The organism is Pseudarthrobacter sp. R1, assembly GCF_024494415.1.
Classification (GTDB): domain Bacteria; phylum Actinomycetota; class Actinomycetes; order Actinomycetales; family Micrococcaceae; genus Arthrobacter.
In genome coordinates, this window is sequence record NZ_JAMKFI010000002.1 from 1 (window position 1) to 55,856 (window position 55,856).

Here is a 55,856-nt window from a genome sequence, read left to right on the forward strand (position 1 = left end):
GGACTTCGTGGGCGAAGCGGACGCCGCATTCGTCGAAGACGTCCAGGATGGGGTTCCAGCGGTCGGCGAAGTCCTGGTAGCCGGCGTCGATGACTTTTTCGGGGACGGGCGGGAACATGGCGACGTACTGCCAGATGGAGGAGCCGGTGAATCCGACGACGGTGTCCACGCCCAGTGCCTTGGCGAGCCGGGCGGTGTGTTTCATTTCCTCGGCGGCGCGCTGGCGGACGCCTTCGGGGTCCCCGTCGCCCCAGACCTTCGCGCCGACGATGGCTTCGTGGCGGAAGTCGATGGGGTCATCGCAGACGGCCTGGCCCTTGAGGTGGTTGGAGATGGCCCAGACCTTCAGGTTGTACTTCTCCAGCACGGCGAGCTTGGATTCGACGTAGCCCGGTTCGTCCCAGCGCCAGGCGTCCAGGTGGTCGCCGGAGACGGCGATCTCCAGGCCGTCGTAACCCCAGCCGGACGCCAGGCGGGCTACTTCCTCAAAGGGCAGGTCAGCCCACTGGCCGGTGAACAAGGTGTAGGGGCGGGGCATGTCAGGCTCCTTCGGTGGTGGTTGCGGCAGGCCGGGCGGCGGGAGTGAGCTGGATGGTCGAGCTTTTTGCAGCGGCCGACTCCTCCACGGCATTCAGGATGCGCTGGACTGCCAGCCCGTCCTCGAACGACGGCGAAGGTTCAGTGCCGCCGTCGATGGCGAGCAGGAAGTCGCGGACTTCGTGGGTGAAGGTGTGCTCCCAGCCGATGATGTGGCCTTGCGGCCACCAGGCGTCCAGGTAGGGGTGCTCGGGTTCGCTCACCAAAATCCGGCGGAAGCCCTGCTCCCGGGCGGGCGCCGTGGCGTCAAGGAACCGGAGTTCGTTGAGGTTCTCCAGGTCGAACATGATGGCCCCCTTGTCGCCGTAGACCTCCAACTGCAGGGAGTTCTTCCGGCCGGTGGCCACCCGGGAGGCCTCCACTGAGGCGACCACCCCGGAGGCGAGGGTAAGCGTTGCCCAGGCGGCGTCGTCGACCGTTACGTCTTCAAGCCCCTGGGCGCCGGGCCGGCGGCGCACGAACGTCTGCAGCCGGCCCGAAACCTCCGTGACCTGGTCATCGAGCAGGAAGAGGACCTGGTCGATGGCGTGGGAGGCGATGTCCCCCAGCGCACCGGAGCCTGCGGTGTCCTTCGTCAGCCGCCAGGTCATGGGCGCGGACTCGTCGGCGAGCCAGTCCTGCAGGTAGGCCGCACGGACCTGGCGGACGGTACCGAGCCTGCCTTCTGCGATCAGCTCCTTCGCAAGGGCCAGGGCGGGAACGCGGCGGTAGTTGAACCCCACCATAGACTGCACACCCCTGGCCCTGGCTGCCTCGGCTGCGGCGGTGATGGCCTCAGCCTCGGCCAGGGTGTTGGCCAGCGGCTTTTCCAGCAGCACGTGCTTGCCGGCTTCGAGGGCAGCAATGGCAATCTCGGCGTGCATCCAGCCCGGGGCGCAGATGTCCACGATATGGATGTCGTCCCGGTCCAGCACGGAGCGCCAATCGGTGGCCGTTTCGTTCCACCCGTACTTTGCAGCGGCTTCCGAGACTGCGGCGGCGTCCCTGCCCACGAGGATTTTCTGTTCGAAGGCGGGGACCTCGAAGTAGCTTGCCACGTTCCGCCAGGCGTTGGAATGTGCCTTGCCCATGAAGGCGTAACCGATCATCGCTACGCCCAGCGGGCCCTTGTCGCTTGGCTCCTGGCTCATGCGGAAGCCCCAAGTGTCAGCGTTTCCGGGGCCCAGTCTTCGGGGAGCGCCGGCGACGGGGACGCCGAGCTGGCCACGTCCACGAACGTCCCGGATTCCACGGATTCATTGATGGAGACCATGGCATCCAGGACATGGTAGGCCAGCTCACCTGTGGCGCGGTGCGGGACACCTGCCCGGATCGACCTTGCCATATCCAGCACGCCCATGCCGCGGCCGTTCGCCGGGCCGGTGGCGGGGATGGTGGTCCAGTCCTCGTCGCCTGCGCGCCACAGCTTGATGTCGCCGTCGAAATAGTTGGGGTCCGGCAATGAGATGGTGGCCTCGGTGCCGGTGATCTCCACGAAGCCCATCCGCACGCGCGGAGACTCGAACGAGAACACGCTGTGCGAGGAAGCGCCGCTTTCGAACTGGGCCATGGCGGACACGTGGGTGGGGACCTCCACGGTGAACTCTTCGCCGGCTTTGGGCCCCGAACCGATCACGCGGACTTCTTTGGCCTTGGACCCGACGGCGGCCACTTTGCGGATGGAGCCGAAGGCCTGGATCAGCGTGGTGAGGTAGTAGGGACCCATGTCGAACAGGGGGCCGGCGCCGTGCTGGAAAAGGAATGCCGGGTTGGGATGCCATGATTCCGGGCCAGGGGTCTGGAACGTGGTCATGGCGGTGAGGGGGGTTCCGATATCGCCGCGCCCGATCAGCCGCAGTGCGGTCTGCAGGCCGGCGCCAAGGAACGTGTCCGGAGCGCAGCCGAGGCGGATTCCTGCGGCGTCAGCGGTTTTGAGCAGGCCCAGGCCGGATTCGCGGTCCAGCGAGAAGGGCTTCTCGGTCCAGACGTGCTTGCCGGCGTTTACGGCGGCCGTGGCAACTTCCACGTGGGCGGCCGGGATGGTCAGGTTGACGATGATTTCGACGTCCGGGTGGTTCAGCGCCTTTTCCACTCCGCCCCACTCGGGGATGCCGTATTCCTTCGCGCGGGCTTCCGCCGCCTCCTCGAAGAGGTCCGCGATCACGTGCACCTTGAGGTCCGGGAAAACGGTGAGGTTGTCCAGGTACTGCTTGCTGATGTTCCCGGCACCGATGACGGCAACGCCTACGGGACCGCGCCCGGTTGCGGCGTTCAGGGGCGATGCGGCGCTCATGCTTCTGCTCCTGCCGCGGCGGTGCCGGACTCCTGCAGGAACTTCAGGCTCTGGGCGATGCCGTCGAAGATGTCGCCGTCGTAGTCATCAAACTCCACCACTCCCGCTTCGAGCGACTTAGCTGCTGCGATGACGTCCAGGACCGCCACCTTGCCCTTGCCCGCCGGCAGTTGGGCCTTGGTGTCGGTGGTCAATGGCCCGTCCTTGATGTGGATGAACTTCACGCGGTCACCGAGCTTGGTGAGGATGTCCACGGGGTCCTGGCCGCCGACGGCCACCCAGTAGGTGTCCACCTCCAGAACCAGTTCGGGGTCCAGCAGGTCCGCGAAGTACTCCAGGGCGGTCCGGCCCTCGATGATGGACTCCAGCTCCCACTGGTGGTTGTGATACCCCACCCGAACGCCGTATTCGGCACCTTTTTTGGCTGCTTCGTTCAGCTGGGCGGCCGTCGCCTGGACGTCCTCCGCGGTCTGCCAGCGGTCTGCGGGAATGAACGGATCGATCACTGTGGTGATGCCGAGTTCCTTGGCTGCAGCGAAGATTTCGTCCTGGTCCTGGCTCAGTAGCGGTGCATGGCCGGAAGGCGCGGTGAGGCCGTTTTCCTTTAGGGCAGCCCCGAGTTCCTTGGCGGTGGCCACGAAGTTGTAGGGCTCAACCTGGGTGAAGCCGAGCTGCGCCACTTTTTTGATGGTGCCGGAAAGATCCTCCTGGATGGCGTTCCGCACGGTATAGAGCTGGAGGGAGTAGGACATGTGGTCTCCTGAGTTTTGTACTCGTTCCGGGTTGCAGGGAGTGGTCTCGGCCACAGCCCATTGGTCTACTGCAAAGCTAGGGCTACTTTTGCTTTGCGTCAAGCAAAAGTTGACCGCGTGACATGCAGAAGTAGGCGTGCTATCTATTTCCTATGACGAAGACAGCAGGCAGCAGTACCGCAGCGTCTGAGCCTGCCACAGCCCAGGGCGGGGCGGGCGACCTGTTCCAGCTCCTCCGCGACGGTAAAGCGCGGACGCGGGCCGAACTGGCGCTGACCACCGGTCTGGCGCGCTCCACCGTGGCAGCGCGCATTGACGCGCTCATCGCATCAGGACTGGTGGGCCCTGCCGGTGAGGCGAACTCGAGCGGCGGAAGGCCGCCGTCGCGCTTTGCTTTTAACCCCGCGGTGCGCGTGGTGCTGGCTGTGGATGTAGGGGCCACCCATATGATCGTCGCCGTCACGGACCTCAACAGCAATGTCCTCGCCGAACAGCGGCTGGGGCAGGACGTGGCGGACGGCCCGGAGGCCGTCCTGGCCCGGGCGGTCAAGGAGGGATTGTCGCTGCTGGCCGTGGCTGGGCGGGATGCCGCTGACCTGGCAGGTGTTGGGATCGGTTTGCCGGGACCGGTGGAGCATTCCACGGGCCAGCCCGTCAAGCCGCCCATCATGCCGGGCTGGGACGGGTTCGACGTCGTCTCCTACGTCCAGCGCTCCCTGCCGGTCCCGGTGCTGGTGGACAACGACGTGAACATCATGGCGCTGGGGGAGCGGACCGCGCACTGGCCCGAGGACGATAACTTCCTGTTCATCAAGGTGGCCACCGGAATCGGCTCCGGGATCATCAGCAGCGGCACCCTGCAGCGCGGAGCCAACGGTACCGCCGGCGACCTGGGCCACGTGCGGGTCCCCCGCGGCGACGACGTGCTCTGCCGCTGCGGCAACTACGGCTGCCTGGAGGCTTTGGCATCCGGTCCGGCGCTGGCGGCGGAGCTGAACCGGCAGGGAGTGCAGGCCGCGAAGGGCAGTGACGTACTGCGGCTTGTGGCGCAGGGAAACCTGCAGGCCATCCAGGTGCTGCGCCAGGCGGGCAGGGACGTCGGCGATGTCCTGGCCACCGTGGTCAATCTGCTCAATCCGTCTGTCGTGGTGATCGGCGGAAGCCTGGGCCAGGCCGGGGAACACCTGATGGCGGGCGTACGCGAGGTGGTTTACCGGCGCTCGCTGCCGCTGGCCACGGCCCAGCTTCGGATCGCACTGTCCCTGGCCGGTGACCGGGCTGCCATCCTGGGAGCAAGCCAGATGGTGACGCAACATGTGTTGGCCCCGGCAGCGATCGAGGCAACCCTTCAGGCAGCCGGGTAGCCGGCTGCAACCCCCTCAGCCGTACCGGAAAACAGGCTGAAACTGGCTCAGGCGGAGATCACGCGCACGGGTGAGCCCGCGAGCCAGGCCTTCACATCCTCCAGCGCCCCGCCGTAAAACTGCCGGTAGCTCTCCCGTGTGACGTAACCCAGATGCGGGGACAGCACCGTGTTGGGGGCACTGAGGAGCGGGTGGCCCGCGGGCAGGGGTTCGTGGTCGAAGACATCCAGCGCGGCGCCGGCGATCCAGCCTTCGGACAGGGCCCGCACCAGGGCGTCCTGGTCAACCAAAGGACCTCTTGCGGTGTTCACCAGGATGCCGTCGGGCCCCAGCAGCCGCAGCTCTGGTTCGCCCACTATGCCCTCGGAGCGGGGAGACAGGCGCAGGTGGAGCGTGGCGACGTCGGAATTTCGAAAAAGGTCCGTCTTGGACACCTTCCGCACCCCGGCCTCCGCCGCGTCCTCGTCTGCCAGGTTCTGGCTCCATGCAAGGACCTCCATGCCGAAAGCCTGGCCGTAGGCGGCAATCCTGCGGCCTATTTTGCCCAGGCCCACCACGCCCAAGGTCTTGCCCGCGAGTTCGAACCCCACCGTGCTCTGCCAGCCGCCGGAGCGGAGCGAGGCGTCCTCGGCGGGGATGTTGCGCGCAATCGCCAGGAGCAGTGCCCACGTCAGTTCCGGGGCGGCGGTGGGCGATCCGGGAGTACCGCACACCGTGATTCCGAGCTCTGCTGCCGCCTCGACGTCGATGGACGCGTTTGCCATGCCGGTGGTCACCAGAAGCTGGAGGGCGGGGAGCTTTTCAAGCACCTCCCGGGGGAAGGCCGTCCGCTCCCGCATCGCAATGATGATGGTGACACCTGCCAGGGCTGACACCAGCGCGTCCTGCGATGCGAACGGTTCCCGGTAGGAGGTGACCGCCACGCCGTCGGCCTCGAGGGAGGACCAGTCCGCGAAGCCGTGCGCCACGTCCTGGTAGTCGTCAAGGATGGCAAGCCGGTGCTGCATGGTGTGTCCTTCGTCCCGGAGTCTGCGGCTGTGATGTTCATCGTAAGGCAGGACCGGCACGCCGCCACGGGGAACTGCCGTGTTGGTGCCCGTGATAGCAATGGGGGTAATGAAACGAGATCAAACCCCCAAGCCCTGCCGGTGAGGGCCCGCTTCGTCGCCAGGATTCCGAACACCTGGATCCTGCTGGCCTGCATCGGGCTGCTGGCGCTGAACCTTCGCGGCCCCTTTGTGGCCGTGGCCCCGGTAGTGGATGTTATGCAGGCCGACCTGGGCTTTTCCCCGGTGGTGCTGGGGCTGCTGACCAGCATCCCGGTGCTGTGCTTCGCGCTCGCAGCACCCCTGGCCTCGCTGGTGGCCCGGGGGTATGGCGCCGAGTTCGCCGTGACCCTCACCATCCTGGGCGTGCTGGCCGGGGTCGTCATCCGTTCGGCCGGCGGCCCGGCACTGGTGCTGGCGGGGACAGTGGTGATTGGCCTTGCCATCACCATCGGCAACATCGCGGCGCCCCTCATCATCCGCCGCGACTTCCCGCCCTTGCGGCAGGGAACGGCCATGGGCGTTTACACGGCCGCGCTGAACGTTGGCTCCTTCCTGACCTCGATGGTCACGGCGCCGCTGGCCGAACTGGCGGGGTGGCGGCTGGCGCTCGCGTCGGTGGGGATCTTCGCCGTAGCGGCCATGGTGTGCTGGGCGCTCGCCGTCGGACTCCGCAATGCCTTCGTTCCTTCCCCCGCTGATGTTCCGGACGGCCCCAGGGACGGAACTGGTGCCGGATCGGCATGGACCACGGCGGGGCTGACGGCTGCGTTCGCAGGCCAGGCCTTCTCCTACTACGCCGTTACTGCCTGGCTGCCCAGCTACCTCAATGACGAACTTGGCATGTCCGCTGCTGCGGCCGGCGCGGGATCCTCGCTGTTCCAGGTGTTTGCCATTGTGGGCGGCCTCGGGGTGCCGTTCGCCGCCAAATACTTCAGTACGACGACGGTGGCCGTCACCTTGGGCCTGTTGTGGACCACCGTGCCGGCCGGGCTCCTGCTGGCCCCGGAGCTTTGGTGGCTGTGGTCCGTCTTTGGTGGGGTTGCCCAGGGCGGCGGGATTACGCTGATCTTCATCGCCATCATCAAGCTGGCCCGCGACCAGGTTGCCGCCGGCCGGATGTCCGCCACCGTCCAGGGGCTGGGTTACTGCTTCGGTGCCGTCGCTCCACCGCTGGTGGGATACGTGCACGACGTCTCAGGATCCTGGACACCGGCCCTGCTCCTTATTCTGGCGTCGGTGCTGACGTTCTTCCTTGCTGCCACCCTCTCCGTGCGGCGGGTGCCCAAGGGGCGGTAAGGCGTAACAGCAGCCCGCCGTCGTCGTACTTTCCCCCCAGGACGTCGTTGTGCTTCCCCCGCCGTCCTACGTTCCCCCCCGCCGTCCCCGGGACGCTCTCTCACTTGATGCCGCTTAACGGGTGACGCTCTCTCACTTTCTTCTGGAAAGTGAGAGAGCGTCCCTGGATTTGTTGCGTTATGTGCGACAGCGTCCGGTGTCGTGGCTAGTGGGGACGCCCGGCACCGGAGCTGCTCAGAGGTGCTCCGTCGCCGGGCCGGCCCTCCGGATTTCGGAGGTGCCTGTTGCGGAGGGCGTGCCGGCCCGGCGGACGGAAGTCTTGGTTATGCTGCAGCGAGCTCCTCTACCGATGCACGCTCGCGGGCTTCGGTGAGGTATCGGGCGTAGGCGGGGAGGGTAAGGAAGGACGGGAAATCCTGGGCCAGGGTGACTTCTTCGAAGATGTCGCGGGCGTCCTCGAAGCGGTCGCCGTCGAAGCGTTCGAGCCGGGCGAATTCCTGGTCCAGGAGCTCCTCGATCCACTCGTGGGTGATGATTTCACCATGCTCGGTGATGGCCCGGGCGTAGATCCACTGCCACAGCTGGGAGCGGGAGATCTCGGCGGTGGCGGCGTCTTCCATCAGGTTGTGGATCGCTACCGCGCCGTTGCCGCGGAGCCAGGATTCGATGTAGCGGATCCCCACTTCGATGTTGTTCCGGATGCCCTGCTCGGTGATAGTGCCTGTGGTGGCGGCCACGTTGATCAGCGCCCGGTCATCAGGGGTGACGTCTTCGCGGTGGCGGTCCAGCTGATTGGGCCTGTCGCTGAGGATGTTGTCGAACACTTCGCGGCAGACCGGCACGAGGTCGGGGTGGGCCACCCAGGAGCCGTCGAAGCCGTCGTTGGCTTCGCGGGTTTTGTCCGCGCGGACCTTTTCGATGGCGTTGGCATTCGCTTCGGGGTCCTTGCGGTTGGGCACTGCTGCTGCCATCCCGCCGATGGCCATGGCGCCCCGCTTGTGGCAGGCGCGCACGAGCTGTTCGGTGTAGGCGCGCATGAAGGGCTGGGTCATGGTCACCTGGCCGCGGTCCGGGAGGACGAAGCGGGGGCCGCGGGTGCGGAAGTTCTTGATGAGGGAGAAGATGTAGTCCCAGCGGCCGGCGTTCAGGCCCGCGGCGTGGTCGCGCAGTTCGTAGAGGATTTCCTCCATTTCGAAGGCTGCGGTGATGGTTTCGATCAGCACGGTGGCGCGGATGGTGCCCTGCGGGATGCCGAGGAGGTCCTGGGCGAGGATGAAGATGTCGTTCCAGAGCCGGGCTTCGAGGTGGTTTTCGATCTTGGGCAGGTAGAAGTAGGGGCCCTTGCCCTGGGCGAGCAGGCGGCGGGCGTTGTGGAAGAAGAACAGGCCGAAGTCGACGATCCCTCCGGCAACGGGGGCGCCGTCGATGAGCATGTGCTTTTCGGGCAGGTGCCAGCCGCGGGGGCGGACCACGATGGTGGGCAGGTCGCCCGCGGGGCGGAGCTTGTATTCCTTGCCTTCCTCCGTGGTGAAGTCGATGCGGCGTTCCAGTGCGTCGGTGAGGTTCAGCTGGCCCTTGATGACGTTGCGCCACGTGGGGGTGGAGGAGTCCTCCATATCGGCGAGCCAGACCTTGGCGCCGGAGTTCAGCGCATTGATGGTCATCTTCTTGTCCACCGGCCCGGTGATTTCCACGCGGCGGTCCTCCAGGCCGGGTGCCGGGGGAGCGACCCGCCAGGACGGATCGTTGCGGATGTGCGCCGTCTCCCGCAGAAACCTCGGGTCCTGCCCGCCGGCAATCTCGGCCCGCCGGGTCCGCCGCGCCTGGAGCAGTTCCTGCCGCCGCTCAGCCGTCGCCCGGTGCAGCTTGGCCACGAACACCAGTGCGTCCGGGGTCAGCACCTCTTGCTGCCGGCAAATGGGCTGCGCGGTCATGGTGATTCCGTTGATCGTAAAGCTGTCAGTGAAGCTGTTCATTTCTGTCTCCTTAAAGACGAAAAGGGAAAGTTCGACGGCGGCTGGCGGCAGGATGGCGACTGAGGCACGAGGCCGAGGAGCCGGTGTCGCGGAAGCCTGCGTAAAAGGGGCCCTGCGTCCCGGTCGGGCCTCGCTCAGCGAGGTCCAAACCGGGACGTGGGGAATAGCAGGCAGAGCGATGCCGGTCCGAAGGCCGGAAGCGACAACCGCCGTCGTAAGTGGTTAGTGGAACTGGCCCTCTTCGGTCGATCCGACCAGGGCGAGGGTGGACGCGTTCGGGTTGAGCGCGGTGGCGATGTCGTCGAAGTAGCCGGTGCCGACTTCGCGCTGGTGCTTGGTTGCGGTGTAGCCGCGGGATTCGGAGGCGAATTCCTTCTCCTGGAGCTCGACGTATGCGCTCATGCCTTCGCGGGCGTAGCCGTGGGCGAGGTCGAACATCGAGTAGTTCAGGGCGTGGAAGCCGGCCAGGGTGATGAACTGGAAGGTGAAGCCCATGGCGCCAAGTTCGCGCTGGAACTTCGCGATGGTGGCGTCGTCCAGGTGCTTGCGCCAGTTGAACGACGGTGAGCAGTTGTAGGAAAGCATCTGGTCCGGGAACTCGGCCTTGACGGCTTCGGCGAACTTGCGTGCCAACTCCAGGTCCGGGGTTCCGGTCTCCATCCAAATGAGGTCCGAGTAGGGTGCGTAGGCCTTGGCACGGGCGATGCAGGGTTCGATGCCGTTGCGGACCTTGTAGAAGCCCTCCGGGGTGCGTTCGCCGGTGATGAATTCCTGGTCGCGTTCGTCGACGTCGGAGGTGATCAGGGTTGCTGCCTCGGCGTCGGTGCGGGCGATGACCACCGTGGGGGTGCCGGCGAAGTCGGCTGCGAGGCGGGCGGCGTTCAGGGTGCGGACGTGCTGCTGGGTGGGGATCAGGACCTTGCCGCCCAGGTGGCCGCACTTCTTTTCGGAGGCGAGTTGGTCCTCCCAGTGAACGCCGGAGGCGCCGGCCTGGATCATGGATTTCATGAGTTCGTAGGCGTTCAACGGGCCGCCGAACCCTGCCTCGGCATCGGCAACGATCGGGACCATCCAGTCCTCGACGGTCTGCACGCCCTCGGCGAATTCAATCTGGTCAGCCCGGAGCAGGGCGTTGTTGATACGGCGGACCACGGTGGGCACGGAGTTGGCCGGGTAGAGGGACTGGTCCGGGTAGGTGTGGCCGGAGTTGTTGGCGTCCGCAGCCACCTGCCAGCCGGAAAGGTAGATGGCGCGGAGCCCGGCCTTGACCTGCTGCACGGCCTGGTTGCCGGTCAGGGCGCCGAGGGCATTGGTGTACTTGCCTTCCTTGTGCTCTTCGGTGAGCTGCTTCCAGAGCTTCTCCGAGCCGCGGCGGGCCAGGGTGTGTTCTTCGGAGACGCGGCCGCGGAGACGGACGACGTCGGAGGCTGAGTAGTCCCGGGTCACACCTTCCCAGCGGGGGTTGGCGGCCCACTCGAGCTCCAGGGCGGCGGCCTGCTGTTCGGGCCTCTGCTGGGTGGTGGGCTCAAATGCTGCAGTCATCGTTGATCTCCTTGATTGAGCTCCGGGATCGGTAGGCGGGAACCGCGCCTTTGCGGTTCCCGCCGGCTTCCCGGTGCGGTGTTTCTTTCCGTGATCACTACTTTTCAGCACTTCCAACAGGGTGGGTAGAGAAAAACTATGGAAAGAAATGCAGTTCTTCCCGTATTCTTCAAAAATGTCGCTTACAAGCTGGAACAGGGAAGTATCCCCACCGCAGTCGCCGGGGGCGGCGGTGGACCTGGACGTCATTTCACTCGGTCGCCGCGTGCGCCATCTCCGTAAACAGGCCGGTCTGACGCTGGAAGGCCTGAGCGCCGCCGTCGGGACAGCGCCCAGCCAGCTGAGCCTGATCGAAAACGGAAAGCGGGAGCCCAAACTTGGCCTGCTGCAGCACCTGGCGTCCGCACTCAACGTCAGCATCGATCAGCTGCTCGGAGCCGAACCGCCCAGCCGCCGGGCCGCCCTGGAGATCGAGCTTGAGCGGTATCAGCGCGGACCTCTCTATGAATCCCTGAACCTGCCGAAAATCCGCATCAGCTCGCGGCTTCCGCTGGATGTGCTCGAGGCCCAGGTGGGGCTGCTGCAGGAACTCGAACGCAAGATGAACGAGCAGGTGGCCACCCCCGAAGAAGCCCGCCGGGCCAACGGTGAACTGCGGGCCATGATGAGGGAGCGGGGAAACTATTTTCCGGAGTACGAAGCCGAAGCGCAGAAGGTCCTCAAGGAGGTGGGCTACACCACCGGGCCGCTGAGCCAGCACGTGATCGCGGACATCGCCGAGCATCTCGGTTTTACCCTGCACCATGTGGGCGACCTTCCCCATTCAACCCGCTCCGTCACGGATTTGAAGAACCGTAGAATTTACCTGACCCAGAGCCAGCGGCAGGACCACGATCCACGCTCGGTGCTGCTGCAGGCCCTCGGCCACTACGTGCTGGGGCACGAAACGCCCCGGAACTACGGTGATTTCCTCGCCCAGCGGGTGGCCACCAACTATTTCGCGGCAGCCCTTCTCCTCCCCGAGCAGGCAACCGTGGAATTTTTGCAAAAAGCCAAGGCGGCGAAGGAAATCGCGGTGGAGGATATCCGGGACGCGTTTGCCGTTTCCTATGAGACAGCCGCCCACCGCTTCACCAACCTGGCCACGAAGCATCTGGGCATCACAACGCATTTTCAGAAGACGCACCAGAGCGGAATCATCTACAAGGCCTATGAGAACGACGGCGTGAACTTTCCTCAGGACCATACCGGCGCCATTGAAGGGCAGCCCTCGTGCAAGGCCTGGACGTCACGCGCTGTGTTCGACGTGCCGGACAAGTTCAGCGCCTACAGCCAGTACACGGATACGCCGTCCGGTACGTACTGGTGCACGGCGCGCACGGAACGTTCCGCCACCGGGGAGTTTTCGCTGAGCATCGGGGTGCCGTACCAGCACGTGAAGTGGTTCCGCGGGCGGGAGACGACGGCGCGGGCTGCGTCCAACTGCCCGGATCCCACCTGCTGCAAACGCCCGCCGGAATCGCTGACCTCGGAGTGGGCGGGGAACGCGTGGCCCTCCGCCCGGGCCCACTCGCACCTGCTGGCCGCAATGCCGCCGGGGGCGTTCCCCGGGGTGGACGAAACCGAGGTGTACAGCTTCCTGCAGGCGCACTCGGGCAGCTAAGCCGTGGTCTTGTAGCATCTTTACTTTGCTCTTGCCCCTCCCTTAGGGGAACTCCTGATCATGTCTTCGAAAACCGCGGCCCGGAGAATGGCCCTGGCCTCTACATAGGAAGCCGGGCTACCTGACCAGCGCCCCGAATCCCTGAGGAACCGCAAGTAGTCATAAAGTGTCGTGGCTACCAGTACGGCACACTTTTGATGGACCGCGAACAGCGCCGCCATCATCTCAAGTAACCATTCAGGATCCATGGACGTCACTGTGGGCGGAGGTCGCCTTGAATTCGCATAGACGTTGTAGAACGCCGTCAGTTGTTCGAGAACGAGCTTAAAGTCGCATCCTCCTTCGTGCTCTCGATACCACTTCTGGAAGGCCGGCAGTAGCGAGTCCAATTCCTGCGTTACAGGGCCACGGACCAGCAAATTGCTGGGGCCGGCATCGTCCCTTTCTTTTCTTGTCCCGTTCCTGCCGGCCGTCGATTGGCATTGCTTTCTGGCCACCTTGATCCTTACCTGTGCTTGCTGTTTCGGTTTAGCTCAACGCTAAGAAGGACGCGACCGGACTGCCACGCCAGGAGGGCCGTATGTGGAAAGACCGCACGGTCGCTCCATCACTCTCGTTAGGAAAGTGAGAGAGCGTCCCGGATTTTCTTGCGTTAAGTGAGAGAGCGTCCTGATGTGAGGGGAGGGTCGCGGAAGGGCACCCGCGGGCACGGCGCAGGTGCAGGCCAGCGAGACCCAAATGAGTGCAAAGCGTGACCGAACAGGCATCGTCCCGTGCCGCCGTCGCTGGTTCACTGGGAGGAGGCGGATTCCCGCCTTGGCATGCCGGGGGAGGCAACAGAGGTGTTTCGTTTTCAGCGGATGATTGCGTTGGGTGCCCTCGTGGGACTGGCAGGGTGCGGGGTTCCACCCCCGCCGCCGGCGCCGCCGGAGCTCCTCGCGGCCGACGGCGTCGAGCGGGTCTTGGTGGACCGCGAGGACTACGCCGCTGAGCTGCGCTCCTTCCGGACTTCCGCGCTCATCCTCGGCGCAGCGCTGTTGGTTGACGGCGGGGACGGTGCCAACGGGAACGTGGTGTCCTCACCCGGAAGCCTCCTGATTGCCCTCGCCATGCTCCGTGCCGGTGCCACCGGTGGGACCGCGGCCGAGATGGACAGCATCCTGCAATTTCCCGCCGAGAAGCGCGACGAAGCCATGAACTCGGTCCTCCGCTCCCTCGAAAAGTTTGACGGTGACCCCGGCGCAGTGGATGAGGACAACCCGCCGCGGAAACCGGTCATGCACTCCGCCAACGGGCTGTTCGTCGACAAGGATGTGCCCACCGGGCAGTCCTTCCTGGACACGCTGGCCCGGCACTACGGATCCGGCGTGTATCCGGTGGATTTCAGTGATGAGGGTACAACCAAGCCCGCCATTGATGCCTGGGTGAACAGGAACACTGGCGGCAGGATCAAGGAAGCTCCAGCACAGTACGACCCCGACAACACCTTCAGCCTGCTCAACTCTTTGTACTTCGCCTCCGCCTGGAGCACACCGTTCGATCCGAACGACACCTCTGACCTGCCCTTCACGACAGCCGCGGGCGAGGAAATCGCTGTGCCAGCCATGCACAACGAACTCAGGATGAAATATGCGGAAGGCATCGGCTGGGAGGGTGTGGATCTTCCCTACGCCGACGGTTTCGTCATGCGGCTGGTCCTGCCCGCGGAGACGGCCGCTCCCGATGGCACAGCAGCTTCCGCTGACACTCCCGCCCCTGCGGCCTTCGGCGCGGAAAAACTCACGGAAATCGCGGACACATTTGATACGGCCCGGCTCGCCTCGGTGCAGATCCAGCTGCCCCGCTGGGACCACAGGTCCAGTTTTGATCTCTGCAAGGTCTTTGAGGCGCTGGGACTGGAGACCATGCTCGGCACAACGGAGGACTTCAACAACATCCAGCCGCAGATGATGATCACCCAGGCCGCCCAGGCTGCCAACATCACGGTGGCCGAAAAGGGCACCATTGCAGCCGCGGTGACCCAGATCAACGGAATGGCAACCAGCGCCCCACCGGAACCCGAGCGGACCATCGAGTTCGACCGGCCGTTCCACTACCAGATCATCCACGTTGAAAGTGGGCTGCCGCTGTTTATGGGAACTATGGCCGACCCCAGGTGAATGGACGTCCGGGACCGGCCGGCCGTCGACCGCGTCCTCAGACGCTCCATCAGCTGATGCAGGAAAATTCGGCACCCTCTCGCACTGGTGCAAGAGGGCCCGGGAAAAACGCGCATTAAGTGAGAGAGCGTCCGGGGTCGGGTGGCGGGTTAGCTGGCGCCGCCCTGCCAGAGGGCATCAAACGGCGCGCCCGAAGCTACGCGGTTCCGGATCCCGGCAGTGACAAATGCCTTTGCTGTACGGGCAGCCTGCAGCGGCGCCGCGCCCTTGGCCAGCTCAGCCGTTACTGCAGCGGCGAGGGAGCACCCGGCGCCGGACACCGCAACGTCCCCGACCTTGGGCGCGCTCAGCACCTCGAGCGTTTCGCCGTCGTAGAAAACGTCGACGGCGTCGGGGCCGGCCAGCCGCACGCCACCCTTGGCCAGTACTGCTGCTCCGCTGAGTTCGTGGATGCGCACAGCCGCGGCCTGCAAGGATTCGACGTCGGTGATCTCCAGCCCGGACAGCGACTCGGCTTCAAAGTGGTTCGGCGTCACGAAGGTGGCCAGCGGGAGAATTTGTGCCTTCAGCGCCTGATCCGTGTCCAGTGCGTGCCCGGGCTCCTGGCCCTTGCAGATGAGGACGGGGTCCAGGACCACGTTGCGGAACTGACCGGTCTCGAGGGCACCCGCCACGGTGCTGATGGTGGCCGGGCTGCCCAGCATGCCGATCTTCACCGTCTCCAGGACTGACGGCGCGCCGGATGCCCGCCCGTAGGCCGCCGTCGTCGCCTCCAGTTGGTCGGCAATTACCTGCTGGTCAACGGGCACAAAGCGGTGGTTCCAGCTGTCGTTCGGGTTGAAGGACACGATGCAGGTCAGGTTGGCGATGCCAAAGACGCCGAGCTCGTGGAAGGTCTTCAGGTCGGCCTGGGCGCCGGCGCCGCCGGTGGCCTCTGAACCTGCGATCGTCAGGACGACGGCGGGAGCGGCAGCGGGGGACTGGACATCGGCGGAAACAGAAGTCATGGCACTATCCTGCCATCCGGCGTCGCCCGCCCGCTTTGTATGCCTGAACAGCAGGCGGCGCCGCCGGTGGTCAGGGCTCCAAAGAAGTTCCTGCCGGTTCTGCCTCTGTCCCGAGGCGGCCGGGTCATGATGTCCCTTTGGCGATCTGCAGGAGCGCCCGGCCGAGCTCAGGCTGGCTGTAGACGAAACCGGAGTTCAGGAGCTTCTGCGGCTGGACCCAGCGGCTTTTCAGGACCAGTTCGGTCTCCGTCCGGATCAGTAGGGCGCCAAGTCTCAGCAGCCAGGCCGGAGTGGGGATGCCGAATCGGGCTCCATACGCGCGGCGGACCATGCGCATCAGCTCGCGGTTGTCCACCACATCGGGCGACGCCACGTTCACGGGGCCGGCAATGTCCTTGCGGGCATGCACAAAGAGCACGGACCGGTACAGGTCCTCTACGTGGATCCAGCTGAATTTCTGTGTGCCCGGCCCCATCCGGCCGCCCAAACCCAGCCGGGCCAGGTTGGCGACAGGCCGCAGCGCTCCGCCGCCCGGGCCCAGGACGATGGCAATCCGGAGCGGAACTTTCCGCGTCCCGGGTGTCACCGCGGCTTCCAGCTCCGCTTCCCACGCGCGGGCCACATCCACCGAAAATCCCGTGCCCAGTTCGCCGTCCTGTTCGGTCTGGGGTCCATCAGTGGCATGGCGGTAGATTGTTCCGGTGCTCGCGTTGAGCCAGGTCGACGGCGGCTGCCGGCAAAGTGCCACGGCCCGGCCAAGTGCCGCCGTGGTGGAAACGCGGGACTGAAGTATGGCTGCCTTGTTCCGGGCGTTGTAGCGGCAGGAGACCGACCGCCCGGCGAGGTTCACCAGGAGCTCTGTTCCTTCGAGCACCCTGGCGATAGCGCCGTCGTCATCTTCCCACGTGGCCGACGGCGAACTCCTGTCGCCCTTGCGGCCAACGGTGCGCACGGTCCAGCCGTCCTGCTCAAATCGGGCCCGGAAATATCTGCCGATGAAACCGGAAGCTCCGGCCAATACCACCGTTCTGGTGCTGCTCATCTTTCCCCCTGTGTTGTTTTGGTACTTAGCCGCGGATGCTGCGGCTCAAGCTGAGTACGTCGTCCAGGATTTTGCTGACCCCTGGAATCCGTGCCAGTGCGAGTCCCCTTGTGATCAGCGGAACCGCACCGTCCACCAACCGCCGTGTCCGCTGCTGCCCTTCTGATGTGTCGTAGACCCAGAAGAGGGTGACGCCCATGTAGCAAAGCCACAACAACTCCGGAAGGTCGGCCCTGACCTTTTTCGGTGCCGGAGGCTTCGCCCCCTCAACTGCCCCGCGGAAGATGTCCAGGGAAGCCTCGCGCGCAGCCGTCGAACCGGCGGCGAAGAGATTTACCGGGGAGGTGGGACGGATGGCCGTCGCTACGAAGTCGGCGCCAAACCGGTGGTACGGGGCCATAACGTCCAGGCCGGTGTGGAGGGTGGCCTTGAGCCGGCTCGTGAGGTCAGCGGCATCCTCAAGCGCTTTGGCAGCCTTGGCCGCGTGCTCCGCCTGAACGTGGAGATACAGCTCATGGACCAGATCGTCCTTGGACGCGAAGTAGTAGTAGGCGTTGCCCACCGACACGCCGGCTTCCGCGGCGATGGACCGCATGGTGGTTTTAGCGAAGCCGATCTCCCGGAACATCCGCAGGGCGACCTCCGCCACCAGCTGGCGGGTCTGCTCGCTCTTGGTCACTGCGGCTCCCTCGGTTTTGAACGTGTTCAAAAAGTATCGCACGAATTTGAACGTGTTCAGATCCGGCTTCTCCTTGCATTGTCGTTGGATGGGACAATGGGGCTGACAGTGCTAATACAGCCGGCTGCCTTCCCAACTCCGGACGCCGAGCGAACCACTATGAACGGACTTCCCATGCCCTCAGCCCCAGGCCACAACGCCCTGCCCGAAACAACCCCGCCAGGCAGCGCGGCCAAGTTCGCCTCGATCGGTTCCCCCTACTTCGGAATCATGCTGGCGTCCATGGCGGTGGTGCTCATCCTCTCGAACATCGGTGCGTCCAAGGGGGTAGCTATTGGGCCGATCATTACGGACGGCGGCTTCTTCCTCTTCCCGCTGGCTTACATCCTGGGCGACGTCATCAGCGAGGTCTACGGCTTCAGAGTGGCCCGCAAGGCCATCTTCACCACCTTTGCGCTGTCCGTCTTCGCGTCCCTCTGCTACTGGGTGATCATTGCCCTGCCCGGTTTCGACGACGAGTTCGGAACGTCAAAGCAGGCAGCGCTGGAAGGCGCCTTGGGTCCGGTGCCGCAGATTGTGCTGGCTTCGCTGCTCGCGTTCCTCGCAGGGCAGACAATCAACTCGTGGATCCTGGTCAAGATGAAGGCCCGCTCCGGCGAGAAGTCCCTGTGGGCGCGCCTTATGGGTTCGTCGGGCGCCGGCGAGTTCGTCGACACCCTTATCTTCTGCAGCATTGCAGCCTCAGTCATTGGCGTTACCGACTTCGGAACCTTCGTGAACTACGTGGTGGTGGGCTTCGTCTACAAGACCCTGGTGGAGTTCATCTTCGTGCCGGTGACGTCGCTGGTGATCGGTTGGGTCAAGAAGCGCGAGCCGAGCTACGGCGTTCCTGCCGCCTCGGCGAACAGCGCGGTGTAGCGGCCACCCGCCGTCGCCTGGCCATCAGGGTGGCGCCCGCCTTCTGTTCGGCCGTTTCGACGGTTCCCGGCCCATTCGACGTCCGCACCCGTCGAGTGTGCAGGGAACCATCGAAACGGGGCGTCATTCGTCCTGCAAACCCTGGGCCAGCGCCCGCAGTACCCGGTACTTGAACTCCGCCTCGTTGAAGAGGTGTTTCCATTCAACCCGGAGGAAGGTCCAGCCTCCTTCCATGAGAGCCTTTTCCCTTCGCCTCTCCTCATAGATCACCTCTTGAGTTGGCCGGTATTCGAAGTACTTCAACTACACCCCGCCCGTGCGAGATTCCGGACGGGCGGCCCGACTGCGTCAGGTGCACCACCTCGTCGACGTCCCACAGGTGAAGCCGCCGCAAGCTGGCACTCGAGGTGTGGCTGTAAACAAAGCCGCCTGCCGACGTCGTACGTGTTCCGTGTGCGTGCGCATGCACGAGCTGCCGACGGCGTCCCGAGGTTTTCAACCCAGCCCACCAGCTGCCGCGCGCGTAACAACCGCGCCGTACACGGACCAGGACTCCTTCGCGGACCAGTGCCGCGATAGCCCGGGAGTTCAGCCCTTGCTCCAGGAGTTCATTAGTCCGCCAGAGATTCGCTGTGGGAGAAAGCCCGGCACGTCCGTTCATGGCTCCAGCATTGCCGCGCCCACTTCAGACGCCCAGCGCCGGGCAACGCTATGTGGACAAGCCCGGTTCGACGGTTCCCTGCGGACCCGCTCGCTCGGGACGTCGAGTGGGCAGGGAACCGTCGAACCGGCGGGAGGCAGCCCCGGCTAGGAGTAGTACTTCCCCAGCGTCTCGGCCTTGAAGTCGAAGAACGTGCCGGCCTCGATGGCCAGCCGGGCGTCGTCCACCATCTTCACCACGAACCGCTCGTTGTGGATGGAGATCAGCGTGGCTGACAGCATTTCCTTGGCCTTGAACAGGTGGTGGATGTACGCCCGCGAATAGTGGGTGCACGTGTAGCAGTCGCAGCCGTCCTGGAGCGGGCCGAAGTCGCGCTTGTACTTGGCGCCGGAAAGATTGAAACGCCCGAAAGGTGTGTAGAACGCCGAGTTCCGCGCTACCCGGGTGGGGGAAACGCAGTCGAAGGTGTCGGCGCCGTTCTCGATGGCGGTGAAGATGTCATCCGGCTCGGAAATGCCCAGCAGGTGGCGGGGCTTGTCCTCCGGGAGTTCCTCGTTGCACCACCGCACGATGGTTCCCAGGTTCTCCTTCTCCAGCGCCCCGCCGATGCCGAACCCGTCGAACGGCATTGCGCCCAGGTCCCGGCACGCCTTCCGCCGCAGGTCCTCGTACTGCGCGCCCTGGATCACGCCGAACAACGCCTGGTACGGCTTGCCCGCCCGTGACGAGGTCAGGCGGAAGTGCTCCTCGATGCAGCGCAGCGCCCACAGCCGGGTCCGCTCCAAGGATTCCTCCTGGTAGCCCCGGGAGTTCTGCAACGTGGTCAGCTCGTCAAAGGCGAACATGATGTCCGCGCCGATCTGGTGCTGGACCTGCATCGAAATTTCGGGGGAGAAGCGGTGCCTGTCGCCGTTCAGGTGCGATTTGAACCAGACGCCGTCGTCGTCGATGTGGGCCAGGCGCTCCTTGCCCGGGGCCACGGCGTCGTCCGGCCCGGAGGCGTCAACGGACTTCATGTCGATGACCTTTTTGAACCCCGAGCCCAGGCTCATCACCTGGAATCCGCCGGAGTCGGTAAAGGTGGGCCCCGGCCAGTTCATGAAGGCACCAAGGCCGCCTGCCTCGTCGAGGATGTCCGCGCCCGGCTGCAGGTACAGGTGGTAGGCGTTGGCCAGCAAGGCCTGTGCGCCAAGGCCTGACATGGATTCCGGCAGCACGGCCTTCACGGTGGCTTTGGTTCCAACGGCGATAAAGGCTGGAGTCTGGATCTCACCGTGGGGCGTGGTGATGGTTCCGGTGCGTCCCAGGAATTGGCCGCCGTTGGATGCAACCTGGGCGGCCGACGGCGGACACGTTTCGGCCAGGCGGGTGCCCACCCGGAAGCCGAACTCAGACTGCCGCGCCACGCCAGGGGACGCCAGCCCGGGACCGGGGTCAGTCGCAGCGGCAGAAGGGGAAGGAGCAGAAGCAGGGTTGGCTGGCACCGTACCAGTGTGCCAGCAATCGCGCGGCTCCCTCAGCTCACCGGTTCGGATGTGGGGTAGTTCCCCGCCCGCCACGAGTCCCAGGAGGTGCGGATCGCATCGAGCCGGGCGGCACCCAGGCCATACGTTGAGGCGATCACCATGGACCCGCCGTCGGGCCGGACGTCCTCGATGGCGAGCTGATCAGCGACCACCAGCAGGCCGTCACCGTGGTCCGCGTAGCTGTGGACGGTCAGTCCCACCTGATGGTTGGTCCGGTACCAGACCTTCCCGGAGATTTCCTCACCGGTGGCCAGGGTCAGCTGGTAGTTGTCACCGCGAGCCGGGAGCTCGGACAGGCCGAGTTTTTCGATGGCGGAACCCGGTCCGCCCGGTACTTGCAGGAACAGGGTATGGCGCTGGCCGTGCGGGTGGCGTTCCAGGGCGAAGCGGAGCTGCTGCAGGAACATGAGCCAGCCCTGGGTGATGTCCTCGTCCCAGGCCGCCCACTCGGAGTTGTGGTCCACCGCAGCCCGCGTCACGCTCACCAGGGTTCCCTGCGGAACTGGCCTCAGCTCGAAGATATCCCCGCCGTGGACTGTCAGGCTGGTGTGGTCCGGGGATTCCTCCACGTCCGCGGAGAAGTAGATTTCCTTGATCTCGGCGTCCAGGTCCTCGGCTTGCCAGCCATGCCATTGGGCGACTTTGGACGGTTCGCGCAGCATTGTCCAAACCTGCGGCGCGTCGGCATTGATCACCACGCTCAGATTGTTAGTCATAGCCCCGAATGTACAACTCCGGCCGGGCGGCGGGTAGGGGCAATTGCTTCAGCCAGCCCCCGGCAGTGCCGGGGGCGCCAAGCGGCGAAGGTCAGGAGCGCACAGCCTCGAGTTCGTTGCTGATGCGGCGTTCCAGTTCGCCCAGCCCGATGGTTTCCGAACCGCCGTGGGCACGGAGGAACAGCAGGGATTCGAGCCGCAGCAGCCGCCATTCCCGCTCGGCATCGTGGTTGGAGTTGTCGATGGACCGAAAGATTTCCTTGTCATACAGGTTGGGCTCGTTCAGCGAGCGCTGCCGGACCTTTGCCGCCATCCTCGCCTTAAACGGATCGGTCTCCTGGTTTTCCGGGGTACGGATCAGCCGTTCGTACACCTCTGCCCGCTCTTTTTGGCCGTCCTGCCGGCAGATGTAGCTGGACAAAGCCAGGGACGCTTCCACCGAGGCCCAGCGGCCTGGGTTCCCGTCATAGGGCAGGACATTAAGCAGGTCCGCGACGGCCAGGGAGCCGTCGGCGTCCTTGAGGGTGATAAAGAGTTCGTGGGCGAGGTCGCTGAGGTCCTTGAGGCAGCTGCCGGACTTGAAGTTGACGCCCTTGGCCAGCCGGTCAGCGAGGAGCAGCACCCCCATCGCGTCCGGGTGGGCTTCCGCCGCGGCTTCCACCACCGACTCCGGCGTACCTTTCGCGGCAGGGATGAGGGCGAGTTCCTCCTCGCTGGGACCACTCGCTGCCGGCGGGACCGGCGGAACCGGGGGCAGGGGAGGTACGACGACGGCGGGAACCGCTGGTGCCGCGGCGGGAGTTTCGCCGGGCTGCTCCTGCCCGGCCGCCTCCGAAGGCCTCCCGGCCAGCGGAAGCTGCGTCACGGCGTCGGCCTCTTCGTCAGTTACCCTCACGGTGGTGCCAACGGCGATGCGCAATGTCCCGCCGCCGGCCAGGCTGGCAAGGACCACGGCGGGGGCGCCGAAATCGTCCGATTCCAGCTCCACCTGATGGATCTCCGCTGTCCGTTCACCGTCGGGCAGGAAGATGTGGTCGCCGGTGGTCAGGGTTCCAGCCTGCTGTTCACGATGGTGCCGGGCGGCTGGTGTTTCGGTCATGGGAGTCCTTAAGTTCTCTTGCGGTCCGCCCTACAGTCTACAAAGGAGGGTGCCGAAAGTCGGGGACGCCGGGTGCGGCCGAGGGTGTCAGAATCCCACGCCTGCGAAGGCCAGCGCCTGGCGGATCAGGCCGCCGCGCCCGCCGGTGAACTCCACCTGGACACCGGGACTGAGCACTTCCTCCGGGGTCATCCAGGTGAGTTCAAGGGCGTCCTGGCGGGGCTCGCATTCGCCGGTCACGGGGATCACGTAGGCCAGGGAGACGGCGTGTTGGCGCTCATCGGTGAAGCCGGTCTGGGATGGGGCGGGGAAGTACTCCGCCACGGTGAAGGGGACCGGGCTGATGGGCAGTTGCGGGAACGCCAGCGGGCCGAGGTCCTTCTCCATGTGCCGGAGAAGGGCCGCGCGGATGGTCTCCCGGTAGATGACGCGGCCGGAAACAAGGGACCGGACCATGGTGCCGTCCTCGTCAGCCTGGAGAAGGGTTCCGACCTCATTGACGAAGCCCAGCGGATCCAGCCGGACAGGCACTGCCTCGACGTAAACCATGGGCAGCCGCCCGCGCGCCTCAAAGAGGTCTTCTTCGGAAAGCCAGCCGGGATTCGGATCAGGAGTGCGCACGTTCATGGTTAAGTTCTACCCCATGGGACGCTGCTCGGAGATCCATACGGTGGCGGGCACGCGGGGCGCGGCGCGCCCGGCATCCGGGTTGGGCACGTGGAGGGTCCTGCCAAAGGCCTCCTCGGTAAGGCTGGGGTGGAACCCGGCGGCGGCAAGCCGTTCCCGCAACGGTTCCAGGCTGCCGTCGTACTCGAAGCCGAGCCCCGAGCGTGGAGTGCCTGACGCCGGACGCACCAGTAGTACGCCGCCGTTCTTGGCGGTGAAGTCTGCGGTCTCGTCGGCGTCCGGCACCGGGCGGGGGCGGGCGCCGATGTGCCGCAGCGTCTGCGCAGCGGCGGCGGGATCCTCCGTTAACCAGACCCCGACGACGGCGAGGGCCGGGTCAGCGCCGCCTGCCTGGTCGGCGCCGGGGGCAGCTTTGTCAGCCAGGAAACTGAAACCGTCCAGCGCGGTGATCCTGCAGGCTTCACCATGGTCTGCCGTGATGGTTTCCGCGGGGGTGGTTCCTTCAACCTGTGCGGAGAGGTTGGTGCGGCGCGCGAACTCAGCCACATCGCCCACCTCCACTGCCAGCACTGTGCTTCCGTCCTCTGCTGCTCCTTCCGGTACGCCATGGAGGGCAAGGCGGCCCGAGCCTGCGTCGAAGACGCGGGACCCGGTATCGCCCTCGGTCAGGACCAGGCCGAGGGCGGTCAGAAGCCGCTCCCAGGATTCGATCTTGGACGTGAAATGAAGCGGGCGGACGCGGAGCATGGCTTCCCCTTCGCATAGTTATCAGGACTTTGGTGCCATCCTGCCACGTGCCCCGCCTGGTGTCGCCGCACTTGTGCTGGCAAACGGCAGGAGCAGAATAGGGCCATGGCTGTTGAACTTGAGGAACTGCTGGTGCCCGACGCCTCCGCCTGGCGCAGCTGGCTGGAGGAAAACCACAAAACCAGCCCGGGCGTCTGGCTGGTCCTGCACAAGAAGGGCGGAAAGGTCACCCAGTTGGACTATGCCGCTGCCCTGGACGAGGCACTCTGCTTCGGCTGGATCGACGGCCAAGCCCGGCGCCGGGATGCGGAAAGTTCCTTTCAGCGCATGACGCCCCGCGGACCCAAAAGCCCCTGGTCGGCAAGGAACGTCACGTATGTTGCCCGGCTGGATGCCGACGGCCGGATGGCCGACGCCGGGTGGGCGGCCGTGAACGCGGCGAAGGAAGACGGCCGCTGGGATAAGGCCTACGAGGGACAGGCAAACGCCGAAGTTCCGGCAGACCTGGCAGCGGCGATAGCCGCAGTTCCCGCCGCGCAGGCCATGTTCGACGTCCTCACCAGGACCAACCGCTTCGCCCTGATCTACCGCACCAACTCCGTAAAACAGGCCGCCACCCGGGAACGGAAGATCGCCGGGTTTGTGGAGATGCTGGCCCGCGGGGAGGCGCCGTACCCCCAGAAAAAGCGCCCGCCGGAAGTGTCCCAGTAGTCAGTCGGCGATGGTGATCGAAGCGGCGGCCTCGAACGCCATCCAGGCCTGCAGCTGCGTGGAGAGTTCGACGACGGCGCCGGGCGGGTAGGTGGCGTCCGCGGGATCGGCGGCGTGCATCGAGAAAATGTACCGTCCGGGCCGCTCCGTACTGCCGGCTCCTTCGCTCGGGGCAGCAAGCCGCTTCCCCTCCCAGAACGCGTCGGCTGTGTCGAATACCAGCCGGGCAGCTGTAGCCCTGGTCCGCGCGGGAAGCCGGGCATCGACGGCGGCGAGGGCAAGGTAACGGCACAGGATCCCGGTGAAGAGACCGCCGTCGCCCGTTCCCTCGCAGCGCAGCACCATCCGGCGGGCACCGGCGGTGCCCGGGGCTGCCGGGGCAGGCTGCACCGGAACCGTCAGCAGCCGTGCAACCCCCTCCACCACGTCGGCCGCCCTGGCGAGATTCGCGTCTCCGCCCAGTTCAAGCTGCGCGCCCAGGACCGGGCCCTGGTTGTAGGTGTAGACCGCCCTGTCGATCACCACGTTCCCTTCCGGGTCCAGCCGGGCACCGTCCAGGTAAAGGCCCTGATCCGGATCAAAGAGGGTGGCGTCCAGCCAGTCCAGCAGCGTCTGAGCCTTTGCGCGGTGGCCGGTGCGGGCGTAGTAGAGGGCGATGGGCGCTGTGGCGGGGGTGTTCTTGAAGTCCCGTTTTTTGCTCCAGAAGGCACCCCCGCCCAGGTTGTTGGTGCAGGCCGCGTCGAACTGCAGGGTGAGGGATCTGCGGACGCCGGCGTTGCGGCGGCGGCCCGGCTTGCAGGTCTCCGCCGCCAGTCCGTCGAGCCGGAGGACGGCGAGGGCGAGCCAGGCCATGTCGTCGTAGTAGTTGTTCACGAACGTGAAAGCGTTGCGCAACCACACTCCGGTCACCAGCCGGGAAGCGAGGCTGCCGGCACTGGGCTTGCCGGCACCGTTAAATCTTGCTGCCGGCATGGCGCCGTTGCGCAGTTCCCGCCGGCCCGCATCCACCAGGCAATCGGCATAGTGGGCCTGCCACCAGTAATGCCAGGGATCGAGCAGTGTGCCTCTCAGGCCGTCCCGCCAGGCAGGGGCGGGCCACTTCACCGCGCCGAGGTGAGTGCCCGGCAGGAAGAACAGCTTCCTGCCGAACAGCGCCGTTACCGACCGCGCGGCCTCGTTGGCCCTGTCCGCCCAGTCAACGGGAGGGGAAGCATCCGCGGAAGTCATGGCTTCCACCCTAGCCGGGCACGGCGGCATGCCGGCGGAAGGCCGATAATGCGGACCCGCCGCAATTTCAGTTAACATGCACTAACTAATGCTTCGCGGTTTCCTGCTGAAGCAGTCACGCATCAAGGAGGATGTATGGACGTTCCAGGCAGCGTTGCGTTGGTTACCGGAGGCGCCTCGGGTTTGGGGGCCGCCACTGCCCGCAGGCTGTTCGACGACGGAGCAACAGTGGTGCTTGTTGACCTTCCGTCCTCGGCGGGCGCAGCCCTCGCGGAGGAGCTGAACGGCGCGCTCAATAGCGGGCGGCTCCACGGTGGAATCAACGGCCGGGCCGGAACTTCGGCGGGGAGCCAGGGAAAGTCCGCCGTCTTTGTGCCCGCGGACGTGACGAGCGAAGCCGAGGTGCAGGCCGCCGTCGCCACCGCCACCGCGCTCGGACCGTTGCGGATTGTGGTGAACTGCGCCGGCATCGCCACCCCGGGGAAGGTGCTGGGCCGGGAGGGTGTGCTTCCGCTGGAGGCGTTCAACCGGGTCATCCAGGTCAACCTGGTGGGGACCTTCAACGTGCTGCGCCTGGCGGCAGCGGCGATGGTGGCCACCGAGCCGGCCACCACAAAGCTGGGCGGCCCCGAACGCGGTGTCATTATCAACACCGCGTCCGTAGCTGCTTTTGAGGGACAGATCGGCCAGCCTGCCTACGCTGCTTCCAAGGGCGCGGTGGCGGCCATGACCCTGCCCCTCGCCCGGGAACTCGCGCGCTCGCTGGTGCGGGTGGTGGCCATCGCCCCGGGAATCTTTGAAACGCCCCTGATGGCGGGGTTGCCTCAGGAAGCGCAGGATTCCCTGGGGGCCCAGGTGCCGCACCCCTCACGGCTGGGCAAGCCCGTCGAATACGCCAACCTGGTGGCGCACATCGTGGACAACGCCATGCTCAACGGTGAAACCATCCGGCTTGACGGCGCCATCCGGATGGGGCCGAAATGACAAGCGCCGCCCGTGAAGCCGCTGCAACCATATCCGGACTGCCCTCGGCCGACTTTTTCGACGTCGAATCGCTGCTGAGCCAGGCCGAACGGGAGAAACTGGCCGAACTCCGGGAGTTCCTGGCAACGGAGATCGCCCCCTACGCGGGGGAGTGGTGGAACAAGGCTGAGTTTCCGGCGCACATCCTGCCCAAACTGGCGGCCCTGCAGCTCAGCACCCCGGCGCAGCGCGGTTACAGTCATCTGTTCGCCGGACTGGTGATCGCCGAGATGACGCGCGTGGACACCTCGATCGCCACGTTCTTCCTGGTCCACCACGATCTCTTTGTTGAGTCCCTTTACGCCTTCGGCACCGCGGACCAGAGGCAGCGGCTGCTCGAGGACGCCGCCAACCTGCGCATCACCGGGGCCTTCGCCCTGACCGAACCGGACCACGGCTCCGACGTCGCCGGAGGCATGGAGACCCGCGCCCGGAGGATCTCATCCACCACGGGAAAGCCCGACGGCGGCGGGGACACCTGGGCGCTGAACGGCGCCAAGCGGTGGATCGGCAACGGGACGTTCTGCGACTACATGCTGGTCTGGGCCCGGGACGAAGCGGACCGGTCCGTACGGGGCTTCATCGTGGACGCCACCCTGCCGGGGGTCAGCAGGTCCCGGATCGAAAACAAGATAGCCCTGCGAACAGTCCAGAACGCCGACATCGTTTTCGACAACGTCCAGGTGGCGGAGGCGGACCGCTTCGCTGCCATTAGTAGCTTCGAGGACACCAACGAGCTGCTGCGCGGCTCGCGCATTATGGTCGCCTGGCAAGCCGTGGGCCAGCAGCTGGCGGCGTTCGACGTCGCCCGGCAGTACGCCGTCGAACGCCACCAGTTCGGACGCCCGCTGGCGCAGTTCCAGCTGGTCCAGCAGCAGCTGGTGACCATGCTGGGCAACGCCGTGGCGAGCATGGCCATGATGGCCGGACTTGCCAGGTTGCAGGACGAGGGCGCCGCCGACATGCCGCACGTGGCCCTGGCCAAGTCCTACCTCAGCGCCCGGATGCGGGAGACGGTGGCGCTGGGCCGTTCGATCCTGGGTGGCAACGGCATTGTGACCGACTATCGGATGGCGAAGATTTTCTCGGACGCGGAAGCCATCTACACCTATGAGGGGTCGTTCGAAATCAACACCCTGATCGTGGGCCGTGCCGTCACGGGAGTCTCGGCCATCGTTTAGTCCTGGTTGGGTGAGCTGCCAAAATCACCGGGCGGATACGGCTGCATCTCGCCCGCCTCGACACGTATGTCCAGCGAGTTGTTCTTCACGGGCATGGGGCAGGTGCCGTAGGGGGTGAAGGCGCTGGGATAGTTGATGGCGCGGTTGAAATCCAGGACCACGGACCCGTCCGGGCGGGGCCGGGGCAGGGCGAGCTTGCGCCAGTCATCGGTGGTATCGCCGTTTGTTTCGTCGTGGAAGGTCACGGTCAGGGCGCCGAGCTTTTCCTCCTCCGCCTGCAGCCGGAACTCGTGCCTGCTGCCGGGAAGGCGAAACACAACGTCGCCCACCGTGCGGTGGATCCCATCCACCAGGGGGTTGGCCGTAGCGATGGGAACGTCCACGGGCTCGGCGTAGGGCTCGAACTTTCCGGTGACCTCCCAGCGGGGGTCATACGGGTAGGTGGGAACGCCGTCGAATTCAGTGAAAACGGGCGACCCGGCGTCCCGGGTGCGGATGGCGTACTTGCCTCCGCGCACGGCCAGCTCAACCACAACCTGCGCCCCGTCCGTGCCGCCGAATTGGACCCACATCAGCGACTCCTCGTCGGTGAGGGCGGCGGAAACCGTGCCATGGACGGGTTTGCCGGACTCCACCAGGGACAGCCCGTCGGCGGGCACTGCGGTGAGTGTCGCCGTCGTACCGTCCGTCGACCACCTCCCGGGCGCCAGTTCGACGGCGGCGGGGGAGTCCTCCAGCCACTGGAAGGAGGTGAGGGTCAGCCAGCCGTGGCGGGTGGCCAGGGCCTTGTTCCGGTTGTCGCGGAAGCGCTGCCAGCGCTCCACCTTGGCGGCTGGAATGGTGCTCATGGTTCCTTTCGGAGGTCTGCTTGCCCCGGCTACAACCGTGCACGGCAGGCGTTCATTCCGCGGCAGGCCTGTACGCACGGTTGAATAGGTGGCGTGGATATTCTGGCGGGCGTAAGTACTGAGTGGCTCAAGTGGTTGACCTGGATCGCTGCACTGGCTTCCGCGGCGGTGGTGCTGTTGTTGCGGCGGCCCCGGCGTCCGGATCTGGCCCTGTTCGCCGGCGTCCAGGTATTCATTGCCGGCAGCCTCGCAGCCGGCATCTACGTCCTGAACCATCTGGGCGAAGGCCGCTGGGGCGGTGATGAGGAAGCCAAAGTCGATCCGCCGTCGTTCTCGGAAACTCCCATGGTGGGGCAGTTCCTGGAACCGCTGGACGGGACGCTCAGCGGTGTGGCCGATGTCGTCAACGAGTTTGTGGACTTCCGTGCCGCCTTTCCGGTGGCGCTGGACTTTTTTGTTGCGGCCGGCTGGGCCCTTGCCGCCGCCGTTCCGGTGGGGCTGTGCGTCCTGATCGGCAACGCTTTGGAAAACAAACGCCGGAAGGCTGAATTTGCCTCCTCCCAAAAGGAGCTGGCACAGCTGCGGGCGGAGCTTGAGCGCGTGAAACACCATGTCGGTTACCCGGCGGACGACATTATCTGAGACGGATTCCCCCGAGCCGCCGGACTGCGGGTAGCATCTTTAGCTAGTTACGTGGCTCACAGTATCCAGCGCAGTGTACGAGCCAAGTCCGAACCCTCGAAAGATAGTTTCCATGGCTCACACTGCAGCAAATCCCGAAACCGACCTTGCCTCCGAACTCAGGGCAGACGTCCGGCGCGTCTCCACACTGCTGGGCGAATCGCTGGTCCGCCAGCACGGACCCGAGCTTTTGGACCTCGTGGAGCAGGTGCGCCTCCTCACCAAGGAATCCAAGGAAGCTGCCCGCGGCGGTGCGGATGCCACGGGGCCCTGGAGCGCGCACGACGTCGTTGCCCAGGTCCGCGAACTCCTCGGCTCCCTGCCCATCGAGCAGGCCACCGACCTGGTGCGTGCGTTCGCCTTCTACTTCCACCTCGCCAACGCCGCTGAACAGGTCCACCGCGTGCGGGGCCTGCGGACCCGGGAGGAAAAGGACGGCTGGCTCGCGAAAACCGTCAACGAAATCGCCGAACAGGCCGGCACCGGCGTGCTGCAGGAAGTCGTCAACGGGCTCGATGTCCGCCCCATTTTCACCGCGCACCCCACCGAGGCCTCGCGCCGTTCGGTGCTGGACAAGATCCGCAAGCTCTCCGACGTGCTGGCCCAGCCCACCGCCGAGGGCACTACGGCCCGCCGCCGCCAGGACCGCCAGCTGGCCGAGATTATCGACCAGATGTGGCAGACGGACGAACTCCGCCAGGTCCGGCCCACCCCGGTGGATGAAGCCCGCAACGCCATCTACTACCTGGGCGGCATCCTCACCGACGCCATGCCCGAAATGCTGACCGAGCTGGCCGAACTGTTGGGCGAATACGGTGTCAGCCTCGCGTCCCAGGACGCCCCCATCCGCTTCGGTTCCTGGATCGGCGGCGACCGCGACGGCAACCCCAACGTCACCGCGGCCGTAACCCGGGAAATCCTGCAGATCCAGAACCAGCACGCAGTCCGGATCAGCATCGGCATGATGGACGAACTGATCTCCATCCTCTCCAACTCCACGGCCCTCGCCGGCGCGGACAGGGAACTGCTCGATTCCATCGACGCAGACCTGAAGAAGCTGCCCGGACTGGACCGGCGCGTCCTGGAGCTCAACGCCCAGGAGCCCTACCGCCTGAAGCTCACCTGCATCAAGGCCAAGCTCATCAACACCGGCAAGCGGGTAGCTGCAAATTCCAACCACGAGCACGGGCGGGACTACAGCGGAACCGGCGAACTCCTCGCGGACCTCGAACTGCTGGAGCTCTCGCTCCGCAACCACTCGGCGTCGCTGGCTGCCGACGGCGCCCTTGCCCGGGTCCGCCGCGCCGTCGCCTCCTTCGGCCTGCACCTGGCCACCCTGGACATCCGCGAACACGCCGACCACCACCACGACGCCGTGGGCCAGCTCATGGACCGGATAGGCGGACCCGGGCTGCGGTATGCGGAACTGAGCCGCGGGGAACGCTTCGAAGTCCTCGGCTCCGAACTCGCGTCCCGCCGGCCGCTGTCCGGCCACCCGATCAAGCTCGACGGCGCCGCTGACGGCACGTACGACGTTTTCCGTGAAATCCGGCGCGCCCTGCGCGCCTACGGCCCGGACGTGATCGAGACGTACATCATCTCCATGACCCGCGGCGCCGACGACGTGCTCGCCGCCGCCGTCCTGGCCCGCGAAGCCGGTTTGGTGAACCTCTTCGGCGAGAAGCCGTACGCAAAGATCGGGTTCGCACCCCTGTTGGAAACGGTGGAGGAGCTCCGCGCCTCGGCGGAAATCGTGGACCAGCTGCTGTCCGATCCCTCCTACCGCGAGCTCGTGCGCCTGCGCGGGGACGTGCAGGAGGTCATGCTGGGCTACTCGGACTCCAACAAGGAATCCGGCGTGATGACCAGCCAGTGGGAAATCCACAAGACCCAGCGCAAGCTGCGGGACGTCGCCGCCAAGCACGGCGTGCGCGTACGCCTGTTCCATGGCCGCGGCGGGTCGGTCGGCCGCGGCGGCGGACCCACCTACGACGCCATCCTGGCCCAGCCCAACGGCGTCCTGGAAGGCGAAATCAAGTTCACCGAGCAGGGCGAGGTTATCTCGGACAAATACTCGCTGCCCGAGCTGGCCCGCGAAAACCTCGAACTGTCCCTCGCCGCTGTGCTCCAGGGTTCAGCCCTGCACCGGGATCCGCGCACCTCCGCAGACCAGCGCGAACGGTACGGGCACGTCATGGAAACCATTTCCGACGCCGCCTTCGAGCAGTACCGGAAACTGATCGATGACCCTGACCTGCCCGCCTACTTCCTGGCCTCCACGCCCGTGGAACAGCTGGGTTCCCTGAACATCGGTTCCCGCCCGTCCAAGCGCCCGGATTCCGGTGCCGGGCTCGGCGGCCTGCGCGCCATCCCATGGGTGTTCGGCTGGACGCAGTCCCGGCAGATCGTCCCCGGCTGGTTCGGCGTGGGCTCAGGGCTCAAGGTCGCCCGCGAGGCCGGGAACTCCGCGCAGCTGGTGGAGATGTGGGAGAACTGGCACTTCTTCCGGTCAGTGCTCTCCAACGTCGAGATGACCCTCGCCAAGACGGACCTGGACATCGCGGGGTACTACGTGTCCACCCTGGTGCCCAAGGAGCTGCACCACATCTTCCGGGCCATCCGCGAGGAATATGAGCTGACCGTGGCCGAGGTCCAGAACCTGACGGGCGAGAACCTGCTCCTGGACGCCCAGCCCACGCTCAAGCGCTCACTCGAGATCCGTGACCAGTACCTCGACCCCATCAGCTACCTGCAGGTGGAACTCCTCCGCCGTGTCCGCGCGGAAGCTGCCGAGGCCGCTGAGAAAGAAGACGGCATCACCGGAGCCGAGATTGACGAACGCCTGCAGCGGGCCATGCTGATCACCGTCAACGGCGTGGCGGCCGGCCTCCGCAACACCGGATAACCCTCCAACCCTCTCTCACTTGATGTGCCCTTTTCCCGGACGCTCTCTCACTAAATGGGGCCTTTTCCCGAACGCTCTCGCACCGTGAATTGAAAGTGCGCTCGTCAAGTTTTTGAGACAGTTTTTCGTTGTTGTTGGTTAAGCGGCCAGGGGTTCCGGGACGGTGGTTTGGTAGGCGGCGTGGGCGGTTAGTGGGGGTGTGCCGCCGGCTCTGCGGTTGGGTCGGCGGCGGTTGTACCAGCCTTCGATGTAATTCATCACGGCGGTCCTGGCAGCGAGCCGGGAACCGAATCGGTGGTGGTGATAGAACTCTGTTTTGAGGTGGGAGAAAAAGTTCTCCGCCACTGCGTTGTCCCAGCAGACGCCGACCTTGCCCATGGACTGGATGACACCGTTGGTGCCGCACCAGCTCTGGAATTCCTCGGAGGTGTACTGGGTGCTGCGGTCCGAGTGGAAGACCACAGAGTCATCGGCGAAACGGCCGTGGTTCCGTGCCGTCTGCAGGGCCGCGGTGCACAGGCTTGCGCGCATGTGTTCGGCCATGGCCCAGCCGATGACCATCCCGGAAAACAGGTCGATGACGGTGGCCAGGTAGAGCCAGCCCTCACCGGTGCGCAGGTAGGTGATGTCGCCGACCAGCCGCGTCCAGGGCACCGTGGAAGTGAAGTCGCGTTTGCCCTTCTCATTGAGCATGTGGTTCTCGATGTGTGCGGTCTTGGCCTGCGGGTCCTGGACCGTGGTCCGCTTCCAGGCCTGGGTGCGGATGGCCCGGAGGCCCTTTTCGCGCATGATGGCCCCGACGGTCGGGGCGGAGACTTTGGTCCCGGCCGCGTTCAGCAAAAGAGTCAGCTGATCACGGCCGGCACGGCCTTCTTCCTTCTCATACAGGCCGGTCACCGCACTGGCCAGGTCCTCATGCCGAACGGCACGTGGTGAGGGCCCGGCGGGGTTGCGCCACCGGTAGAACGAGGCCCGGGAAACTTTCAGCGCCCGGCACAGCCACACCACGGAATGGTTGGCCTTCTCCGCTTCGATGAACTCGTAGAAGTCCTCTACTTTTGCTTCGCGGCAAAGAAGGCGCTGACTTTTCCCATCTTATTCCGATATCGGAATAAGATGGGTTATCCCGATAGCCGGATTATGCCGATGTTTTCCTAACGATGCAGGTCAGGGGCTGGTTCGCCCGAAAAAGCTCGGCATAAGTCTTAGAGGTTTTCGAGGAAGTCCAGTAGGTTGTCTGACGGTTTGTAGCGGCCTGGGGTTGTTCTTAGAGGCGAAGTGCGGTCCATGGCGCGTTGTTTGATGCTCATGTCCGCGTGGAGGTAGGCGCGGGTCGATTCGGTGCTGGCGTGGCCAAGCCAGAGGGAGATGGTGGTGGCGTCGATGCCGGAGGCCAGCATTCGCATGGCTGTTGTGTGGCGCAGGATGTGCGGCGTGATGGTTTTGCGGTTCAGGGTAGGGCAGGCCACTGCTGCCGTGCGTCTGTGAAGGGCGAGGCGCTGACCGACGGCGTCGGTACTCATTGGTCGGTGGCTTCCCTGTGCGGTGAATACCGGATCTCCGGCTTTTTGGGCGGTGTTTTGTTGCCAGGTCCTTAAGGCTTTGGCGAGCTTCGGGGAGATGGGGGTGCTGCGGTCCTTGCGTCCCTTGCCCCGGCAGGAGACGTGGGCTGGCGCGTGTAATTGGGTGTCGGCCCAGGTCATGTTGGTCAACTCTGAGACTCGCAACCCGGTCTCCAGCAAGGTTTGGATCATCAGCAGGTCCCGGCGGCCGGTCCAGGTGTTGATGTTGGGAGCGCCCAACAGGGCCGTTGCTTCGGCGTCGCTGAGGTAGGTGATGTCCGGTTTTGTGGTGTTTTTCGGGGCGATCGCCAAAACGCGTGCAATCAGGTCTGCATGGTCGGGGTGGCGGTAGGCCGCGTAGTGGAAGAGCGCATGGATGCCGGCCAGCCGGGCGTTGCGGCTGGTGGCAGCGTTCCCGCGCGTCGCTTCCAGATGGGCCAGGAAATCCGTAATTGCCTGGGCATCAAGGTCCTCGAATCTTATGGCGGACGGGCTGAGGTGATGGTGGTCGGCGAGGAAAGTCAGCAGCAGCCGCCACGTGTCGCGGTAGGCGGTGATAGTGTGCGGGCTGGCGGCCTTCTGTCCGGCCAGGTGCGTGGTGAAGAATGCTTGCAGGGTGGGTGCCAACAGGCTCATGACAACAGTGCTCCGGTGCTCTGTGCGGAGCGGACTCGTTCGCTCGCGAGGGCAAGTAGTTCGGGGATGGCGGTGAGACACCAGTAGGTGCTCGCCGGGCTGACGTGGCCCAGGTAGGTTGCCAGGACCGCGATTCTGACATCAACGTCCACGCCGTCCCGGCAGGCCTGCAACAGAGCGTTAGTGGCGAAGGCATGGCGGAAATCGTGCAGTCTCGGGGCTTTCCCGCCAGCGTGGACGGCGAAACCGAGGTCATTCCGCAGGGACCGGAAGGCCTGCTCCAGACTGGTGGGGTGCGGTCTGCGCCGGACCATGTTCAGGAAGAAGGCGTCTCCGTCGATGCAGGTGCTCAAATCGCGGCTTGTCTTCAGGTACTGCCTCAAAGCTGTCTTCGTGCTGGGATGTATCGGTACCAGGCGCGGGTTGCCGCGTTTGCCGCGCACTGTGAGCAGGTCACCGGTCCAGTCAATGTCCGAGATGTTCAGGCCCAGGCATTCACTGATCCGCATGCCGGTTGTCGCCATGAGTCCGATCACCGTCTGCAGGGTCAGTCCGCGCAACGGTGGTTCCAACGTGAGGGCTGTCTCCATCAGCGCCCGGGTCTGGTCGGCGGAGTATATATAGGGTTGTTGGCGTATCACCCGGGTGGGAATGAGTCCGGCGGGGATGATGGATGCCAGGGCAGGTTCACGGGTATGAACGTAGGCGGCGAATCCCCGAACGCTACTCAACCTCGCGGCTTTCCATCGCGGATCTGAGGCAGCCGGCAAGCAAGCCCACTCCACAGCAACTTCAACGGAAATTGTGCGGTGGCCTGTGGCGTCGAGGTAGGCGAGGAAACTGCGAAGGAGCCAGTCATGACGAGCCAGTTTATGGCCCATGGTCCGGCGCAACTGCAGGTAGTCGTTTGCCTGGCCTTCCAGCATGTTCGTCATGATGAGTGCCCTACCGCACCCGGGTTTCCAGCTGCGACAGGCCAGGGCACGGCCATGAGGCGCAACGCTTCGAGGTTAACCTTGGCATAGTTCACGGTCGTTGACGCACTGGAGTGACGCAGCAGCTGGGCGGCCTCTTCCAAGGATCCGCCCTGATCAAGGATGGCGGTGGCCACGCTGTGACGCAGCCGATGCGCACCCACTCTGAATCCGATTCCTGCCCCTGCGGCGCGGGATGTCACCATCTGGCTGATGGCAACGCTGCGCAGCGGTCGGTGTGGTGCCGTTGCTTGAAGGAAAAGGTGCCGATCTGAGGACGTGGGGCGCTCGTTTTGGAGGTAGTTCACGATGGCCGCACCAGCGTCTACCGGTAGCGGCATGGCTTCGATTCGCCCACCTTTCCCTGTGACCCGAACAATGCCGACACGCCAATCAATATCGTCCAAGGTCAGGTCCTGGACTTCACGTGCCCGCAACCCCATCCGTGAGAGCACAAGGAGCAGGGCCTGATTGCGCAGCGGAACCAGCTTCCGCGCCGTGCCATTGGCGATGGCCTGGACTTGAATTTGTGTGAGGAACTTCGGCAGGCCCGCGTAAGGGGAATACGCCACCGCTGGAATGCCTTCCGCCAACGAGTGTGGGATAACACTGACCAGAAACAGCCACCGCAAGAATGCCCGCAATGCCGTCGCGGCCACCCGAATGGAACCGATCGTTTCCGTGCGTCCGCGCCACAACAGGAAATCCGTGACCTCAGCGATCGACAAGGACGCCCAGTCCGATCCTGAACGCTCGGCCCTCCAGCCCAGGAACGGCCGGACCTGATTCAGGTAGTTCACGATCGTCGTTGGGCGCAGTCCACGTTCACCCGTCAGATACTGTTCGAAATCGGCTAACAGCTTATCCCGCGGCGACACCATCGGTGGTGGATCCGCCACCCGATCGATACGGGCGCGCTCCAAGAAGTCAAAGAACGGCGTCAGGGAACGAGGAGTGCGGAAGTTCCGGTACCCCTGACGGCGCACGGCGAAGAACTCTTCCACGACACCAGGCGACAACGCCTGCACCGCAAGGCCCTGTTCAACCATCCACCGAGACAGGTGGGCGACCAGCTGCAGTTTCTGCGACGCAGAGTCCGGCGAGTAGCCCAAGCCACTCAGAAAAACATGAAAATCGGATGCGAACGGCGCCAATGGCCCGACGACGACTACCTTGAATGGATCACTCATGACCCGCGTCCTTCCAGAGAAAAATTGGAAGAACAGTATCCGCCTCAGGCCAAACTTATGCCGAACGATTTCGGGCGAACCGGCCCCTGACCTGCATCGTTAGGAAAACATCGGCATAATCCGGCTATCGGGATAACCCAGGAACTCGACCTCGGCCCTCAAACGCTCATTTTCGGCCAAGGCCTTCTGATGCTCGTCCCACGCAACCGGGCCCCGGTCTTCAGGAGCAACAGAAGCGTTTGGTCGACGTTCCCGATGCCGGTGAAGCCAGTTCCCCAGCGTGCTTTCCTTCACCCCAATCTCCTCGGCGACCTGCTTCACCGAACGATTCGTGGACAAAACCAGCCGCACAGCATCCTCGCGGAAAGCGGCATCGTATTTTCTTCTGGGCGTGGTCATCTGAAGCGAAGCTCCCATCAAGCTGTCTCAGAAAACCATACGACCGCAAAGCAGTTCACAGTGCGGGAGCGTTTGGGGATTTCCTGCATCGAGTGAGAGAGCGTTTGGGGATTTCCCGCATCGAGTGAGAGAGCGTTTGGGGATTTCCTGTATTAGGTGAGAGAGCGTTCGGGGATTTCCAGCATTAAGTGAGAGAGCGTCTGGGTAGGGTGGGAGGCATGCCATCGTTCCAAACCCGCCTGAAGATCACTGGCCTGCGCCCCGGCAATCCGCCTGAAGCCGTTATGGATGCAGCGGTGGAGGCGTTGGAAACCCGCCACCACGTGGAGTCGAACCAGTTGCAGATTGCCGGCGGAGTGCCACAACTGAACCTGCGATTCCTCGTTGAGGCCACGGAGTACAGCGGTGAGAACCAGCAGGCGCTGGAATCGGCAGCCATGATGCGCGACGCCGTCGAACGCGTTGCGCTGACCGGCTCGCTGATGGTGCTGCGCCGCAACAGGGGCCGCTGGGCGCCTGTCTAAGGAGCTACGCCAGGGGAGGGTCCGGCTCCTCCACCGGCGATCTGTTGCCCCTGCGCCGGGTCACAATGATGCCCACGACGACGCCGATCACCAGTCCCAGCGCCACGCCGATCAGCGAGCTGGCCCAGAAGGGCAGGCCCGTGGCGGAACCGGTGAAGTAGCCCAGGCCCACCAGCCAGCAGGCCCAGAGCAACGCCCCGAGCCCGGCGCACAGGCTGAAGCCCCGGACCGAAACGTTCGCGATCCCTGCAGCGGCGGACGTGGCAAGCCGGCCGCCCGGAATGAACCTGGCTCCGATGATGGTCCCGTATGTGGATGAACGGCCGGCCTTGGCGATGGCGTCGTGTATTCCGGAGTGCACGCGCCGGCCCCAACTCCAGCGGTCAAGGACGTGGCTCAGCCGCATCCTGAACAGCTGGAACACCACTACGTCGCCCAGCCAGGAGGCCACGGCGGACAGGGCCACCACCAGGAACACGTTGGCCCGGCCGTCAGCGGAAAGCGCTCCGCCGGTGATCACCACCATCTCGGACGGGACCGGCGGAAAGATGGCGTCGCCGAGCACGATGGGGATGATCCAGAAGTAGATCGCCGTCCCCCAGCTGTCAGCGCTGCCGAAGTCCATTGCCACAAAGGTACCCCACTTTGGCCCGGCCAGGCCGGGGAGTCAGGGGTTTATGCAGGCAGCCCGGCGCATGCTTCAGGGACGGCTTCGGGCTGCTTCGCTGAGCTGCAGGCGGCTGCGGTACTCCACCGGTTTTCCCGAGATGGGGTCCACGAACCGGATGCCGCGGGCCAGGAGCTGCAGGGGCTTGGTGTAGTCGTCCGGAGCCTTGTCCAGCAACTCCGGGTAGAACGAGTCATTGACGATTCCCAGGCCCAAAGATGCCATGTGCACCCGCAGCTGGTGGGTCTTTCCGGTGTGGGGTTCCAGCCGGTACAGGGCACGGCGCACGGGACTGCCGGGTGCCGCAGCGGCGGCGGAAGCACCGCCGTCGAACGTTTCCAGCCGTTCAATCCGCGTTTCGGCGTTGGGCTCGCCGTCAATTACCTCGGCCAGCAGGTAGCTGCGGGACTTGGTCATGCGGTTGCGCACCACCACGGGAAATTCGACGGCCGGATACCCTTCGGCAGGCTCCGCGGCGGACACGCACTCGTAGTTTTTGTGAACCTGGCGCTTTTCGAAAAGCACCTGGTATTTGCCGCGGGTGTCCGGGTTTGTCGAGAACAGCAGGACGCCGGCGGTCATGCGGTCGAGCCGGTGCATGGGAATCAGGTCCGGCAGGTCCAGCTGGTTCCGCAGGCGCACCAGGGCGGATTCCTGGATGTAGGTGCCGCCGGGGGTGGTGGGCAGGAAATGGGGCTTGTCCACCACCAGCAGGTGCTCGTCCTGGTGCAGGATGCCCAGTTCCACTGGAATGCGGGTTTCAGGCGGCAGCGTCCGGTAGTACCAGATAAACGTATGGTCCTCCAGCGGCGTGGAGCGGCTCAGCGGGGTACCGCCCTCACCAACGATCTCGCCGGCGTCGAACCTGTCCTCGATGCCCTGCGGATCAATATGCCCCCAGCGGTGCATCATGTAGTCCATCGCGGTCTCCCACGGGCCCTCCACGGGAAGGCGCAGGCGGGTGGCGTTGACGCCGTCGCGCACGGGGAGGGGGGATTGCATCACCGGACAATTCTACGGGGTGCGGCTGCTGCCTGAAGCGCTCCCGGGCCTGTGCAGGTCCGGCGCCCTTTGCCGCTTCTGGCGGCTTGTGGTCACTGTCAGGCAGCCCAGCCGCGGGCAATGGCGTCGAGGGCTGCGGTGTAGGCGGCTGCCCAATCGGCGTCCGGCGGGCCCACATGGGCGAGCTCGAGGCTCACCAGGCCGTGCACCTGGCCCCAAATCGCGAATGCGGCCACCTCAACCGGCGCCGGCAGCAGGACTCCCTCGGATTGCGCGGCGGCGACGGCGCCAATGAGGGGTTCCATGGCATCGGCGGCCACCTCGGGGCTGGGCCGGCAATCAACGTATGCCGCCAGCGCGCCGCCGAACATCAGCCGGTACAGCGCGCGATGCTCCAGCGCCCAAACCCTGTAGGCGGCTCCAAGCTCACGAAGACCACCTGGTGCAGCGGCGACCTGCGAGTCCCGGAACGACCTGAACCCGCCATCCACCACCGCCGTCAAGAGCTGGGACTTCCCGCCGAACAGGGAGTAGACGGCAGTAGTGGAAGTCCCTGCCGCTGAGGCCACGTCCCGCAGGGTTACCCTCGCGGGCCCATCCCGGTCCACGAGTTCAGCTGTTACGGCCAGCAGTTCCTGCCTCAGGGAATCGTTGTGCACCACGGGTCTTGCCATGAGGCCCATTGTTTCATAACCTTGTTCTGTAACATCGTTATGAAGCAACGTGGTGAAACAGCGTTACGAAAACCGCGACCAAGGAGCTTCCCATGGCACAGACTGTTTTTTCTGGCCGGTACACCGCCGACCCCGGCCGGGAATCGGTCACTGTCTTCCTGATCGGCATGCGGGCAAACCGGTGGTGGAAGGCGGGAACGGTTGCTAAGGTCGCCGCCGCAATGCCCCGGATGCTCCAGCACCTGGCGGGGGACCCGTCGTCGGGCATGCTGGGCTATGAGCAGTGGTTCGGCCGGACCACCATGTTGCTCAGCTACTGGGAGAGTCCGGACCATCTGCGGAAGTTTGCCGCGGACCGGGAATCCCCCCACCTGGAGCCCTGGCGCCGTTTTATGAAGGAAACGGCCGGAAGCGGAGATGTGGGCGTCTGGCATGAGACCTACCAGGTGCCGGCTGCCGGGATAGAGGTCATCTACAACGGGATGCCCCTGTTTGGGCTCGCCAAGGCCACCGCCCACGTCCCTGTTGGCGCGGGGACTAATACCGCCAGGCAGCGGATGGGCAGGTCCGCCGCATCGTCCGCCGAACCGTCAAGCCCCGCCGGCAATAGGGAACGCCGTCACGCAATAGCGACGGCGGGCGCATCCTTGAGGGTCCGGCGGAGCTGGGGGGCGGCGTCCAGCCGGTCCTGCGCCGACCGCAGGGCAACCACCGCGGTCTCCAACTTCTCCGGGGGCAAGGTAAATGGCACCCGGAGGTAACGCTCGAAGGCGCCGCCAATCCCAAAGCGGGGCCCTGCCGCAAGCCGGATCCCATGTTCGGGTGCGATGACCGTCAGCGCCGTGCTGATGGGCGCAGGCAGTTTGCACCAGACGGACAGGCCACCGGAGGGGTACGCCGTTTCCCACTCCGGCAGGTATCCGGCTAGCAGTTCCAGCAGGGCGGCACGGCTGTCCCGCAGGGCAGTAAGCCGCGCCGGTAGCGGCTCGTCCAGAGCCCGGACGAGATGCGCGCCGGCCAGTTGTTCCATAACGGGTCCGCCCAGGTCCAGGGAGGTTCGTGCCGCCGCGAAACGCTGGATCAGATCCCCGGAAGCCCGGATCCAGCCGGTGCGGAGACCTGCCCAATGCGACTTGCTGAGCGAGCCGATGGTTACCACTGGTGGACTGAAGGCCGCCACCGGAGTGGTCTCGACGCCGTCGAGGTTCAGCTCCCGCAAGGTTTCGTCCACCACCAGAGTTGTTCCCGCGGCGGCCGCCGCCCTGACCAGGAGGCGGCGTTGGAGGTCGGGCATCACTTGTCCGGTTGGATTGTGGAAGTCCGGCACCACGTATGCGAGTTTGGGCCGCTGCTGCATCAGGGCGGCCTGAAGTGCCTGCATGTCCCAGGTTGGAGCAGCCCGCCCGCCGTCACCGCCCCTGGCCGGCGCGCTGGAGAATGCCACCGGCGTTGGCCGGCAGCCGGCGGCTCGGATTCCATCGAGGGCGTTCGGGTAGCTGGGGTGCTCCACCAGCACCCTGTCCTGCCGCCCGGCCAGGGCCCGGAGGATGATGGTCAGGGCGTGCTGTGCGCCCGACGTCACCAGGATCTGGTCCGCGGTAGTCGGTGCCCCCGCTGCCGTGTACCGGGCCGCTATTGCCTGGCGCAGGGGGAGCAGGCCGATGGCGTCATAGCCGAATCCCGGCAGCAGGGCCGGAAGTTCGGTGAGGGCTGCGGCGAACGCGCGGTGTACTACCTCTCCGCTCGCGGGAAGGGACGCGTAGGCGAGGTCGATCAGCCCCTCCGGCGCGGCCAGTCCGGGTGCCGCGAGTCCGGGTGACGCGAATCCCGGCCCTGCCGGCGCTGGGGCAACGGGCATGGGGCCGGTGAGCAGCGTGCCGCCGGCCGGCGTCGTGCGTGGAATCCGGGTCCGGCTCCTGCTGCCTTGGCCGCTGGTCAGGAACCCCTGCTCCCGGAGGAGGCCGTAGGCCGCCGTTACGGTGGTGCGGCTGACGCCCAGGGATTCGGACAGTGCGCGCTCGCTGGGCAGGGCGGTGTCCAGCGCCACCCGGCCGTCCAGGACCAGGAGGCGAACGACGTCGGCCAGCTCACGGTAGGCGGGCGCCGCGCCAAGGTGCCACGTTCCGAGAAGGCGGGCAAGGGCAGCGGCGCTGAGAGGGGACATAAGGCCAGTATCCCAAACTGGCTATGGAATTCAATGCCAGTGGTCTGCGACAGTGGTTCCCATGTTGACCCGCAGACTCCTCCAGCTCTTCCTCGGCCTCGCCATGTACGGAATATCCCTCGCCCTGTTCATCCGGGCCGGACTGGGACTGGACCCGTGGGACGTCTTTCACCAGGGCGTCGCCGGGAGGACCGGGCTCAGCATCGGCCTGGTGGTCATCATCGTGAGTTTCCTGGTGCTGCTTCTCTGGATTCCGCTGCGGCAACGGCCGGGGTTCGGCACCTTGTGCAACGCAGTGCTGGTGGGCGTCTTCGCAGACATCGGCCTTGCCCTGATTCCGGCTTTCTCCCACTTGGGCGGGCAGGCCGCCATGCTCGCAGGGGCCGTGCTCCTGAACGGCATCGCGTCCGCCTGCTACATCGGTGCCCGGTTTGGGCCCGGCGCACGGGACGGCCTGATGACGGGGCTAGCGCGGCGCACCGGATGGTCTGTCAGGTTGTCGCGCACCCTCATTGAAGTGGTGGTCCTGGCCGTCGGTTGGCTCCTCGGCGGTTCGGTGGGAGTGGGCACCGTCGTTTACGCCCTGGCGATTGGGCCCCTGGTCCAGCTGCTGCTTCCAGTGTTTATGGTGCCCGCCGCACTGCCGGCGGAACCTGATTCACAGGGCCGCGACGACGCCGGCTCCGTTACTCCCGAACCACTGGCCAGCAACGGCTAGTGGGACTCCCCGACGGGCTTCCCAAACAGGACTCCCCGGGGCCCCCGGCAGGTCTCCCTGCCCGGGACCCTAAGGCCAGGACGCCGGCGCGGCATCCCTACGCCAGGAGCGGCTGGCACTGGGGACAGAAGTAGATGTCCCGTTCTTCCTCGCCATTCAACTTTCTCAGGACGCCCCGCCGGATGGGCGTTCCGCACTTGAGGCAGGGCTGGTGCTCCCTGCGGTACACCCAATAACCGGGCCGCCCGGCCATTCTCCCTACGGGCAGGCCTTTGGCGTTGAGGATGGTGACGCGACGGCCGGGGCCAAGGTTTACTTCGAGCAGCTGCTTGGCGTCGATCATCATGGTCCGCACATCCTGGACGGCGGACACCGGGGACGCCGGATGAACGCCGGACAGGAAGCAGGCCTCACAGCGGTAGATGTTGCCTATCCCGGCGAGGTTGCGCTGGTCCAGCAGGGCGACACCGATGGGGACGTCCGGGGCTGCGCGCACCCGCCGCTCCGCTTCGTCCAGGTCCCAGTCCGGCCCCAGGAGGTCAGGGCCCAGGAACCCCACGATGGAGTCCTCATTGGCCGTGGCCACCACTTCAACTATGCCTAGGGAAAATCCGACGGCGTCCGCCACCGGCGTGCGCAGCACGCACCGGGCCGTGTACCCGGGCTTACGCCACCTGCCGCCCGGCGGGTAGACCTGCCAGGTGCCCTCCATTTTCAGGTGCGAGTGGATGGTGAGTTTTTTGTCCTCCGGACCCACCACCCGCATGAGCAGGTGCTTGCCCCGGGGCACGACCTCCGCCACCGTCCAGCCGGCCAGGTTCAACGTGGCGAAGCGGGGCACCCGGAAGTCGGATGCAATCAGTTTCTGTCCCGCCAAAGCCTGGTGCAGCTGGTGGGCTGCCCGCCAGACCGAATCCCCCTCAGGCACGTATCCTCAGCCCCTTCGGCGTGGAGTAGGCCCCGGCCGAGCTGAGGGCCGCGGCAACAGGCGTATCCAGGATCCCGTGGCCGTTCACCTTCTCCATGATCAGCTTGTCGACGGCGCCGCGGGTCACCACACCGACCAGTGCGGAGCCGGCGGCGGCAAGAATAGCGTCGTCGTCGCTGAAGGCCAGCAGCGTTTTTCCGCCCCGTTCCACGTAGAGGACCAGCGCCCCGTCCACCAGCACCACCAGGGCACCCGCCTTCCGCCCGGGCCGGTGCCCGGTTCCGGCGTCGTCGTGAAGGGCGGGCCAAGGGAGGGCCGCGCCGTAGGGGTTGGCGGGATCGGTGGCGGCGAGGGCGAGGGCGGCAGGCTCGGGCTTGGCGAGCTGGGTGTCTTCGGAGTACGAACGCAGCCGGTCCACGGTGGCCGGCACGGCGAACTGGGCTGCCCCCAGGTGCTCAATGAAGTAGCCGCGGCGGCAGCGGCCCGCTTCCTCGAGCCGTGCCAGGACTTTGTACATCAACCCGAACCCGCCGAGGATTTGTTCTGCCATCACCGAGCCGCGGGTGACCACGCCGTAGCGGTCCAGCAGGAGTTCTGCTGTGGCCCGGGCATGGATGGTCGGGTCCAGTTCGGGCTGCGGGAGCGCGGACCAGCGGCCAGCTGCCAGGGGAGGCGTGGCCGGGCCGGCCGACGTTCCGTACCGGCCACCGCCCATTCCGGCAGACCCCATCAGGCCGGTCCCGTGGGACCGGCCCAGCCGGCTCAGGCGGGGTGCCCGCGCCCTGGGTGCACGTGCCACCTGCCGGTGGGCAGTGTGCCCGCCGGCGATCAGGGCGCGGACGGGAGCGAACGTGTCGCCCGTAATGCGGCCGGCCCACGCCAGGTCCCATAACGCAGTGACAATTTCCTGATCACTCAGAACCGAGTCCATACCGCCGGCCACCTCCGTCAGCTGCCGGAAGAAGTAGCCGCCGCCGTTGTTTCGAAGGTGCTCCAGGAGCCGCTGCTGGCCGTCGCCGGGTTCGTAGTCGATGGCCGGGTTCAGGGTCAGCTCTGCGGAGTCGGCCAGGTGCAGGCTGATCCAGCCGTCGTTGCCGGGCAGCGCTCCTGCTCCGGACCACAGCACCTCGCCGGTGGCCATGAGTTCGTCCAGCATGGCCGGCTGGTAATTGGAGACCCGGGATGCCAGGACCAGGGGCTCCCAGGCGGAGGCCGGAACCGGAACGCCGGAGAGCTGGTCGATGGCTGTGACAATGCCATCCAGACCGCGCAACCCCGGTTGCCCGCGGCCTGCACCGGGGGTACGGACATGCTGCCAGGCCGGCAGGAAACGACCGTACGCAGACGCGTCGACAGGCTCCACCTCTGCCCGCAGTGCTGCCAGCGACCGGCGGCGCAGTTTACGGAGGACCTCGGCATCACACCACTCACTGACCGTGGCGGGATGTAGTACCTCGGCGGGTACTGCGGGGTCCGCAGCAGAAGGGTTTGCATCAGGAGGCTCGGTAACGGCAGGGGCGGCAGCAGCATCGGCAGCTGCCGCGTCCGCGTCTGCCGGGTGCGTCTCGGGCGGGCCCGAATGGGGCCGGAACTCGCCTTCCACCACCCGCCCGTCAGCGGCGAGGCGCTTGAGGGCGGTGCTGACCACTGCCACGCCCAGGCCCAGCCGGGCTGCCGCTTCCGCCGCAGTGAAGGGACCGTGGGTGCGGGCATAACGGGATACGAGATCCCCCAGGGGATCCGCCACTGGCTCAATAAACGCGAGCGGCACTCCCATGGGAAGGGGAACGCCGATGGCATCCCGGAGCCGCGCGGCGTCTTCGACGGCGGCGAAGCGTTCCACGCCGCCGATGTTGACCTTGATGGCGCGGTTGGCCCGCTGCAGGGCGAGCAGGTGGTCGGTGGCGGAATCGGTAGTGGCATGGGCCAGGTCTGCTGCAGGCGCCTGGGCGGCAAGCTCGGCCGCAAGTTCGGCATCTGTTGGTTCGGCGCCCACATCCACTGCGGGTTCCGCGCCAGCCGGTTTCGCGGCAGTCCCTTCGGTAATCCGTGTCTCTGCAACCGGTTGAGCAGTTGCAGGCTCCTCACCTTGGAGCCTGGCGGCAGCTTCTTCCGGCGCCAGGGGACCAAGCAGGCGCAGCAGGTCTGCGACACCTTCCACCCCCCGCGCGCGCCGGTCCGGCGCCAGGCGCTGCAGTTCCCGTTCGGTGGACTCGATGACCCTGGCGTCCAGCAGTTCGCGGAGCTCCACGCGCCCCAGCAACTCGTTGAGGAGGGTGGAATCAAGGGCCAGGGCGGCGGCACGGCGCTCCGCCAGGGGTGAGTCACCCTCGTAAAGGAACTGGGCAACGTACCCGAACAGGAGCGACTTCGCGAACGGCGACGGCTGCGATGTGGTGGTCTCCACAATCCGAAGCTCGCGCCGTTCCACGGACGCAGCGATGTCCTTGAGCGCCGGGAGATCGTAAACGTCCTGCAGGCATTCGCGCACTGTTTCCAGCACGATGGGGAACGTGGGATACTTCCGGGCGACGTCCAGCAACTGGGCGGACCGCTGCCGCTGCTGCCACAGCGGCTGCCGTTTGCCGGGTGTCTGCCGCGGCAGCAGCAGGGCACGGGCGGCACATTCGCGGAAGCGTGAGGCGAACAGTGCGCTGCCCCCCACTTCTGCCGTGACGATCTGTTCCAGTTCCTCGGGGTCGAACAGGAACAGTTCGGCCCCCGGCGGCTCGTCCTCCATCATCGGCACGCGCAGGACGATCCCGTCGTCGGCGGCCATGGCTGAGCCGTCCATGCCGTACCGCTGGTTGAGCCGCTGGCCCACCGCAAGCGCCCAGGGTGCATGCACCGGCATGCCGAAGGGGCTGTGGAGGATCACCCGCCAGTCGCCCAGTTCGTCATGGAACCGCTCCACCACCAGTGTGGTGTCGCTGGGCACCACCTCGGTTGCCTGCTTCTGTTCACTGAGGTACTGGATCAGGTTGTTGGCCGCGAAGGCGTCCAGGCCGCTGGCCTGGCAGCGTTCGGTGGCGGGCCCGACGTCGGACGCTGACAGTTCGCGCACGAAGGCGCCAAGGGCACGGCCCAGGTCCACCGGGCGGCCGAGCGAATCGCCCTTCCAGAAGGGAAGCTTGCCGGGCTGGCCGAAGGCGGGGGAGACCAGCACGCGGTCGTGCGTGATGTCCTCGATCTTCCAGCTGGTGGCGCCCAGGGCAAAGACGTCGCCCACGCGGGATTCGTACACCATCTCCTCGTCCAGCTCGCCGACGCGCCGGCCGCCCTTGGGGGCAGGGGCGGGCTTGCCGTCCGCCGAGGGCGACGCCGAGCCCTCGATTTCGGTGCCGATGATGTACACGCCGAAGAGCCCGCGGTCGGGGATGGTGCCGCCGGAGGTGACGGCGAGGCGCTGGGCCCCGGGCCTGCCTTCGATGGTGCCGGCGTTGCGGTCCCAGACGATCCGGGGACGCAGTTCGGCGAATTCGTCGGAAGGGTAGCGGCCGGCCAGGAGGTCCAGGGTTGCCTCGAACGCCGACCGGGGGAGGGATGCGAACGGGGCGGAGCGGCGGACAGTGGCAAACCATTCCTCGACATCGATGCTGCCCAGGGCCGTGGCAGCCACGGTTTGCTGCGCCAGGATGTCCAGGGGGTTGGCCGGGATGCTGAGGCGCTCGATCTTGCCGCCCAGCATGCGTTCCACGGTGATGGCTGTGTGCACCAGGTCTGCCCGGTGCTTGGGGAACAGGACGCCCTGGGAAACTTCGCCCACTTGGTGGCCTGCACGGCCCACCCGCTGCAGGCCGCTGGCTACCGACGGCGGTGATTCCACCTGCACCACCAGGTCCACGGCGCCCATGTCGATTCCAAGTTCCAGTGATGACGTGGCCACAACGCACCGCAACCGGCCGGATTTGAGGTCGTCCTCGATCAGCGCCCGCTGGTCCTTGGAGACCGAGCCGTGGTGGGCGCGGGCCAGCACGGGGTCTGCTCCCGCGGAGCTTCCCGCCTGGGCCATCATGTGGGCGGGTGTGGCCGTAGAAACAGGGGCACCGGGGGCCGTTTCGAACGCCGCGGCGCCCGCCGGCACAGGATCGTCCCAGCCCCCGCCCTCTGCGAGCAGCTGCCGTTCCACGTAGATCTCGTTGAGGCGGGCCGTGAGCCGTTCGGACAAGCGGCGGGAGTTGGCGAAAACGATGGTGGACTGGTTGGCCAGCACCAGGTCAACAATCTTTTCCTCCACGTGCGGCCAGATGGAGGCTTGGGGCTGCAGCCCGGAGGCGGGACCGGAGTCGAACGCGCCGGCAGCGCCCTGAAGGTCGGACATGTCCTCCACCGGCACGGAGACAGTAAGGTCCCAGTTCTTCGTGGCCGGCGGGGCAACGATTTCCACTGGTGCTGAACCGGCCAAGAATTGTGCCACCAGTTCCCTCGGCTCCACGGTGGCGGAGAGCCCGATCCGCTGCGCCGGTTTGTTCAGCAGGGCATCCAGCCGCTCAAGTGAGACGGCAAGGTGGGCCCCGCGCTTGGTACCGGCCACGGCGTGGACTTCATCGATGATGATGGTGTCCACATCGGTCAAGGTTTCCCGGGCCCTGGAGGTGAGCATCAGGAACAGCGATTCCGGCGTGGTGATAAGAATGTCCGGCGGGTTGCTCAGCAAGGCCCGGCGGTCCGCCGTTGTGGTGTCTCCGGAACGGACGCCGACAGTGATCAGCGGTGCCGGCAGCCCCAGCCGCTTGGCAGTCTGTGTGATGCCGATGAGCGGGGAGCGGAGGTTCCGTTCCACATCGACGCCGAGGGCCTTCAGTGGCGAGATGTACAGGACCCGGGTCTTGCGTTTGGGTGCCCGGGGGCGCCTCCCTTTTGCCGGTGCCTTTGGTGCCTCCGGTGCCGGGGCCTCGGGAGCGGCTGCTGACCCGGACTCAAGCAGCCGGTCCAGCGCCCAGAGGAACGCGGCGAGGGTCTTTCCGGAACCGGTGGGAGCGACCACCAGCGCGTGCGAGCCGGAGGAGATGGCCTGCCAGGCGCCGTTCTGGGCCGGCGTGGGCTCCGAGAAGGCGCCAAGGAACCAGTCGCGTGTTGGCCTGCTGAACTGGGCCATGGGTGCCTCCGCGACCGCACCCCTGCCACCCGCTGCGGGCTGTTCCTCGATCATGCCTCCATCATGCCCCAAGCCACCGACCGGGAAGCCGGCATGCAGCTTTCCCCTGGTCCAGGCTCAAGTGTTCCCGGCTCAAGCCTTTCCTGCGCGGGGGAGATTCTTGGTGGCAGGACCCTCCAGGAGTTGTCCTTCATTGGTGAAGCGGGAGCCGTGGAGCGGGCAGTCCCAGGTCAGCTCGCTGTCGTTCCAGTGGAGGATGCCGCCCATGTGCGTGCAGACTGCCGACAACTTGCATGTGGTGCCGTTCACGGTGGAAACGGCGACCGGTTTTGTTCCCTCGCGATAGACCTTGCCCTCGCCGTCGGCCGGGACAACAGGGGCCGGCTCGGCGGTGGGCTGTTCCTTGCCTTTCTTCAGCCCCTCGGCGGCCAACTGCCCCCAGCCCGTTGCAAGCTTGGCTGCCACCCCAGCATTGAGGGAAACGGCTGACGCTGCGGCTGCCGGCGAACTGACACGGCGGTGGATGGTATTGGCCCAGGGCACGTGGCCGCCAAGGATGTCGGCGGAGATTCCCACGGCTGCGGCCACTGCGTTGGTCATGCCCCATTTGTTGTAGCCGGTGCCGAAGTAGACGTGGCCCTTGCCCCGGGGAAGCTTGCCGAAGAACGGCATGAGGTTGACGGGCATGTAGTCCTGCGCGGACCAGGTGTGAGTCACCACTGAGCCGGGGTACTGCTGCACGGCCCAGTCCACGAGGCTGCCGAGCTGGTGCTTCTCGGACCGTGCCCGGCCTACGTGGTGTCCGTGCCCGCCCACCAGGAGCAGCCGGCGGCCGTCCACTTCGTAGTCCCGCAGGGAGTGCGTTGGCTGTTCCACCGAGATGTACATTCCCGGGGGAGGAGCCTGGTCTTCCTGCAGCTGCAGCGCCGCGGCATAAGAACGGCTCGGCTTCAGCTTGGCGAAGTAGAGCCCGCGGTCCAGGACGGGAATGCCGGTGGCAAGCACTACCTCGTTCGCGGTGACCGTGCCGTGGTCCGTGTGGATGGTGGCCGGGCCGCTCCCGGTGACGTCCTGCAGCCGAACACCGCCCACCACGGATCCGCCGCGGCTGCGGATATCGGACACCAGCGTGTCCAGGACTTCCACGGGGTTGATTTGTGCCTGGTTTGCGAGCCGCACTGCTCCGTGGACTGGAAACGGCAGCCCGGGGTCGCGCACGTATTCCATGTCCAGACCGGCGGTGGTGCCGGCGCTGACCTCTTCCCGCAGCTTTTCCGTGCCTTGCGCTGAAGCCGCGTACGTGTAGGCGTCCCGGGTCTGGAATGGAATCTTGTGCTCTTCCATGTACCGCAGGAGCCAGGCCTGGCCTTCGAGGTTGCCGTCCACGTACGCCTGGACCTGTTTCCGGGAGTACTGGCGGGCCAGTTGAGCCAGGAAGGTTCCCTGCAGCAGCGTCACCTTGGCGGTGGTGTTCCCGGTAGTCACAGCACCTGGGTGCCGGGCCTCGAGCACCAGGACGGTTTGCCCTGAGCGGGCCAGCAGGAGTGCGGTCACCAGGCCGGTGAGTCCGGCGCCGGCCACCACGGTGTCGTAGCTGCTTCCGGGCTCGAAGGGATCAGAGGTAAAGGTCTCCGCGCGGTCCAACCAAATCGACGTCATCCCAGTTCAGCCTGCCTTTTGGTCCTGGCCCTGACGGGCCGTTTGTGATGTGTCTGTTATAGATCCTGATCTATGCGTGGCTTAGTTGCTAAGTATACTTATGATGTCGGTGTTTAAGTCTATGGTTCAGGCGCAACCCGGCAGCCATGATGTGAACGTTAACGACAACAGCAGGAGTGATCATGACAAGCATGAGTTCCGACGGTCGCACCGCAGGCCGTACAAACATCCAAAAAGCAACCCTTGCCGTGGGCGCAGTGTTCCTCCTGGTGGGCGTCCTGGGCTTCATCCCGGGCATCACCTCGAACTACGAGACCTTGGGCTTTGCGGGGCATGAATCCAAGGCCCTGCTCCTGGGCATCTTCCAGGTGTCAATCCTGCACAACATCGTCCACCTGCTGTTTGGGGCTGCCGGCATCGCCATGGCCCGCAGCGCTGCACAGTCGAGGAATTACCTGCTCGTCGGTGGCGCCATCTACCTGGTCCTCTGGCTTTACGGCCTGCTCATCGGGCTGCAGTCGCCGGCCAACTTCGTCCCGGTCAACACCGCGGATAACTGGCTGCACTTTGTCCTCGGTGTCGGCATGATCGGCCTGGGCGTCGCCCTGTCCCGTGGCACCGCCCGCGCCGGACGCACCACCACCGCACACTAGGTGAATCGACAGCGACATCGACGACGCCCACGGGCGGAACCAACTGCAGGCGGGCCGGGCACGTTGCCGGACCGCCTGCAGTTGTCTGTACCCACGGCGCAGGTCCCTCACGCCGGAAAGAGACTCCGAAAGGGACGGGGACCGAGCGGGGAAATCGCTTACGCGGGCTGGAACGCCCCGATGGTCAGCAGCGTAATTTCCGCGTTGCTGCAGGCCTTGGTGGGCTGGGGCAGGAACAGGGATGCTGTGTCCTCCGGCGGGTAGATCCGGTACCCGGCGGCATCCACCATGGCGCAGTCCGGGTAGTTGCCCGCCTGCGTGTAGCTCAGCACTGCCGAGCCTGTCTGGCCGGGGGCGAGCAGGACGTCGGTTGGTGCCGCGGCGTCATCACGGGTAGCCGGGGCGCCGATGGGGGCGCCGGCAGCATCGGCAGCCAGGGAAACGCCCGCAAAACCCCGAAGGACACAGGTTTCCGGGCCTGTGTTGGTGAGGTTGAGCTTCATGAAGACGCTGCCTGCTGCTCCGCCGCCTGATGCGTCCGTGGCGGCGGAGAGGCCGGCCGCCTTGCAAAGGGCCGGTGCCCCGGGCGCAGCGGTAGCCGGAGCGGTTGTGGTCGGCGTCCCGGTCGCCGTTCCCGACGACGTCCCGGACGCCGAGGGCGCCGCGGACGTTGCGTCGGGGCTGGCAGAGCTGGTGCCCGGTGCCGTCGTCGCCTGCGTTTGCGGCCCGCTGGGGCCGCACCCGCTGAGCATTAGTGCCGCTGCCGCGGCCGCCGTCGTTATGGCCAACCCATGTGAAATTCGCTGAGACCTCATGGCACCACCTTTGCGGCACTGTTTGGCCGCGTCAATGATGCCACGAGGCCAGGGAGCATTTTGATGCCCGGATCGTGATGATCCGGGCATCAAAGCCTGTCCTACTTGGCGCCTCCGCCGGGGTTTTCCGGCGCGCACTGCTGCGCAGGAACGCCGCGCCGCCGAGCACCAAACCTCCAACCCCCGCTGCGAGTCCGGCCCAGCTGCGGGCGTCAGCTCCGCTGTCCGTCACCGACGCCTGCTCCGTGGACGCGGATGCCGTGCGGTGGGATGCCGTGGCAGCGGCTTCGCCATGTCCAACGGTGCCCGCAGCTTCAGTGACCGTTATCGACGGCGCAGGTGCCACCAGGGAATGCGGGTCCTGGCCGTCCTTGGCAATCTCCGACCAGTCCGTCTGCCCCGTCTCACAGGTCTGGAGGGTGGGGAAATACAGCGTGGCGCCGGCCGTGTCAGGGAGTTTTACCGAAAGCACCAATGCGTCGCGCAGCTCATGGGGCAGTGGACTTTTGGCGGTATAGACAATGTGGCTGGTCCGCTTGGTGATGGAGGTGCCGTCGGCAAGTTTCTTCTGCTCGGCGAGCTGCTCCGTCACCTTCTCCACTGACCAGTTGGGGGTTGACCGTGGGCTGGGCATCGTTCAGTTCCTGTGGCAGTGTGATGGCCACCTTGGTGGTGCCCGACGTGTCGCAGCCGTGCGGGATGCCGAAGGTGAGCAGGGCGTAGGAGCCGGCGGCGGTTTTGTCCGGCGTGACGCCGACGTGCGCGGAGTCTGCGCCCGCAGCGGTAAGCAGCAGGACTGCCGCACCTCAGGCAGCAGCAGCAGTTTGCAGGGTACGGCGAAGAGCTGAGGGTTTCATGCTTTGCCTCGCAGCTTCGGTACCAGCGAGGTTGGCGGCTGGAGTGACGATGTCGGTGACGGGAAGGTGGCCGGCATGGGGGGCGGCGGCCCCTGTTGGCGCCGCGCCCGCCGTGAAAGGGGCGAAAGCCGTAAACACGCCGTGCAGGGCCAGTTGTCCTCCAGCCAGCAGGATGACAGGGGCAGGAAGCCCGCCGCCGCCGGCGAGGTGGGCGCCAACGGCGAGCGTCAGGATGACCGTGGCCACCGCCGACGAGCGGAGGAGGTGGAAGGGAATGCAGGGACCGCGCGTTCGCACTGCTCTCCCTTCCCACTGACGGAACCATGCACCGCTGAGGCCGGAGCCGGCCAGATGGAGTCTAGGGGCGATCCGTCACTGGCCCCGAGCCGGAAGGGGGCCGGGCGGACGTTACCGGAACCGTCAGCAACCCGCGGAGACAGTCAGCGGGTACCGGCCAGCAGTTCGGCGAGGACCTCCGCCGCGGTGTCGTGTTTGAGCAGGGGCGCCGACTGTCCGGCCCACAGAGACATCAGGTCCGTATTTCCCTTGGCCGCGGCCTGCGGCCGGAACCGGCCGGTGAGCCAGTTCTGCACCGGGAACGGGGCAACAGTGCCTGCTTCTTCAAGCTCGGCAATGATGCGGTTGGGGATGCCGCGGGCCAACCGGCCGCTCAAAGTGCGGGTCAGTACTGTGCGGGCTGCGGCGGCGCTCTTCAATACCTCGCGGTAGGCGGGCACGGCGGCGGACTCGCGGGTGGCCAGGAAGGCGGTTCCCACCTGCACGGCCTCCGCGCCCAGGGCCATTGCCGCCGCGAAGCCGCGGCGGTCGGCGATTCCGCCGGCCGCGATCACCGGGATGGATACGGCGTCGGCCACCTGCGGGACCAGGGCGAACGTGCCCACCAGGGATTCCTCCGCGGGCTTCAGGAAGGACACCCGGTGGCCGCCGGATTCCATGCCGCTGGCCACCACGGCGTCAACGCCGCCGGCCTCCAGCGCCAGAGCCTCCGCGACGGTGGTGGCGGTGCCAAGGACCTTGATGCCGCGGCGGTGCGCCTCCTCCACCACATCCGGAGCGGGCACACCGAAAACAAAACTGACGACGGCGGGACCCGCCTCCAGCGTGGCCTCCACCTGCTCGCCGTAGTCCGGCACGTACCGCGCCGGCATGTCCGGAAGGGGAATGCCCAGTTCCTCGAAGTAGGGCTTCAGGGTGGCCGCGTAGCGGTCGAATTCCTCCTGCGGAACGGCCGTGGTCTCGGTGCCGTTGGGTACCCACAGGTTGAGAGCAAAGGGCTTCGCTGTGGCCGCGCGAAGTTCGGCTGCCGTCTTTCGGATGGCATCGCCGTCGTACCCGTACAGGCCGAGGGAACCCAGCCCGCCGCCGTCGCTCACTGCAGCGGTGAGCGGCACGGAGGAGACGCCGCCGAACGGGCCAAGGACCACGGGGACCTCAATCCCGAGAAGCCCGGTGACCCTGCTGGTGGAGGCGGAAGGGGAAGATGCGGCGGTCATGGCAGGCTCCCGATGGTTGTTTGGCTCGGCTCGACCCCAGTCTTGCAGCCCGCCGCGCTTCGCCCAAGTCAGTCAGTTTCCGGTCCGCTGCAGAACTGGCAGTCGTCCGGGCAACTCTCCGTCATGACTCGGCGGCCAGCAGGTCGTAGCCGTCGGAGATGTGGAAGAGCCGGCGCCCGCCCACAGTCGTCGTGACCCAGACCACGTCTCCGTCCGCCGTCCGGTCATCCACCAGCCCGGCGTACACCTGGCGGCCGTTCCTGCTGAGCTGCACCGGTTCGCCCACCTGGACTTCTTCCCAGCGGGCCGGGCCCTTGACGCGGTTCACCATCGAAGTCACGCTTCTTTCTCTGACTTGAGCTCGTTGATTGAGTGGACCGGCGGTTTGCTGCCGGTCCACTCATCAAACAGCTCACCTGCAGCACACCTCAATGGAGGAGTGGCCACGCCGATGGATGGGTCTTTGTGCAGCCCACCAAAACGGCCATGAGGCCGCCCGTGAGGTGTACCGGCCGCTCGGGGCGGGACTAGCGGTCCAGCGTCGCTGACGCGCCGTGGTGGGAGAAAGTATGCGGTTGCCTCGCCCCGGGCTCTGGCCGAGGATGAGGTTTTGGGCAGATCATGGAGGTGTCTGCCGCGGTGGACGCCGACTACGCCGCCGTCTCCTTCAGCGATGCCCCGGAGGGCCGCCGCCTCATGATCGGCTGGATGAACAACTGGGACTACGCCAACCACATCCCCACCACCCCCTGGCGCAGCCCCATGAGCCTCGCCCGTGAAATCACACTCCAAACACGCGACGGCAACCTCTCCCTGGTCCAGCAGCCCGCCGGCGACTGGACAGCCCTGGCCGGCCCGGCCCCATACTGCCTTACTGCAACCACCATCAACGACGGCGTGCAGGTCCTGGCGGGCGCGGAAGGCACCGTCCAGCGCATCGACGTCACCTTCACGCCCGGAAGCGCAGCGGAATTCGGCCTCATCCTGCGCGGCAACGGCGCCACCGGAACCCGTGTGGGCATCCGCCCCGGTGAAAGCACACTGTTCGTGGACCGGCGCGAATCCGGAATCACAGACTTCCACGAAACCTTCCCCTCCATCGACACCGCCCCCCTCCGGGCAACCTCGGGCTCCTACCACCTCACCATCTTCGTGGACCGCTGCTCAGTGGAAGTGTTCGCCCAAAACGGCCTGGTCACCATGACCGAACTGATCTTCCCGGCCGAAACCAGCACCAGCCTCGCCGCCTACGCCGCCGGCGGCACGGCAACCATTAACAGCCTCCAGGTCACCCAACACGCGTAGGGCAGCACCCAAACCAGGAAAGGAAACATGCACACCAACGGCAAGCCGGACCATCCGCGGCAGGCGCTGGACGTCGTCGCGATCGGCGAAGCCCTCACCGACGTCATCACCACACCCGAAGGCACCAGACGCACCGCGGCTGCTGCCGCCGCAGTCACCGTATCCCGGGCCGGCGCCCGGGCCCCGACCGAAGACGAATTCCGCACAGGGCTTCAGCACCGGCCCCAGCTGCAAATGCACGCATAACAC

Annotated in this window: 49 protein-coding genes and 4 pseudogenes; 17 read left to right on the forward strand and 36 right to left on the reverse strand. The window is 65.9% G+C overall.

Annotation, left to right across the window (positions count from 1 at the left end; all coding sequences use genetic code 11):
* The 4 genes from M8J71_RS01875 to M8J71_RS01890 all read right to left on the reverse strand — a co-directional run.
* Positions 1–538: sugar phosphate isomerase/epimerase family protein (locus tag M8J71_RS01875; RefSeq protein WP_256246339.1), on the reverse strand; the 538-nt coding region annotated here is incomplete at its 3' end.
* Between the two features lies 1 nt (position 539).
* Positions 540–1,727 carry a Gfo/Idh/MocA family protein gene (locus M8J71_RS01880; RefSeq protein WP_256246340.1) on the reverse strand — a complete coding sequence of 396 codons (1,188 nt, stop codon included), beginning with the start codon at positions 1,725–1,727 and terminating at the stop codon, positions 540–542.
* Positions 1,724–2,869 carry a Gfo/Idh/MocA family protein gene (locus M8J71_RS01885; protein WP_256246341.1) on the reverse strand — a complete coding sequence of 382 codons (1,146 nt, stop codon included), beginning with the start codon at positions 2,867–2,869 and terminating at the stop codon, positions 1,724–1,726. The genes M8J71_RS01880 and M8J71_RS01885 overlap by 4 nt, the downstream gene beginning before the upstream one ends.
* The gene (locus M8J71_RS01890) at positions 2,866–3,621 is read right to left on the reverse strand and encodes a sugar phosphate isomerase/epimerase family protein (RefSeq protein WP_256246342.1); all 756 of its coding nucleotides are present in this window, start codon (positions 3,619–3,621) and stop codon (positions 2,866–2,868) included. The genes M8J71_RS01885 and M8J71_RS01890 overlap by 4 nt, the downstream gene beginning before the upstream one ends.
* Before the next feature lie 152 nt (positions 3,622–3,773).
* On the opposite strand from M8J71_RS01890, the gene M8J71_RS01895 reads away from it, so the two are divergent.
* Positions 3,774–4,985, forward strand: coding sequence for an ROK family transcriptional regulator (locus M8J71_RS01895; protein ID WP_256246343.1), 1,212 nt, complete (start codon positions 3,774–3,776; stop codon positions 4,983–4,985).
* Positions 4,986–5,032: 47 nt separating this feature from the next.
* On the opposite strand, the gene M8J71_RS01900 is transcribed toward M8J71_RS01895, so the two are convergent.
* Positions 5,033–5,992 carry a D-2-hydroxyacid dehydrogenase family protein gene (locus tag M8J71_RS01900; protein WP_256246344.1) on the reverse strand — a complete coding sequence of 320 codons (960 nt, stop codon included), beginning with the start codon at positions 5,990–5,992 and terminating at the stop codon, positions 5,033–5,035.
* Between the two features lie 141 nt (positions 5,993–6,133).
* On the opposite strand from M8J71_RS01900, the gene M8J71_RS01905 reads away from it, so the two are divergent.
* A complete protein-coding gene (locus tag M8J71_RS01905) occupies positions 6,134–7,330 on the forward strand; it encodes an MFS transporter (RefSeq protein WP_256246345.1) in 1,197 nt (398 codons plus the stop codon).
* A gap of 323 nt (positions 7,331–7,653) precedes the next feature.
* On the opposite strand, the gene aceB is transcribed toward M8J71_RS01905, so the two are convergent.
* Both aceB and aceA read right to left on the reverse strand, forming a co-directional pair.
* On the reverse strand, positions 7,654–9,306 hold the full coding sequence (gene aceB / locus M8J71_RS01910) for a malate synthase A (protein WP_256246346.1): 1,653 nt from the start codon (positions 9,304–9,306) through the stop codon (positions 7,654–7,656).
* A gap of 222 nt (positions 9,307–9,528) precedes the next feature.
* Positions 9,529–10,848 carry an isocitrate lyase gene (gene aceA, locus M8J71_RS01915; protein WP_256246347.1) on the reverse strand — a complete coding sequence of 440 codons (1,320 nt, stop codon included), beginning with the start codon at positions 10,846–10,848 and terminating at the stop codon, positions 9,529–9,531.
* A 148-nt stretch (positions 10,849–10,996) separates the two neighbouring features.
* Here aceA and M8J71_RS01920 point away from each other — a divergent pair, with 148 nt between their 5' ends.
* Positions 10,997–12,511, forward strand: coding sequence for an XRE family transcriptional regulator (locus M8J71_RS01920; RefSeq protein WP_256246348.1), 1,515 nt, complete (start codon positions 10,997–10,999; stop codon positions 12,509–12,511).
* 860 nt (positions 12,512–13,371) lie between these two features.
* A complete protein-coding gene (locus tag M8J71_RS01925; RefSeq protein ID WP_256246349.1) occupies positions 13,372–14,670 on the forward strand; it encodes a serpin family protein in 1,299 nt (432 codons plus the stop codon).
* 149 nt (positions 14,671–14,819) lie between these two features.
* Here M8J71_RS01925 and M8J71_RS01930 read toward each other — a convergent pair whose 3' ends face one another.
* The 3 genes from M8J71_RS01930 to M8J71_RS01940 form a co-directional block, all read right to left on the reverse strand.
* Positions 14,820–15,677: a hydroxymethylpyrimidine/phosphomethylpyrimidine kinase gene (locus tag M8J71_RS01930; protein WP_256246350.1), complete on the reverse strand. Its 858-nt coding sequence runs from the start codon at positions 15,675–15,677 to the stop codon at positions 14,820–14,822.
* Between the two features lie 124 nt (positions 15,678–15,801).
* Positions 15,802–16,719 carry a TIGR01777 family oxidoreductase gene (locus M8J71_RS01935; protein WP_256246351.1) on the reverse strand — a complete coding sequence of 306 codons (918 nt, stop codon included), beginning with the start codon at positions 16,717–16,719 and terminating at the stop codon, positions 15,802–15,804.
* Positions 16,720–16,744: 25 nt separating this feature from the next.
* On the reverse strand, positions 16,745–17,398 hold the full coding sequence (locus tag M8J71_RS01940) for a TetR/AcrR family transcriptional regulator (RefSeq protein ID WP_256246352.1): 654 nt from the start codon (positions 17,396–17,398) through the stop codon (positions 16,745–16,747).
* A gap of 174 nt (positions 17,399–17,572) precedes the next feature.
* Between M8J71_RS01940 and M8J71_RS01945 the strand changes: the two genes are divergently transcribed.
* Complete coding sequence (locus M8J71_RS01945) at positions 17,573–18,316, forward strand: queuosine precursor transporter (RefSeq protein WP_256246353.1); 744 nt, start codon at positions 17,573–17,575, stop codon at positions 18,314–18,316.
* Between the two features lie 259 nt (positions 18,317–18,575).
* Here the strand turns inward: M8J71_RS01945 and M8J71_RS23560 are convergent, their stop codons facing one another.
* The 6 genes from M8J71_RS23560 to M8J71_RS01975 all read right to left on the reverse strand — a co-directional run bounded on the left by M8J71_RS23560 (position 18,576) and on the right by M8J71_RS01975 (position 23,692).
* Entirely contained in the window at positions 18,576–18,977 is a 402-nt protein-coding gene (locus tag M8J71_RS23560; RefSeq protein ID WP_374114794.1) for a type IV toxin-antitoxin system AbiEi family antitoxin domain-containing protein, read from the reverse strand.
* 146 nt (positions 18,978–19,123) lie between these two features.
* Positions 19,124–20,461, reverse strand: coding sequence for a tRNA guanosine(34) transglycosylase Tgt (gene tgt, locus M8J71_RS01955; protein ID WP_256246354.1), 1,338 nt, complete (start codon positions 20,459–20,461; stop codon positions 19,124–19,126).
* Between the two features lie 32 nt (positions 20,462–20,493).
* Entirely contained in the window at positions 20,494–21,219 is a 726-nt protein-coding gene (locus M8J71_RS01960) for an SRPBCC domain-containing protein (RefSeq protein WP_256246355.1), read from the reverse strand.
* A gap of 91 nt (positions 21,220–21,310) precedes the next feature.
* A complete protein-coding gene (locus tag M8J71_RS01965; protein ID WP_256246356.1) occupies positions 21,311–22,318 on the reverse strand; it encodes a DUF6707 family protein in 1,008 nt (335 codons plus the stop codon).
* 87 nt (positions 22,319–22,405) lie between these two features.
* Positions 22,406–22,945, reverse strand: a complete 540-nt coding sequence (locus M8J71_RS01970; protein ID WP_104043177.1) for an NUDIX hydrolase family protein — start codon at positions 22,943–22,945, stop codon at positions 22,406–22,408.
* Between the two features lie 9 nt (positions 22,946–22,954).
* Positions 22,955–23,692 (reverse strand): VOC family protein, encoded by a 738-nt coding sequence (locus M8J71_RS01975; RefSeq protein ID WP_256246357.1) that lies wholly within the window; start codon positions 23,690–23,692, stop codon positions 22,955–22,957.
* Positions 23,693–23,797: 105 nt separating this feature from the next.
* On the opposite strand from M8J71_RS01975, the gene M8J71_RS01980 reads away from it, so the two are divergent.
* On the forward strand, positions 23,798–24,403 hold the full coding sequence (locus tag M8J71_RS01980; RefSeq protein ID WP_256246358.1) for a YdeI/OmpD-associated family protein: 606 nt from the start codon (positions 23,798–23,800) through the stop codon (positions 24,401–24,403).
* On the opposite strand, the gene M8J71_RS01985 is transcribed toward M8J71_RS01980, so the two are convergent.
* Complete coding sequence (locus tag M8J71_RS01985; RefSeq protein WP_256246359.1) at positions 24,404–25,630, reverse strand: glycoside hydrolase family 76 protein; 1,227 nt, start codon at positions 25,628–25,630, stop codon at positions 24,404–24,406. It abuts the gene before it with no gap.
* 135 nt (positions 25,631–25,765) lie between these two features.
* On the opposite strand from M8J71_RS01985, the gene M8J71_RS01990 reads away from it, so the two are divergent.
* A complete protein-coding gene (locus tag M8J71_RS01990) occupies positions 25,766–26,614 on the forward strand; it encodes an SDR family NAD(P)-dependent oxidoreductase (protein WP_256246360.1) in 849 nt (282 codons plus the stop codon).
* A complete protein-coding gene (locus M8J71_RS01995) occupies positions 26,611–27,834 on the forward strand; it encodes an acyl-CoA dehydrogenase family protein (protein ID WP_256246361.1) in 1,224 nt (407 codons plus the stop codon). The genes M8J71_RS01990 and M8J71_RS01995 overlap by 4 nt, the downstream gene beginning before the upstream one ends.
* Here M8J71_RS01995 and M8J71_RS02000 read toward each other — a convergent pair.
* Entirely contained in the window at positions 27,831–28,682 is an 852-nt protein-coding gene (locus tag M8J71_RS02000; protein WP_256246362.1) for a DUF1684 domain-containing protein, read from the reverse strand. The two genes, M8J71_RS01995 and M8J71_RS02000, sit on opposite strands and share 4 nt — an antisense overlap.
* Before the next feature lie 93 nt (positions 28,683–28,775).
* Here M8J71_RS02000 and M8J71_RS02005 point away from each other — a divergent pair, with 93 nt between their 5' ends.
* The gene (locus M8J71_RS02005) at positions 28,776–29,324 is read left to right on the forward strand and encodes a hypothetical protein (RefSeq protein ID WP_256246363.1); all 549 of its coding nucleotides are present in this window, start codon (positions 28,776–28,778) and stop codon (positions 29,322–29,324) included.
* Between the two features lie 112 nt (positions 29,325–29,436).
* Positions 29,437–32,268 (forward strand): phosphoenolpyruvate carboxylase, encoded by a 2,832-nt coding sequence (ppc, locus tag M8J71_RS02010; protein ID WP_256246364.1) that lies wholly within the window; start codon positions 29,437–29,439, stop codon positions 32,266–32,268.
* A 138-nt stretch (positions 32,269–32,406) separates the two neighbouring features.
* Here ppc and M8J71_RS02015 read toward each other — a convergent pair.
* The 5 genes and pseudogenes from M8J71_RS02015 to M8J71_RS02035 form a co-directional block, all read right to left on the reverse strand.
* Positions 32,407–33,345 (reverse strand): annotated as a pseudogene (locus tag M8J71_RS02015) (IS3 family transposase); the annotation flags it as partial.
* 128 nt (positions 33,346–33,473) lie between these two features.
* A complete protein-coding gene (locus tag M8J71_RS02020; RefSeq protein WP_256246365.1) occupies positions 33,474–34,466 on the reverse strand; it encodes a tyrosine-type recombinase/integrase in 993 nt (330 codons plus the stop codon).
* Entirely contained in the window at positions 34,463–35,401 is a 939-nt protein-coding gene (locus M8J71_RS02025; protein WP_256246366.1) for a tyrosine-type recombinase/integrase, read from the reverse strand. Before M8J71_RS02025 ends, M8J71_RS02020 begins: the two co-directional genes overlap by 4 nt.
* The gene (locus M8J71_RS02030; RefSeq protein WP_256246367.1) at positions 35,398–36,630 is read right to left on the reverse strand and encodes a tyrosine-type recombinase/integrase; all 1,233 of its coding nucleotides are present in this window, start codon (positions 36,628–36,630) and stop codon (positions 35,398–35,400) included. The genes M8J71_RS02025 and M8J71_RS02030 overlap by 4 nt, the downstream gene beginning before the upstream one ends.
* 99 nt (positions 36,631–36,729) lie before the next feature.
* Positions 36,730–37,029: a transposase gene (locus M8J71_RS02035; RefSeq protein WP_256246368.1), complete on the reverse strand. Its 300-nt coding sequence runs from the start codon at positions 37,027–37,029 to the stop codon at positions 36,730–36,732.
* 218 nt (positions 37,030–37,247) lie between these two features.
* Here M8J71_RS02035 and M8J71_RS02040 point away from each other — a divergent pair, with 218 nt between their 5' ends.
* Positions 37,248–37,553, forward strand: a complete 306-nt coding sequence (locus M8J71_RS02040) for a hypothetical protein (protein ID WP_256246369.1) — start codon at positions 37,248–37,250, stop codon at positions 37,551–37,553.
* A gap of 4 nt (positions 37,554–37,557) precedes the next feature.
* On the opposite strand, the gene M8J71_RS02045 is transcribed toward M8J71_RS02040, so the two are convergent.
* From M8J71_RS02045 to M8J71_RS02055, 3 genes are all read right to left on the reverse strand, one after another.
* Positions 37,558–38,178: a DedA family protein gene (locus M8J71_RS02045; RefSeq protein WP_256246370.1), complete on the reverse strand. Its 621-nt coding sequence runs from the start codon at positions 38,176–38,178 to the stop codon at positions 37,558–37,560.
* A 75-nt stretch (positions 38,179–38,253) separates the two neighbouring features.
* Positions 38,254–39,222, reverse strand: coding sequence for an RluA family pseudouridine synthase (locus M8J71_RS02050; protein WP_256246538.1), 969 nt, complete (start codon positions 39,220–39,222; stop codon positions 38,254–38,256).
* A gap of 98 nt (positions 39,223–39,320) precedes the next feature.
* On the reverse strand, positions 39,321–39,896 hold the full coding sequence (locus tag M8J71_RS02055) for a TetR/AcrR family transcriptional regulator (RefSeq protein WP_256246371.1): 576 nt from the start codon (positions 39,894–39,896) through the stop codon (positions 39,321–39,323).
* A gap of 92 nt (positions 39,897–39,988) precedes the next feature.
* Between M8J71_RS02055 and M8J71_RS02060 the strand changes: the two are divergent.
* Positions 39,989–40,384, forward strand: a pseudogene (locus M8J71_RS02060) (DUF4188 domain-containing protein); the annotation flags it as partial.
* 131 nt (positions 40,385–40,515) lie between these two features.
* On the opposite strand, the gene yczR reads toward M8J71_RS02060, so the two are convergent.
* A complete protein-coding gene (gene yczR, locus M8J71_RS02065) occupies positions 40,516–42,060 on the reverse strand; it encodes a MocR-like transcription factor YczR (RefSeq protein ID WP_256246372.1) in 1,545 nt (514 codons plus the stop codon).
* 61 nt (positions 42,061–42,121) lie between these two features.
* Here yczR and yczE point away from each other — a divergent pair, with 61 nt between their 5' ends.
* Positions 42,122–42,778 (forward strand): membrane protein YczE, encoded by a 657-nt coding sequence (yczE, locus tag M8J71_RS02070; RefSeq protein WP_256246373.1) that lies wholly within the window; start codon positions 42,122–42,124, stop codon positions 42,776–42,778.
* Positions 42,779–42,875: 97 nt separating this feature from the next.
* On the opposite strand, the gene M8J71_RS02075 is transcribed toward yczE, so the two are convergent.
* From M8J71_RS02075 to M8J71_RS02085, 3 genes are all read right to left on the reverse strand, one after another.
* Positions 42,876–43,706: an Fpg/Nei family DNA glycosylase gene (locus M8J71_RS02075; protein WP_256246374.1), complete on the reverse strand. Its 831-nt coding sequence runs from the start codon at positions 43,704–43,706 to the stop codon at positions 42,876–42,878.
* Complete coding sequence (locus M8J71_RS02080) at positions 43,699–48,858, reverse strand: Lhr family ATP-dependent helicase (protein WP_256246375.1); 5,160 nt, start codon at positions 48,856–48,858, stop codon at positions 43,699–43,701. Before M8J71_RS02080 ends, M8J71_RS02075 begins: the two co-directional genes overlap by 8 nt.
* A 78-nt stretch (positions 48,859–48,936) precedes the next feature.
* Complete coding sequence (locus M8J71_RS02085; RefSeq protein ID WP_256246376.1) at positions 48,937–50,463, reverse strand: FAD-dependent oxidoreductase; 1,527 nt, start codon at positions 50,461–50,463, stop codon at positions 48,937–48,939.
* Positions 50,464–50,645: 182 nt separating this feature from the next.
* Between M8J71_RS02085 and M8J71_RS02090 the strand changes: the two genes are divergently transcribed.
* Complete coding sequence (locus M8J71_RS02090; RefSeq protein ID WP_374114795.1) at positions 50,646–51,116, forward strand: DUF4383 domain-containing protein; 471 nt, start codon at positions 50,646–50,648, stop codon at positions 51,114–51,116.
* 158 nt (positions 51,117–51,274) lie between these two features.
* On the opposite strand, the pseudogene M8J71_RS23420 reads toward M8J71_RS02090, so the two are convergent.
* A pseudogene (locus M8J71_RS23420) lies at positions 51,275–51,625 on the reverse strand (DUF4232 domain-containing protein); the annotation flags it as partial.
* Here M8J71_RS23420 and M8J71_RS23425 point away from each other — a divergent pair.
* Entirely contained in the window at positions 51,618–51,923 is a 306-nt protein-coding gene (locus tag M8J71_RS23425; protein WP_308292942.1) for a hypothetical protein, read from the forward strand. The pseudogene M8J71_RS23420 and the gene M8J71_RS23425 overlap by 8 nt on opposite strands.
* A 39-nt stretch (positions 51,924–51,962) precedes the next feature.
* Here the strand turns inward: M8J71_RS23425 and M8J71_RS02100 are convergent, their stop codons facing one another.
* The 5 genes and pseudogenes from M8J71_RS02100 to M8J71_RS02115 all read right to left on the reverse strand — a co-directional run bounded on the left by M8J71_RS02100 (position 51,963) and on the right by M8J71_RS02115 (position 54,633).
* On the reverse strand, positions 51,963–52,565 hold the full coding sequence (locus tag M8J71_RS02100; protein WP_374114796.1) for a DUF1775 domain-containing protein: 603 nt from the start codon (positions 52,563–52,565) through the stop codon (positions 51,963–51,965).
* Positions 52,566–52,602: 37 nt separating this feature from the next.
* Positions 52,603–52,725, reverse strand: a pseudogene (locus M8J71_RS23565) (DUF1775 domain-containing protein); the annotation flags it as partial.
* A 12-nt stretch (positions 52,726–52,737) separates the two neighbouring features.
* Positions 52,738–53,085 carry a hypothetical protein gene (locus M8J71_RS23310; RefSeq protein WP_305478293.1) on the reverse strand — a complete coding sequence of 116 codons (348 nt, stop codon included), beginning with the start codon at positions 53,083–53,085 and terminating at the stop codon, positions 52,738–52,740.
* A 143-nt stretch (positions 53,086–53,228) separates the two neighbouring features.
* On the reverse strand, positions 53,229–54,302 hold the full coding sequence (locus tag M8J71_RS02110) for an NAD(P)H-dependent flavin oxidoreductase (protein WP_256246378.1): 1,074 nt from the start codon (positions 54,300–54,302) through the stop codon (positions 53,229–53,231).
* Positions 54,303–54,423: 121 nt separating this feature from the next.
* Complete coding sequence (locus M8J71_RS02115; protein ID WP_163166627.1) at positions 54,424–54,633, reverse strand: hypothetical protein; 210 nt, start codon at positions 54,631–54,633, stop codon at positions 54,424–54,426.
* Positions 54,634–54,923: 290 nt separating this feature from the next.
* Between M8J71_RS02115 and M8J71_RS02120 the strand changes: the two genes are divergently transcribed.
* Both M8J71_RS02120 and M8J71_RS02125 read left to right on the forward strand, forming a co-directional pair.
* Positions 54,924–55,607 (forward strand): GH32 C-terminal domain-containing protein, encoded by a 684-nt coding sequence (locus M8J71_RS02120; RefSeq protein ID WP_256246379.1) that lies wholly within the window; start codon positions 54,924–54,926, stop codon positions 55,605–55,607.
* A 27-nt stretch (positions 55,608–55,634) separates the two neighbouring features.
* Positions 55,635–55,853 carry a hypothetical protein gene (locus M8J71_RS02125; protein ID WP_256246380.1) on the forward strand — a complete coding sequence of 73 codons (219 nt, stop codon included), beginning with the start codon at positions 55,635–55,637 and terminating at the stop codon, positions 55,851–55,853.
* The last annotated feature ends 3 nt before the right edge of the window (positions 55,854–55,856 follow it).

Excerpts from the sequence above, each read along its gene's own strand:
- M8J71_RS01880 (WP_256246340.1), bottom strand. The coding sequence starts at position 1,727 with ATGAGCCAGGAGCCAAGCGACAAGGGCCCGCTGGGCGTAGCGATGATC.
- M8J71_RS01885 (WP_256246341.1), bottom strand. The coding sequence starts at position 2,869 with ATGAGCGCCGCATCGCCCCTGAACGCCGCAACCGGGCGCGGTCCCGTA.
- M8J71_RS01890 (WP_256246342.1), bottom strand. The coding sequence starts at position 3,621 with ATGTCCTACTCCCTCCAGCTCTATACCGTGCGGAACGCCATCCAGGAG.
- M8J71_RS01895 (WP_256246343.1), top strand. The coding sequence starts at position 3,774 with ATGACGAAGACAGCAGGCAGCAGTACCGCAGCGTCTGAGCCTGCCACA.
- M8J71_RS01900 (WP_256246344.1), bottom strand. The coding sequence starts at position 5,992 with ATGCAGCACCGGCTTGCCATCCTTGACGACTACCAGGACGTGGCGCAC.
- aceB (WP_256246346.1), bottom strand. The coding sequence starts at position 9,306 with ATGAACAGCTTCACTGACAGCTTTACGATCAACGGAATCACCATGACC.
- aceA (WP_256246347.1), bottom strand. The coding sequence starts at position 10,848 with ATGACTGCAGCATTTGAGCCCACCACCCAGCAGAGGCCCGAACAGCAG.
- M8J71_RS01920 (WP_256246348.1), top strand. The coding sequence starts at position 10,997 with ATGCAGTTCTTCCCGTATTCTTCAAAAATGTCGCTTACAAGCTGGAAC.
- M8J71_RS01925 (WP_256246349.1), top strand. The coding sequence starts at position 13,372 with ATGATTGCGTTGGGTGCCCTCGTGGGACTGGCAGGGTGCGGGGTTCCA.
- M8J71_RS01930 (WP_256246350.1), bottom strand. The coding sequence starts at position 15,677 with ATGACTTCTGTTTCCGCCGATGTCCAGTCCCCCGCTGCCGCTCCCGCC.
- M8J71_RS01935 (WP_256246351.1), bottom strand. The coding sequence starts at position 16,719 with ATGAGCAGCACCAGAACGGTGGTATTGGCCGGAGCTTCCGGTTTCATC.
- M8J71_RS01945 (WP_256246353.1), top strand. The coding sequence starts at position 17,573 with ATGCCCTCAGCCCCAGGCCACAACGCCCTGCCCGAAACAACCCCGCCA.
- M8J71_RS23560 (WP_374114794.1), bottom strand. The coding sequence starts at position 18,977 with ATGAACGGACGTGCCGGGCTTTCTCCCACAGCGAATCTCTGGCGGACT.
- M8J71_RS01960 (WP_256246355.1), bottom strand. The coding sequence starts at position 21,219 with ATGACTAACAATCTGAGCGTGGTGATCAATGCCGACGCGCCGCAGGTT.
- M8J71_RS01965 (WP_256246356.1), bottom strand. The coding sequence starts at position 22,318 with ATGACCGAAACACCAGCCGCCCGGCACCATCGTGAACAGCAGGCTGGA.
- M8J71_RS01970 (WP_104043177.1), bottom strand. The coding sequence starts at position 22,945 with ATGAACGTGCGCACTCCTGATCCGAATCCCGGCTGGCTTTCCGAAGAA.
- M8J71_RS01975 (WP_256246357.1), bottom strand. The coding sequence starts at position 23,692 with ATGCTCCGCGTCCGCCCGCTTCATTTCACGTCCAAGATCGAATCCTGG.
- M8J71_RS01980 (WP_256246358.1), top strand. The coding sequence starts at position 23,798 with ATGGCTGTTGAACTTGAGGAACTGCTGGTGCCCGACGCCTCCGCCTGG.
- M8J71_RS01985 (WP_256246359.1), bottom strand. The coding sequence starts at position 25,630 with ATGACTTCCGCGGATGCTTCCCCTCCCGTTGACTGGGCGGACAGGGCC.
- M8J71_RS01990 (WP_256246360.1), top strand. The coding sequence starts at position 25,766 with ATGGACGTTCCAGGCAGCGTTGCGTTGGTTACCGGAGGCGCCTCGGGT.
- M8J71_RS01995 (WP_256246361.1), top strand. The coding sequence starts at position 26,611 with ATGACAAGCGCCGCCCGTGAAGCCGCTGCAACCATATCCGGACTGCCC.
- M8J71_RS02000 (WP_256246362.1), bottom strand. The coding sequence starts at position 28,682 with ATGAGCACCATTCCAGCCGCCAAGGTGGAGCGCTGGCAGCGCTTCCGC.
- ppc (WP_256246364.1), top strand. The coding sequence starts at position 29,437 with ATGGCTCACACTGCAGCAAATCCCGAAACCGACCTTGCCTCCGAACTC.
- M8J71_RS02020 (WP_256246365.1), bottom strand. The coding sequence starts at position 34,466 with ATGAGCCTGTTGGCACCCACCCTGCAAGCATTCTTCACCACGCACCTG.
- M8J71_RS02025 (WP_256246366.1), bottom strand. The coding sequence starts at position 35,401 with ATGACGAACATGCTGGAAGGCCAGGCAAACGACTACCTGCAGTTGCGC.
- M8J71_RS02030 (WP_256246367.1), bottom strand. The coding sequence starts at position 36,630 with ATGAGTGATCCATTCAAGGTAGTCGTCGTCGGGCCATTGGCGCCGTTC.
- M8J71_RS02035 (WP_256246368.1), bottom strand. The coding sequence starts at position 37,029 with ATGACCACGCCCAGAAGAAAATACGATGCCGCTTTCCGCGAGGATGCT.
- M8J71_RS02040 (WP_256246369.1), top strand. The coding sequence starts at position 37,248 with ATGCCATCGTTCCAAACCCGCCTGAAGATCACTGGCCTGCGCCCCGGC.
- M8J71_RS02045 (WP_256246370.1), bottom strand. The coding sequence starts at position 38,178 with ATGGACTTCGGCAGCGCTGACAGCTGGGGGACGGCGATCTACTTCTGG.
- M8J71_RS02050 (WP_256246538.1), bottom strand. The coding sequence starts at position 39,222 with ATGCAATCCCCCCTCCCCGTGCGCGACGGCGTCAACGCCACCCGCCTG.
- M8J71_RS02055 (WP_256246371.1), bottom strand. The coding sequence starts at position 39,896 with ATGGCAAGACCCGTGGTGCACAACGATTCCCTGAGGCAGGAACTGCTG.
- yczR (WP_256246372.1), bottom strand. The coding sequence starts at position 42,060 with ATGTCCCCTCTCAGCGCCGCTGCCCTTGCCCGCCTTCTCGGAACGTGG.
- yczE (WP_256246373.1), top strand. The coding sequence starts at position 42,122 with ATGTTGACCCGCAGACTCCTCCAGCTCTTCCTCGGCCTCGCCATGTAC.
- M8J71_RS02080 (WP_256246375.1), bottom strand. The coding sequence starts at position 48,858 with ATGATCGAGGAACAGCCCGCAGCGGGTGGCAGGGGTGCGGTCGCGGAG.
- M8J71_RS02085 (WP_256246376.1), bottom strand. The coding sequence starts at position 50,463 with ATGACGTCGATTTGGTTGGACCGCGCGGAGACCTTTACCTCTGATCCC.
- M8J71_RS02090 (WP_374114795.1), top strand. The coding sequence starts at position 50,646 with ATGACAAGCATGAGTTCCGACGGTCGCACCGCAGGCCGTACAAACATC.
- M8J71_RS23425 (WP_308292942.1), top strand. The coding sequence starts at position 51,618 with ATGAAGACGCTGCCTGCTGCTCCGCCGCCTGATGCGTCCGTGGCGGCG.
- M8J71_RS02100 (WP_374114796.1), bottom strand. The coding sequence starts at position 52,565 with ATGCCCAGCCCACGGTCAACCCCCAACTGGTCAGTGGAGAAGGTGACG.
- M8J71_RS02110 (WP_256246378.1), bottom strand. The coding sequence starts at position 54,302 with ATGACCGCCGCATCTTCCCCTTCCGCCTCCACCAGCAGGGTCACCGGG.
- M8J71_RS02115 (WP_163166627.1), bottom strand. The coding sequence starts at position 54,633 with ATGGTGAACCGCGTCAAGGGCCCGGCCCGCTGGGAAGAAGTCCAGGTG.
- M8J71_RS02120 (WP_256246379.1), top strand. The coding sequence starts at position 54,924 with ATGGAGGTGTCTGCCGCGGTGGACGCCGACTACGCCGCCGTCTCCTTC.
- M8J71_RS02125 (WP_256246380.1), top strand. The coding sequence starts at position 55,635 with ATGCACACCAACGGCAAGCCGGACCATCCGCGGCAGGCGCTGGACGTC.